This window comes from Escherichia sp. Lx600-2, assembly GCF_036662595.1.
GTDB lineage: Bacteria > Pseudomonadota > Gammaproteobacteria > Enterobacterales > Enterobacteriaceae > Escherichia > Escherichia coli.
Genome location: NZ_JAYQWM010000029.1, coordinates 1 through 57671, shown reverse-complemented (window position 1 = coordinate 57671; position 57671 = coordinate 1). Strand labels below are relative to the sequence as shown.

Below are 57671 nucleotides of genomic sequence, written 5' to 3'. Positions count from 1 at the left end.
CAGCTGGGTAATCTGCTGCATGGAGAGGAGCAATTTGTCTCAGCCGATGCCGGCTACCAAGGGGCGCCACAGCGCGAGGAGCTGGCCGAGGTGGATGTGGACTGGCTGATCGCCGAGCGCCCCGGCAAGGTAAGAACCTTGAAACAGCATCCACGCAAGAACAAAACGGCCATCAACATCGAATACATGAAAGCCAGCATCCGGGCCAAGGTGGAGCACCCATTTCGCATCATCAAGCGACAGTTCGGCTTCGTGAAAGCCAGATACAAGGGGTTGCTGAAAAACGATAACCAACTGGCGATGTTATTCACGCTGGCCAACCTGTTTCGGGCGGACCAAATGATACGTCAGTGGGAGAGATCTCACTAAAAACTGGGGATAACGCCTTAAATGGCGAAGAAACGGTCTAAATAGGCTGATTCAAGGCATTTACGGGAGAAAAAATCGGCTCAAACATGAAGAAATGAAATGACTGAGTCAGCCGAGAAGAATTTCCCCGCTTATTCGCACCTTCCTTAACCCATATCGGTAATGAGATGCTCGCCAAAGGTGTGGTTCATGATACCTGGCCACAGGCATTAATTGCCAGAGAAGCAGAATTCCCTACCGGGATAATGCTTGAGCAGCACGCCATTGCAATACCGCATTGTGAGGCGATTCATGCTAAGTCGTCAGCCATTTATCTGTTAAGGCCAACAAATAAAGTTCATTTTCAGCAAGCGGATGATGATAACGACGTGGAGGTATCGTTGGTTATTGCGTTGATTGTGGAAAATCCGCAGCAGCAATTGAAACTTTTACGCTGTTTATTTGGCAAGTTACAACAGCCCGATATCGTCGAGACACTAATCACTCTTCCTGAAACCCAGTTAAAGGAATACTTCACAAAGTATGTTTTAGATTCAGACGAATAAATCCCTCTGTAACAATAAAAAGGACTATTTATGAAACGCAAGATTATTGTCGCTTGCGGAGGCGCGGTTGCGACCTCTACGATGGCGGCGGAAGAAATTAAAGAGTTGTGTCAGAATCATAATATTCCTGTTGAATTAATCCAGTGTCGGGTTAATGAAATAGAAACCTATATGGATGGTGTACATTTGATATGCACCACTGCCAAAGTGGATCGTAGTTTTGGCGATATTCCGTTAGTTCACGGCATGCCTTTTATTTCTGGTGTCGGTATCGAAGCATTACAAAATAAAATTCTGACTATCTTACAGGGGTGACCTATGTTTTCAGAAGTCATGCGTTATATTCTCGACCTCGGCCCTACGGTGATGCTTCCGATTGTCATCATTATTTTTTCTAAAATATTAGGCATGAAGGCAGGCGATTGCTTTAAAGCGGGTCTGCATATCGGGATTGGCTTTGTTGGCATTGGCCTTGTGATTGGCTTAATGCTGGATTCCATTGGTCCGGCGGCGAAAGCGATGGCGGAAAATTTCGACCTGAATCTGCATGTGGTCGATGTCGGCTGGCCGGGCTCTTCACCAATGACCTGGGCGTCGCAAATTGCGCTGGTGGCGATTCCGATTGCGATTCTGGTTAACGTGGCGATGTTACTGACCCGTATGACGCGGGTGGTAAATGTTGATATCTGGAATATCTGGCATATGACCTTCACCGGCGCGTTGCTGCATCTGGCAACCGGTTCATGGATGATAGGGATGGCAGGTGTGGTAATTCACGCGGCGTTTGTTTATAAGCTCGGCGACTGGTTTGCCCGCGATACCCGAAATTTCTTTGAGCTGGAAGGTATTGCTATTCCGCACGGTACGTCGGCGTATATGGGGCCGATTGCGGTGCTGGTCGATGCTATCATCGAGAAAATCCCAGGCGTTAACCGAATTAAATTTAGCGCCGACGATATTCAGCGCAAATTTGGTCCATTTGGCGAGCCTGTCACCGTGGGTTTTGTGATGGGGCTGATTATCGGCATCCTCGCGGGTTACGATGTCAAAGGTGTATTGCAGCTGGCGGTAAAAACGGCGGCAGTTATGCTGCTGATGCCACGGGTGATTAAACCCATCATGGATGGTTTAACGCCCATCGCTAAGCAGGCCCGTAGTCGTTTACAGGCGAAGTTCGGCGGTCAGGAGTTCCTGATTGGCCTGGATCCCGCATTACTGCTGGGGCATACGGCGGTGGTATCGGCAAGCCTGATTTTTATCCCGCTCACCATTTTAATTGCTGTTTGTGTTCCGGGTAATCAGGTACTGCCGTTTGGCGATCTTGCCACCATCGGCTTCTTCGTGGCGATGGCGGTCGCGGTGCATCGTGGAAATCTGTTCCGCACCTTAATCTCGGGTGTCATCATTATGAGCATCACCCTGTGGATCGCGACACAAACTATTGGTTTGCACACCCAACTGGCGGCTAATGCTGGGGCGTTAAAAGCCGGGGGTATGGTGGCTTCAATGGATCAGGGCGGTTCTCCCATTACCTGGTTACTGATTCAGGTTTTCTCCCCGCAAAATATTCCCGGTTTCATTATTATCGGCGCAATTTATCTTACCGGTATTTTCATGACCTGGCGTAGAGCGCGTGGTTTTATTAAACAAGAGAAAACCGTTCTCGCAGAATAATTTTTACCTGAGGGGGAGGTTATCCCCCTTAACAATCAGGAGTTTTTATGAAATCAATGGTGAATGATACTGATGGTATCGTGCGCGTTGCAGAAAGCGTCATTCCTGAAATTAAACATCAGGATGAGGTGCGGGTAAAAATTGCCAGCTCGGGCTTATGTGGTTCCGATTTACCCAGGATATTTAAAAATGGTGCACATTATTATCCAATAACGTTAGGCCATGAATTTAGCGGCTATATTGATGCGGTGGGATCCGGTGTTGATGATTTACACCCTGGCGATGCGGTTGCCTGTGTGCCGTTATTACCCTGTTTTACTTGTCCAGAGTGTTTGAAAGGGTTTTATTCCCAGTGCGCAAAATATGATTTTATTGGCTCGCGGCGTGATGGTGGATTTGCTGAATATATTGTCGTTAAGCGAAAAAATGTCTTTGCTCTACCCACGGATATGCCTATTGAGGATGGGGCTTTTATTGAGCCGATTACCGTTGGCCTGCATGCTTTTCATTTAGCGCAAGGTTGTGAGAATAAAAACGTTATTATTATTGGTGCCGGAACCATTGGCCTGCTGGCTATTCAGTGCGCTGTCGCGCTGGGAGCAAAGAGTGTGACGGCGATCGACATTAGCTCAGAAAAACTGGCACTGGCAAAATCTTTCGGTGCGATGCAAACATTTAACAGTAGCGAAATGAGCGCGCCGCAAATGCAGAGCGTTTTACGCGAACTGCGCTTTAATCAGCTTATCCTCGAGACGGCTGGCGTACCGCAAACTGTCGAACTGGCGGTAGAGATTGCCGGTCCTCATGCCCAACTGGCGCTGGTGGGCACGTTGCATCAGGATCTGCATTTAACATCGGCAACGTTTGGCAAAATATTGCGTAAAGAGCTGACGGTTCTCGGCAGTTGGATGAACTATTCCAGCCCTTGGCCGGGGCAGGAGTGGGAAACGGCGAGCCGGTTGCTGACAGAACGTAAGTTAAGCCTGGAGCCATTAATCGCTCACCGTGGAAGCTTTGAAAGCTTCACCCAGGCGGTGCGTGACATCGCTCGTAATGCCATGCCGGGCAAAGTGTTGCTCATTCCATGAAACCGCGGGCCAGCGTGATGCTGGCCCGGTATTGTGCAAAACAGATCATTCACCAATGGTCCCCCTTCGTTTACACTAGCCACAATTGAATATGGGTAAATGACGATGAATTCATTCGAGCGAAGGAATAAGATCATCCAATTAGTGAATGAACAGGGAACCGTGCTTGTTCAGGATCTGGCGGGAGTATTTGCTGCCTCGGAAGCGACAATCCGTGCCGATTTGCGCTTTCTCGAACAAAAAGGCGTGGTTACGCGCTTTCATGGCGGTGCGGCGAAAATAATGTCCGGTAATAGTGAAACCGAGACCCAGGAAGTCGGGTTTAAAGAGCGATTTCAGCTCGCCAGCGCGCCAAAAAACAGAATAGCGCAGGCGGCAGTCAAAATGATCCATGAAGGGATGACCGTTATTCTCGACAGCGGAAGTACCACAATGCTTATCGCCGAAGGATTAATGACCGCTAAAAATATCACGGTGATTACCAACAGTCTCCCGGCAGCGTTTGCCCTTTCCGAAAATAAAGACATTACTCTGGTCGTCTGTGGTGGCACGGTCCGCCATAAAACGCGCTCGATGCATGGTTCCATTGCCGAGCGTTCATTGCAGGATATTAATGCCGATTTAATGTTTGTCGGTGCTGATGGTATTGATGCGGTTAATGGTATTACGACCTTTAATGAAGGTTATTCGATTAGCGGTGCGATGGTCACCGCCGCTAATAAAGTGATTGCCGTTCTCGATTCATCGAAATTTAACCGTCGCGGTTTTAATCAGGTACTGCCAATCGAAAAAATTGACATTATTATTACCGATGATGCTGTATCAGAGGTGGATAAACTGGCATTGCAGAAGACACGGGTAAAATTAATTACGGTGTAGTATTGTTCTGTATGCCGGATAAGGTATTTACACCGCATCCGGCATTTCGGATTCTCCCTGGTTCAAGAGAGAATAGTTTGATTAACGCAATAATGGACAATCTGGTGGTAATCGACAACGCAACGCCGCCGGAAGTATTTCAATATGAAAGTTTTGTCCGCTCAACGGTTCGCCATCAAGATTAAAAGTGATTTCGTGTGGGGCTTGTATATCAAACCACGACGAAGCGCCTTCGATAATATTCGGGTTATCTTCGTCAGATTTTAAGGTTGATACGAGAGCCGGAAGAATTTCATCGCCGGTAAAAATGCGCAGTTGCAGCAAGCCATCGTTAATTAATGCGTTCGGACACAATTGCTGACCGCCACCGGCCTGACGCCCGTTACCAATACCAATGACCAGGGCGTCACCTTGCCAGTGAAAGTTTTCACCGCGGATTTCACAACGGTCCGGTTGCAGAGTATCCATGCGCATTAAGCCATGAATGATGTAAGAGACGCCACCCAGCGCGGCTTTTAATTTTTCCGGCGTTTCTGTGGTAATACGCGTCCCAAATCCGCCTGTCGCCATATTAATAAAACAGGTTTGTTTGTTGACCTGCGCCATATCTATCGCAATGGCGTTACCGGCAATTGCCAGTTTCAGCGCCTTATCCAGTGCCTCAGGAATCCCTACACTGGTGGCAAAATCATTGGCGGTTCCTAATGGCAAAATTCCCAGCGCGGGTATGCCATCCCCCTCACACTGAATCAACGCCGTAGAAACTTCATTAATGGTGCCATCGCCACCACCGGCAATCACCGTTGCGACACCCAACTTCCGGGCCTCCTCTACATATCGTGCGGCATCGCCTTTCTCCCAGGTGACCCGCACATGGATCGTCATTCCTTCCTCACGCAACAGCATAATTGCTTCGCGCAAGGGTAGATTGTCAGTACTTTTGCCATTAAGAATCAGTAAGCTGGCGGGAAATTCTGCCATGATCGTATGTGCCTTTATGATTGGTCTGTAGATAGTGTAGAGCAGAAAACAAAAGGTGGAGTCAGAACAGGATGAAAGTCGGAGGATAAAAAGTCAGTTCAAGTATGGAAGATTCAGTGGTTACCACCAGGAGCTTGCAATGGGGACAGCGAATACTAACGGCTGCCACCGATAAATTTCAAAAAAGAGCATATACCTAATATTCAACTAAACAGTGGCATCTTCAATATAATATATTAAAGCCCCCATGGAGTTACCCTGAAGGGCCTCAATGTCCGTAATTCCTACTTATGTAGGAAATGTTGTACAGAACATTTATTATAATCCTATTCAATTATAATAATCATGCCATTATTATATTTAAACACTAGAGAGTGTCGTTGGTATTTAATGGGGGAAGGTGAGATGAAAAAGATAGCTGCTATATCATTAATTAGTATTTTTATTATGTCTGGTTGTGCTGTGCATAATGATGAAACAAGTATCGGTAAATTTGGTCTTGCATATAAAAGTAATATTCAGCGTAAACTCGATAACCAATACTACACCGAAGCCGAAGCTTCTTTAGCCAGGGGCAGAATATCTGGTGCAGAAAATATAGTAAAAAATGATGCAGCCCATTTCTGTGTTACTCAGGGCAAAAAAATGCAGATAGTTGACCTGAAGACAGAAGGTGCAGGATTACATGGCGTCGCTCGTCTGACATTCAAATGTGGAGAGTGAGAATATTTTTTGGTAAGCATCAAACATGCGCGTTCTGGTTGTGCTTAGCCGGAACCTGTGCGAGCACGATGCCGTTACGTGAAAGGCATCGTGCTATGAAGGGAGATTCTATCGATGTGGTCAATGGAAGACGGTGACCAGGGATAGGGCTTATGCATAAAAAATAAGCCCGTGTAAGGGAGATTACACAGGCTAAGGAGGTGGTTCCTGGTACAGCTAGCATTTTATGGGTTATGTTTTTCAGCGAAACGGATGATAACCTTAATAAATGCAGCTGTATGTGATCGGTTTCTAAGAATTTTCCATCCGGGAAAAATAATCGATATTAATCACTTACCGTGTGGGTTACGCGTGGTTTCCCCAGAGAAATTACGCATCAGGAGAGCGTAATTTAGCTCAAGATCCTGCGGGACCGGGAGCCACACAGTATAACCATCGCCTGGTGCGACCGGCATCGCTTCACCTTTGGCGTTTTCCATGTGCTCAAGGGTAAAGTTAATGTTGCCTTGCGGCGTCATCAGCTCAAGGCTGTCGCCAACGGAGAATTTATTTTTCACCGCTACCGCCGCGAGGTCCCCCTTGCGCTCACCGGTAAACTCACCAACAAACTGCTGGCGGTCAGAAACTGAATAACCGTATTCGTAGTTCTGATAATCGTCGTGAGTATGACGACGCAGGAAACCTTCGGTATAGCCACGATGCGCCAGACCTTCCAGAGTTTCCAGCAGGCTGGTATCGAACGGTTTTCCCGCAGCGGCGTCATCGATAGCTTTGCGGTAAACCTGTGCGGTGCGTGCACAATAGTAGAAAGATTTGGTACGACCTTCGATTTTCAGCGAATGCACGCCCATTTTGGTCAGGCGTTCAACATGGGCGATGGCGCGCAGATCTTTCGAGTTCATGATGTAAGTGCCGTGCTCATCTTCAAACGCGGTCATATACTCGCCCGGACGCTGGGCTTCTTCGATCATAAACACTTTGTCGGTTGGTGCGCCGATACCCAGCGTCGGCTCAACATTTTGCACCGGAATCGGCTCGTACTTGTGTACGATGTTGCCAACGTCATCTTCTTTCCCTTCCTGGACGTTGTACTCCCAGCGGCAGGCGTTGGTGCAGGTACCCTGGTTCGGGTCGCGCTTGTTGATATAGCCAGAGAGCAGGCAGCGACCGGAGTAGGCCATGCACAGTGCGCCGTGAACGAAGATCTCGATCTCCATATCCGGCACCTGATTGCGGATCTCTTCAATCTCTTCCAGCGACAGCTCGCGAGAGAGGATCACGCGGGTCAGGCCCATTTGCTGCCAGAATTTCACCGTCGCCCAGTTTACGGCGTTAGCCTGCACCGAGAGGTGGATCGGCATTTCAGGGAAGTGCTCACGCACCAGCATAATCAGCCCTGGATCGGACATAATCAGCGCATCCGGCCCCATTTCCACCACCGGTTTCAGGTCACGGATAAAGGTTTTCAGCTTGGCGTTGTGCGGTGCAATGTTGACCACGACATAAAACTTTTTCCCCAGCGCGTGGGCTTCATTGATGCCGAGCTGAAGATTTTCGTGGTTGAATTCGTTGTTGCGCACACGCAGGGAATAACGCGGCTGGCCCGCATAAACAGCATCTGCGCCATAAGCGAAAGCGTAACGCATATTTTTCAGCGTTCCCGCCGGGGAAAGGAGTTCCGGTTTAAACATAATTCTCTCGTTCTGATGACAGGTCAGATCCGCTTCACCTGATGAAGCGGTTAGGGGAGTGCCCCCACTTTAAGGGCGGGCATTGTAGCGCAATCGGCGGGTTTAGCTCCAGTGTAAATGTCTGGTGGCGTCCTGGTTTTGGTTAAGGATACGAATGACGATAATTTCCCCTGGTGATTGCAGGAAATAAATGACGTGGCGTTCAAAAGGAAGAACAAAAATACCTTCGCCTAATTCAGGTCTGGGCGTACCTATATTATTGTTACTCAGAATCTGGAGAACGTCTGAAAGATGTTCCACATATCTGTCGGCTTGTGGTTCGCCGAAATGGTGATAGCTGTAATACCAGATGCCTTCTAAATCCTCATTGGCTTTTGGCATGAGTTTAATAATACGCACATTATTTCCTTATCCCTGCTTTCACCTTCTGTAAGAACGCGTCCTTTTCCCACGGCTGAGCTTCACCACTACTCAACCCTTCTGCGAGCATGTCACGTAACGCTTGCAGGCGAGACTCTGCTTGCTTTTCTCGAAGTAATCGCAGTGACTCACGGATCACTTCGCTTTGGGTGCGATAGTCGCCGGATTCAATTAAGGACTCGATAAATTCACGCAACTCATCGCCGAGATCAACCGTCATCGTTCTGGCCATTTTACGCCCGCCTGTAAGTAAAAATCTTACATCAGTGTATGTCATAAACCGGATAGCGTCACGAAAGTATTAGAAGATATTTTGGCACATGAACATGTTCAGGAGGATAAGTATGGGATGGTAAACAAAGAAAGCACAACGAGTGCTCGTCAGTGCCCACTATTTTAATGGCGGCAGTTACTCTTAATTATCAATAACTAAGCGTTATTTGGATATAAAGCCGGACGCCAACAACCCACGCCCGGCATCGTAATTACGTATTGTCTTTCACCGTCTGGCTTGTGCCATTGGCTTTAACGGAGGCAATTCCGGTTTCACGAGATTGTGCGGTGGCGTACATCTGGCTGGAGCCGATAATTTGATGATTAGCGGCTTTCAGATTGAAATAGAATTTGCCGTTACTTGCCGTTTTTTTCTCATAGCGTTCTTCTTGCGGGCTGTTGCTACGCACCGACGCGATGCCCTTTTCCGCAGAGGCTTTTGAGGTATACAGCTCGCTGGTGAGGATAGTCTCACCATTGCCCGCTTTTAGCACAAACCGGAACTGATTATCACTGCTCTTACTGAGTTCAAACCAACCAGCCATAATGACTCCTTGATTGAAATTGTGTATCGAAAACAGCATCTAAAGGTGCTGTTTACCGATTAAAGTATGAGCGATTTTCTGATGCCTGCCAGGGCGGAGAGATAATGTCAGTTTGCTGACCATGCGTGGGATAATGTTGCCGGATCGGGTCTGAACGCCATCTCCGGCTAACAAAATAATGTCGCTAAAACTAAACGATGCGGCAGGCGTCGGCTTCCCAGCGGTAACCGACGCCGTAAACGGCGCGGATAAATGACTGTTCGGCGTCGAGAGATTCCAGCTTGCGGCGCAGGTTTTTAATGTGGCTGTCGATGGTGCGGTCGGTTACTACGCGGTAGTCGTCATAAAGATGATTGAGCAAATGCTCGCGGGAGAACACTTTTCCTGGTTCATGAGAGAGCGTTTTCAGCAGACGAAATTCCGCAGGCGTCAGGTCAAGCATTTTACCGCGCCATGAAGCCTGAAAACGACCTTCGTCGATAATCAACGGGCTTTCAGCATCCTGTTGCTGCAACTCGCGCTGCGGTTTGCAACGGCGCAAAATGGTTTTGACGCGCGCTACCACTTCCCGTGGGCTGTACGGCTTACAGATATAATCATCTGCGCCAATCTCCAGCCCCAGCAGGCGATCGATCTCTTCGATTTTTGCCGTCACCATCACGATCGGAATGTCAGAAAAACGACGAATTTCCCGGCACAGCGTCAGGCCATCGGTGCCAGGGAGCATCAGATCTAACAGGATCAGATCCGGTGGTGTCTGGCGCACATACGGCAGTACCTGATCGCCGTGGCTGATAAGCGTCGGCGCATAGCTCGCAGCACGTAGATAATCAATGAGCAACTGCCCCAGCTTCGGTTCATCTTCCACGATCAAAATACGCGGTGTGTTTTCGTCGATTGGTAACTCGGTCATACTTCTCTCTGTAAATCCCGTTCCAGCGGTAACTCTACTGTAATGCTTACCCCGCCAAAAGGCGAATGGGCAGCAATAATGCGACCATTATGTGCTTCAACAATGTTCAGGCAAATCGCCAGCCCCAGCCCGGAACCGCCGCTGGCACGGTTGCGGGAACCTTCGGTGCGATAAAAACGTTCAAACAATTTTTGTAGCTGATCGTCACTGACACCTGGCGCACTGTCGGCAAAGGTCAGGCGCACCGTTTTGTCGCGCTGCCCGGCAGAGATTTGCAGGCTGCCGCCGCTGTCAGTGTAGCGCAGGCTGTTTTCCAGTAAGTTATTGAATAACTGCATTAAACGGTCGCGATCGCCAAATACGGTAATACTGTCTGGCAGGGAAAATTGCAGTTTCAGGCCACGACTGGCGAATCGTTCGCGAAATGCGCCGCCCGCCACTTCCAGCAGTGGGATCAAATCTACCGGTGCTTTTTGATAGGCGAGAGCGCCTTCATCAGACATCGACAACTGATGGAGATCGTCAACCAGTTTGGTCAGTGTACCGACCTCCGCCTGTAAAGACGCCACCGTCTCCGGCGTGAATTTACGCACGCCATCCTGAATGGCTTCCAGTTCACCGCGCAGCACCGCTAATGGCGTACGCAGTTCGTGAGAGATATCAGCCATAAAATCGCGGCGCATTTGCTGGTTTTTCTCCAGCGTGCTGGCAAGCTGGTTGAAGTCTTGCGCCAGTTTCCCCAGTTCGTCTTCGCTGGTGGGCGTCACGCGGGTAGTGAAATCGCCCGCTGCCAGTTTGTGCGTGCCGTCCACCAGCCGTTTGACCGGAGCCAGCAAACCGCGCGCCAGCAGAAAGGTGGCGAGCGCCGCGAGTAACGTTGCCAGGGCGACAATCAGCCAGCTGGTTTGCCGCTGTTGCTTATCGAAATTGATATCAGTATTGCGGGTCAGTCGCTCAACGGGTGAGGCGATCACCGCGCCAACTTCAACACCATTGACCAGTATGGGTCGTCGCGAACCGTCCGGCGGAATGGGCGCGCGCGGGCCAACCAGCACGGTGTTATTTTGATCGATTACCCAGAATTGCGTGCGCCAGCCGTGCGGCGGCATACCGGGACCAGTTCGGTCTTCCGGGTTGTCGCGTTCGAACGAGCGCAGGATCTGAAACACAAAGCGGTCGTTATTGCGCAGAAATTGCCAGTTACCGTGCTGCGCATACTGCTCGCCCAGGGCATCGCCGAGCATTTGCAGCCGCTGCTCATTGCCATGCTTGATGTAATCAATAAAGCCGCGCTCAAAACTGATACGCACCGCCCAGTGCATACTGATCAGCAAGACAATGCAGGTGGCGAAAATCGCCAGAAACAGTTTGCCGGTAATACCGGGCCGCCAGAACTTCATTGCGCGCTCCTTTTTCGCCGCGAAATAGCCACGTTTTGATGCGTATCGTTTGGCACTCTGGCAAAGATGAACGCCGGAAGGGCGATGATAAACGCCATGCTAAGCCAGGTGTACATAAAGACGGTTTGTGTGGTGCCGCTGTCGACGCTGACATGTTGCGAACCAAAAAGTCCCAGCAACAGCCCGGCGATAGTGACGCCGATACTCATCGACAATTGCATAATCATCGACAGCAGACTGTTGCCGCTGCTCGCCAGGTTGTCCGGGAGATCTTTCAGCGTCAGGGTGTTCATGGAGGAGAAACGCGTCGAGTTGACCATCCCTTGTAAAAACAGGACGAACGGCAAAACGTAGTACCAGCCCAGCAGAGCGGTGGTCATAAACAAAAGGGTGACCAGCGACAGGCCAAGCGTGGTTGCCACCAGTACCCGACGATAGCCAAAGCGATTCACCACCTGTACCACAATTCGCTTCATCCCCATGCTGCCGAGCACCATCGGGATCATCATCAGTCCGGCATGAAAAGGCGAGAAACCGAGGCCAATTTGCAAGAAAACCGGTGTCATAAAGGGCAACATGCCACTGCCAATACGTCCGGCAAAGCTCCCCGCCAGGCCCAGCGAAAAGGTACGAGTGCGGAACAGTTTCAGACTGAAAAGAGCGCGGTGGTTATTTCTGGCGTGCAGCAGATAAAGCACCAGTGCCACCACGCCAACTGCGACCAGGCCTGCAATCGTCAGCGGCGATAAACCTGTACCTTTACTGCCGTCCAGCGCCAGGGTTAATACCGCCATGCCAACCGCCAGCAATAAAAATCCGGAGAGATCAAAGCGCCGCGTCTGCATGGTGTAGTTCGGCATTAACATCAGTGTGGCGATCGCACCGATAATCCCCACCGGAATGTTGATCAAAAAGATCCAGTGCCACGACGCGTATTCTACCAGCAGACCGCCGAGCGCCGGACCGAGCAGCGGACCGACCTGACCGGGTAACGTGACAAAGGTCATCGCCGCCATATATTGCTCGCGCGGTACGATTTTCATCACCGTCAACCTGCCGACCGGCACCATCATCGCGCCGCCAACGTCCTGTAACGCGCGTGCCAGCAACAGTTCGTTCAGCGTGCCGGAAAGCGCGCAAAACAGTGAACCGAGAGTAAACAGCACGATGGCGGTAAAGAAAATATTGCGCACGCCGACTTTGTCCGCCAGCCAGCCGCTGGCGGGCAGCATCACCGCCACGGTCAGCACATAAGAGACAATGACCATGTGCATATGCAACGGACTTTCCCCGAGGCTTTGCGCCATTGAGGGAAGGGCGGTGTTTACGATGGTGGTGTCCAGCGACTGCATAAAGAAGCCGAAAGCCACAATCCATAATTGCCAGCGGGTGCTGTCGGGAAGATCTGTCATTTACTCGGTTACCGTTTGTTTAGGTTTACGCGAAAAACGCAGCCGCAGACGGTCGAAAAAGAGATACATCACCGGCGTGGTATACAGCGTCAGGAGCTGGCTCATCACCAGACCGCCGACAATGGTGATCCCCAGGGGTTGCCGCAGCTCCGAGCCGTCACCGCCCGACAATACCAGCGGCAGCGCGCCAAACAGCGCCGCCAGGGTGGTCATCATAATCGGGCGAAAACGCAGCAGACAGGCCTGGAAAATAGCTTCCTGCGGCGTCAGGTTACCGTGCCGTTGGGCTTCAAGCGCAAAATCGACCATCATAATGGCGTTTTTCTTCACGATGCCGATTAATAGCATGATCCCTATCAGGGCGATTAGGCTGAACGGGGCATTGAACAGCTCCAGCGCCAACAGCGCTCCAACGCCCGCCGAGGGCAGGGTGGAGAGAATCGTCAGCGGATGTACGTAACTCTCGTAAAGGATACCCAGCACGATATACACCGTGGCGATGGCGGCGATAATCAGGATCACCTGCGAGTTCATCGTCTCCTGGAACACCTGCGCCGTGCCGGCAAAACTGCCGCGCACCGTCGAAGGCACCCCAAGCTGGGTCATTGCGCGATCGATCGCCGCACTGGCGTCCGAGAGCGATTTTCCGGTCGGCAGGTTAAACGAAATGGTCGAGGCCGCCGATAATCCCTGATGATTCACCGATAGTGGGGCATTCGCCGGTTGCCATTTAGCGAAATACGACAGCGGGATCGCTTTGCCTTCGTTATTGATAACGAACATTTTTTCCAGCGCACTGATGTCCTGGGTATAGCGCGGATCCACTTCCATCACCACTTTATACTGGTTCATCGGCTGGTAAATGGTCGAGATTTGCCGCTGACCGAAGGCGTTATTTAACAGACTGTTGGCGGCTTGTACGTCGATTCCCAGCCGTGCCATGGTGTCGCGGTCGTAAACCAGATTCATCTCCGCGCCGTTATCCTGCTGATCGGAGTTCACGTCCGCCAGTTCCGGCAACGTCGCCAGTTTTTTGCGGATTTTCGGCTCCCATTCGCGCAGTGCCGCCAGGTCGTCGGATAACAACGTGTACTGGTAGCTGGCGTTCGACTGACGCCCACCAACGCGAATATCCTGTACCGCCATCAGGAACAGATTCGCCCCCGGTTCTTTCGCCAGTTTTACGCGCAGACGGTCGATAATTTGCTGCGCCGTTTCGCTGCGTTCGTCGCGTGGCTTGAGGGTGATAAACATCATCCCGCTGTTCACTCGCGAACCGCCTGTAAAGCCGGTGACATTATCCACTGCCGGATCGTCACGGATAATTTTCATGAAATCCTGCAATTTACCGCGCATCGCCTGAAACGAAATACTCTGATCCGCCTGAATCCCGCCCATCAACACGCCAGTGTCCTGCTCCGGGAAGAAGGTTTTCGGGATCGAGATATACAGCCAGATATTCAGCGCAATGGTGCCAAGCAGCACCACGCCCACCAGACGGGTATGATTGAGCACCCATTTCAGTGACTTGCCGTAGCCTTGTTGCAGGGCTACCAACATGCGACCAAAACCACGCAGTCGCTTTTGCTCGCGCGGCTTGCTGGCTTTCAGCATCCAGCCACACATCATTGGCGTTAATGTCAGAGAAACCAGCAACGAAATACCAATGGCGACAGAAAGCGTCACGGCAAACTCGCGTAACAGTCGGCCCGGCAATCCGCCCATCAACAGCAGCGGCAGGAACACCGCCACCAGTGACAGACTCATCGACAGCACCGTAAAACCGACTTCGCGAGTACCTTGCAGTGCGGCTTGCAACGGTTTCATTCCCGCTTCCAGATGACGTGCAATGTTTTCCAGCACCACGATGGCGTCATCCACCACGAAACCAGTAGCGATGGTGAGCGCCATTAACGAAAGGTTATTGAGACTGAATCCGCACAGGTACATCGCCGCAAACGTACCAATCAGCGAAACCGGCACCGAAACGGCGGGAATAATAGTGGCGCGACCCGAGCGCAGGAATAAAAACACCACCAGAATCACCAGCGCCACCGAGATAATCAGCGTTTGCTCGACTTCTTCCAGCGAGGCGCGAATGGTGGGGGAGCGATCCTGGGCAATTTGCAGATCAATCGCCGCCGGAATGGTTTCCTGCAACTCCGGTAATTTTGCCCGGATGCTGTCAACCGTCTGGATAATATTGGCTTCCGGCAGTTTGCGGATCATCAGTAAAATAGCCGGTTTGGCGTTGGTCATCCCGGCGTTGCGCACATCCTGCACTGAGTCGGTCACCGTCGCCACATCGCCCAGACGAACCGCGCCGCCGTTGTTGTAGTGAATAATCAACGGCTGATATTCAGCGGCGGTTTTTAGCTCATCATTGGTCTGGATCTGCCAGCGGTGAGTGCCATCTTCCAGCGCGCCCTGCGGTTTACGCACGTTGGCATTGCTGATGGCGGTGCGTACGTCGTCCAGCGACACGCCCTGATTAAACAGCGCCTGCGGATTCAGCCCGACGCGTACGGCGGGCAGTGAGCTGCCGCCGACATCGACATCACCAACACCGTCGATTTGCGAAATCGTCGGAGCTAGCTGCGTCGAGGCGAAATCGTACAGTTCACCCTGCGAATAAGTATCGGATGTCAGCGTGAGGATCATAATTGGCGCATCCGACGGGTTCGCTTTGCGATAGGTCGGACGGCTGGGCATCCCGCTGGGCAGCAAACTTTGCGCGGCGTTGATCGCCGCCTGCACATCGCGCGCTGCGCCGTTGATATCCCGGTCAAAATCAAACTGCAAAATAATGCGTGTGCTGCCGAGCGAACTGCTGGAGGTCATTTCACTGACTCCGGCAATGCGCCCAAGTGAGCGCTCCAGCGGTGTGGCAACGGAAGATGCCATTGTCTCCGGCGACGCACCGGGCAGCGAGGCGCTGACCATAATCACCGGAAAATCGACCTGCGGCAGCGGGGCCACTGGCAGCATACGGAAACCCAGTATGCCGCACAGGGTAATGGCGACCGACAGTAAAATCGTCGCCACCGGGCGGTAAATGAAGAGGGCAAAAAACTTCACTTACGCCTCCTCTTCATGACGAGCAAAGCGGCTTTTGGTCCACAATGCCAGGCGGTCGAACAGCAAATAAATTACCGGCGTGGTGAACAGTGTCAGCACCTGGCTGACTATCAGACCGCCGACCATGCCAATACCTAATGGACGACGCAGTTCCGCGCCGACCCCGGTACTCAACATCAGCGGCAGCGCGCCAAGCAGAGCCGCCAGAGTGGTCATCAGGATCGGACGAAAACGTAACAGACAAGCCTGATAGATTGCCTCGCGCGGCGACATGCCTTGCTCGCGCTCGGCAGCCAGCGCGAAGTCGATCATCATGATGGCGTTCTTCTTCACGATACCGATCAGCAAAATAATGCCGATAATCGCAATCACATCCAGTTCGCTACCAGAAATCAGCAACGCCAGCAGTGCGCCAACCCCTGCGGTGGGTAGCGTCGAGAGAATGGTGATCGGGTGAATAAAGCTCTCGTACAGAATGCCGAGCACGATATACATCGCCACCACCGCCGCGACAATCAGCCAGACAGTGCTGCCCAGCGCCGACTGGAAGGCGAGGGTGCTGCCCTGGAACTGCGTGGTGATATCCACCGGCAGATTCAGCGTCTTCTCGGTGTCCATAATCGCCTGCACCGCATCGCCCAGCGAATAGTTATCCGGCACGTTAAAGGAGATGGTCGTTACCGGGAACTGATCCAGATGGTTGATGGAAAGCGGCGCAAAACGCTGCTCAATTTTGGCAATTGAGCTTAGCGGCACCACGCCACCGTCGCTGCTGGTCAGGCGAATGGTATCCAGCGCCGCGAGGCCAGGAGTATTTTCGGTGTTGTGTTCCAGCACCACGCGATACTGGTTAGCCTGAGTATAAATAGTGGAAATCAGTCGCTGACCAAACGCGTTGTACAGGGCGTTATCGACATCCGCCATGCTGATCCCCAGACGGCTGACGCTGTCGCGATCAACATTGACATACGCCACCAGCCCTTTGTCCTGCCAGTCGCTGGAGACATCAGAAAGCTGTGGCAGTTGCTGGAGTTTTTCCATCAACTGTGGCACCCAGGTACTGAGCGCATCCAGTGACGTGGCCTGCAAGGTAAACTGGTACTGGGTGCGGCTGACCTGAGTATCAATAGTCAGATCCTGCGTTGGTTGCAGGAAGAGATCGACGCCCGGCACTTTATCTACCGCCGTTTGCAGACGGGCGATGACTTTTTGCACTCGGTCATCACGTTCATCCAACGGTTTGAGGTTGATTTGTAAACGTGCACTGTTCAGCGACGGGTTAGTGCCATCAACGCCAACAAATGAGGTCAGGCTTTGCACTGCCGGATCCTGCAAAATCACGTCCGCGACCTGGCGTTGTCGCTGGGCCATATTGGCAAAGGAGCTGGATTGCGGTGCCTGCAAAGTGCCCTGAATAATGCCGTTGTCCTGTACCGGGAAGAAACCTTTCGGAATGAACACCCACAGCAGCACGCTAAGCAGCAGCGTGCTGAGTGCCACGCTTAAGGTCAGCCACGGATGATTCAGCACTTTCGCCAGTCCACGTCCATAGGCGGCGATTATCCTGTCGAACATTTTCTCCGAGGCACGGGAGAAGCGGTTCTGTTTACGCAGCGACTCCTGGCTGAGCATCCGCGCGCACATCATCGGTGTCAGGGTCAGCGACACCACCGCTGAGATCAAAATCGCTACCGCCAGGGTAATAGCAAATTCGCGGAACAGTCGCCCGACGATATCGCCCATAAACAGCAGTGGGATCAACACCGCAATCAGTGAGAAGGTCAGCGAGATAATGGTAAAGCCGATTTCACCTGCGCCCTTGAGCGCCGCCGCCAACGGTTTTTCGCCTTTTTCGATATAGCGGGAAATGTTTTCGATCACCACGATGGCGTCATCGACCACGAATCCGGTGGCGATAGTTAACGCCATCAGTGTCAGGTTATTGATTGAAAAATCGAGAAACACCATAACCGCGAAAGTGCCGATTAACGACAGCGGTACAGCAACACCGGGAATGATGGTCGCCGGAATATTGCGCAAAAACAGGTAGATAATCATGACTACCAGCGCGATAGCCATCATCAATTCAAACTGAGTATCATCGACGGATGCGCGGATATTGGTGGTGCGATCGGAAAGCACTGTCACCTTCACCGATTTCGGCAGACTCTCAGTGAGCTGTGGCAGCATCTGCCGAATGCTGTCGGCGGTGGAGATAATGTTAGCACCGGGCTGGCGCTGAACATTCATCACAATGGCCTGTTCTTTGTTCGCCCATGCGCCAAGCCAGCTGTTTTCTGCACCTTGCTCTACGGTTGCGACATCGCCCAGACGAATCGGCGCGCCGTTCTGGTAGGCGATGATTAGCTGGCGATACTCTTCGGCGGATTGCATCTGGTCGTTCGCGGAAAGCGTGACCGCACGGGAAGGGCCGTCGAGGCTACCTTTTGCCGAGTTAACGTTAGCGCCGGTAATGGCGGTGCGCACGGTTTCGCTGGTCAGGCCGAGGGCGGCAATCGCCTGAACGTTAAGTTTGACGCGAACAGCCGGACGCTGACCGCCGGAAAGCGTCACCAGGCCGACGCCGGAAATCTGCGAGATTTTCTGCGCGACGCGGGTTTCCACCATATCTTCCACTTGCGTCATCGGCATGGCGGTTGAGGTGACGGCGAGCGTCATGATCGGCGGATCTGCCGGGTTCACTTTGCTGTAAACCGGCGGGTTAGGCAGATCGCTCGGCAACAAGTTGGTCGCAGCGTTAATCGCGGCCTGCACTTCCTGCTCGGCGACATCGAGCGGTAATGTTAGCTGGAACTGCAAAGTGATAACTGACGCACCGCCGGAACTTTGCGACGACATCTGTTTCAGGCCAGACATCTGCCCGAACTGGCGTTCGAGCGGCGCGGTAACGGCAGAGGTCATGACATCCGGGCTGGCACCTGGGTAGAGCGTGACCACCTGAATGGTCGGATAGTCCACTTCCGGCAGCGCCGAAACGGGCAGGGCGCGATAACCGATAATCCCGGCGAGTAAGATCGCCACCATCAGCAGCGTGGTGGCGACAGGACGCATAATAAACAGGCGCGACGGGCCGCCTGTGCTGCTCGGGGGTAACACCTGCATCAGGAGCGTGCTCCTTTTTTCGCGTATTCGCGGCTGGTGGCTTTCTCTTCCGGAGTGGTGGCGCTCTGGGCTTCCACCACTTCCACTTTCGCCCCTTCGGTCAGGCGATCAATGCCGTCTGTCACCACGCGATCGCCCGCAGAAATACCTGCACGGATCACCACTTTCTGACTGTCCTGAATGCCCGGCGTCACCAGATGTTTGCTGACCTTGTTTTCGCTATTCAGCACCCAGACAAAATGGCCTTCATTGCCCATTTGCAGGGCGGCTGTTGGGATCACTACGGCGTTTTGTTCGGTGTCGACTAACATGCGCGCGTTAACAAACTGATTGGGAAACAGCGCATCATCCTGATTATTAAAGCGTGCTTTCACTTTAATCGTACCGGTTGTGGCATCGATTTGGTTATCGAGGCTTAACAGCGTGCCTTCACTTAATTTCTTCGAATTGGTGCGATCCCAGGCTTCTACCACCAGCGGTTTTCCGGCTTTTTGCGCCTGCACTACAGTAGCGATATCGCTTTCCGGCAGGGTAAAGACTAAATCGATAGGATGCGTCTGGGTCAGCACGACGATACCGGTGGTATCACCGCTGGAAATCTGGTTGCCGATATCCACCTGTTTTAAGCCCACGCGACCGTCAATCGGTGCGGTGATGCGGCTCCAGTCGAGCTGCAGCTGGGCGCTGGCGACGGCGGCCTGGTCGGCTTTAATTGTGCCTTCGGTTTCGCTCACCAGCGATTGCTGGGTATCCAGCTCCTGGCGAGAGACAAGATTGGTTTTGACCAGTTGCTGATAGCGGGCTAAATCACGACGTGCATTAGCGAGCGTGGCTTTATCTTTAGCCAACTGCCCCTGCGCCTGAGCCAGCGCCACTTTAAACTGGCTGGGGTCAATTTCCGCCAGCAGATCGCCGGCTTTGACCTGCTGGCCTTCCTGGAAGTGAATGGCCATCAGTTGGCCGTCGACGCGGCTGCGCACGGTAACGGTATTGGCAGCGGTAATGGTGCCCAGCCCGCTGAGGTAGCGCGGTACCGCTTCACTGGTGGCGGTAGCGGCCTGGACCGGCGCCAGCGCGCCGCCAAAGCGTCCACCGTGTCGCCCGCCGCCAGCTGACGGCGCTCCCACCGGTTTGGCTGCGGTGGAACCCGAGGTGTCAGAATTGCTGCTAAAGTGCCAGATGCCAGCCGCCCCCGCGACCACCACCAGCACGGCCAGCGCTACCCGCCAGCGAATCTTATGACTGCCTTTCATCGTTATAGGTGTCTCGTCCTGAATCATTTCACGAAATGATACTAGTTTAGTAACGGAACGCTCGGGAAAAATGGAGGAAATATGAAACACGGAAGGAATCGTCTGAATCGCGTCAGCTTTACGAGGCTCCTCGCAATCCGCGGCGATGAAAAACCGCGCAATCGCCGCGTGTGCTACCGTCAGCGGCGTTTAGCAGGGCGCTAAAACAGGAAAGCCCCTCCTGACGAAGGGGCCTTTTATAAGGAAAGGGTTATGATGAGGCTAGTCATCATACTGGTAATACTCTTAGTCATTAGCTTACCGGCTTACTAAGATACCAGGGGGAGGAGCAATCCTCCCTTACCCTCATTCCTTTACAATAGGTCGAAAAAACAGCGAAGTCAATGGCGATAGATCAGGCGAAAACCACCTGCGCCCAGCGGGCCAGACCGGCGGTGACCGAGCCAAAATCGTCGCCACCGGCAACGGGAATGCCAGGCAGCTGTTCGGCCAGCGCTTTTTTAATCAGCGGCGAGCGCGCGCTGCCGCCGGTTAAATAGATAACGTCCGGCTTTTCACTGCTGTTTTCCAGCGCCAACTGCACCTGTTCAAGAATGCGAGTCAGCGGCTGGTTCAGCGCCGCTTCCAGCCCGTCCTGGCTGATGGCGGTGGCCAGCGTGTCGCTGATAAACGGCAGGTGGGTATCGATTTGTGCGCTTTCGGACAAGGCGATTTTGCTCTCTTCCGCGCTGCGCACCAGACGATAGCTTAAACGCTGCTGCCATACCTTGTAGAGCAGGGAGACCTTTTCCGCATCGCGGGCATCGCGCGCCAGATCACGCAGCAGGCGGCCATTGGCTGAGCTGTAGAAGTCGGTCTGCGCCGGAACATCGTTGATCGCCACCGCGTTCCACCACGGCAGAATGGGCAGGGCGATGCCTTTTTCGGTTTCGCCGCCCATGCCGAGCAGCGGCATCAGGCTTTTAAACGCCAGCGCGATGTCCAGATCGTTACCACCCACGCGACAGCCGCTGTGGCCGAGCAGGCTCTGTTCGCGGTCATGACGGGTCCGCCACTGCGGCCCCATCAGCAGCACCGAGCAGTCGGTGGTGCCGCCACCGATGTCGACCACCAGCACGCGTTTTTCTTCGCTGAGGCTGGCTTCGAAATCCAGACCGGCGGCGACCGGTTCGTACTGGAAAACCACGTCGCGGAAGCCGGCACGCTGCGCCGCGCGTTGCAGAATACCTACCGCCTGCGTGTTGGCTTCATCGCTACCCAGACCCTGGAAGTTAATCGGGCGACCAATTACCGCCTGCTCGATGGTTTCCTGAAGCTGTGACTGCGCCTGCTGGCGAATATGCAGCATCATCGAACAGACCAGATCTTCGAAGACGGCGACCTGCTGCGGCTTCAGCCCGCTAGCGCCGAGGAAGGATTTAGGCGACTTAACAAAGTACACCTCTTCCGGATCGTCGATGTACTGCTTGAGCGACGCGAGGCCGAACTGCACGCTATTGCCCAGTACCTCGATATCTTCGTCGCGGTTGTAGTTCATCGCCCGACGCAACAGCGCCTGAGTTTCATCACCCGTTGCCGGTACCTGATGGTGGCGGTACAGCCACTCGCTGACCGCTTCGCGGGTCGGGGCCGACAGCATGGACGGCAGTAGGGAACTGCCGTTTTCCATCATCAGCATGCGCGGTGCGCCATCCTGCATCACGGCGACAGAGCAGTTCGCCGTCCCGTAGTCAAAACCAATAAACACGTCAATCATCCCCATGCCAGTGAAGAAAGGGGGGCGACTTTAGCGGAATGTGGTGATGGCGGCAACAGGAATATGAAAGCAAGGTTTTCCCATTGATTAACCGCTATGCTGTAACGAAATCTTTGCTGTCTGACGAGAAGGATAAAGGATGTTTGAACTGCCCTGGCTGCCGCCATATGACTGGCGCTGGATGTTCGGTTTTTTACAGGCGCGTGCGGTCGCAGGTATCGAATGTTTCCATGATCAAAGCTATACCCGCAGTTGGGGGCTCGGGCCACACCATGGGCTTATCACCATGACGCCGGATCCCGCGCGCCAGGTGCTGCGGGTCACGCTTTCCGCCGGGTTGCTGCCAGTCGCTGACGAAGCGTTGATGCGGGTGGCGAAATTGCTGGATCTGCACTGCGATCCACAACAAATATCGCGCGCGCTCGGAACGCTGGCGGCGGCAAAGCCGGGGTTACGACTGCCTGGCGCGCTGGACGCCTTTGAACAGGGCGTGCGGGCGATTCTCGGGCAACTGGTGAGCGTGACGATGGCCGCGAAGCTGACCGGTAAAGTGGTGGCGCTGTATGGCGAGCCGCTCGCACAGGACGCCTCTTTCTCGTTGTTCCCAACGCCAGAGCGGCTGGCGGCGGCGGACCCGGCGGCGTTGAAAGCATTGGGCATGCCGCTCAAACGGGCGGAAGCGTTAATACATTTTGCCCAGCGTGCGCATAGCGGAGAACTGCCGCAAACGCAGCCAGACGATGTGGATCAGGCGCTAAAGGCGCTACAACAATATCCCGGCATTGGCCGTTGGACGGCAAACTACTTTGCCCTGCGCGCCTGGCAGGCGAAAGATATCTTTTTGCCGGACGACTACCTGATTAAGCAGCGCTTCCCGGGTATGACGCCCGCGCAGATTCGCCGTTATGCCGAACGTTGGCAGCCCTGGCGATCTTACGCGTTATTGCATATCTGGCACGCCGACGACTGGTCGCCGGAAGAATGTACCGGGGTATAAACCGTCACGATACCGCGACCGTTATTTTTTGAGGTGTAGCAGGCGGCATCGGCCTGAACCAGCACCTCCGCCAGTTGGGCGTTATGGTTGTGAATCAACGTCAGCCCCGCGCTGGCGCCAATACGGTGCAACCGTCCTGCCCAGAAAAATTCGTAATGTTTGATGGCATCGACAATGCGCTCGCTGGCGCTCAGCGCCTGCTCGGTAGAGCAGTGACGCAGAATAAAACCAAATTCATCACCGCCAAGTCGCGCCAGAATATCGCCCGGTCGCAGCAGCGAGCGCATTAGCCCGGCAATTTCACGCAGTAGCGCGTCACCGGCAGCGTGCCCGGCGCTGTCGTTGACGGCTTTGAAGAAATCGAGGTCGAGCATCACCAGCGCATGCGACTGATGTCCTCCGGGCAACGATTTCAGCAGGCCTTTCAGCTGGCTTTCAAAGCTGGAACGATTGGGCAACCCGGTGAGCGCGTCGTGGCTGGCGCTGTAGCTGAGCTGGCGCAGCAGGCGGCGCGATTCCGTGACGTCCTGAATGACCAGCACAAAACCGATATGCTCGCCTTCCTAGGTACTGAGCGGGGTCATGCTGTGGTGAATATCAAAACTGCCGCCGTAGCGGCTATGCAGGACTTTGTTCAACTCAATATCGCTATCCAGGTTTTCATCGCTGTACAAATTCTCCAGCCGCGGGCCCTGGTCTCCCTGCGTAATATACAGCACCTCGTGCAATGATTTCCCTTGCGCCTCAGCCTGCTTCCAGCCGCTGATTTTCTCGGCAACCGGGTTCATAAAGATAATGTTTTGCTGGCTGTCTGCGCTGATCACCGCTTCATGAATGGAGTCGAGAGTGATGTGCAGGCGTTCTTTTTCCTGGAACAACGCTTCGTTGGTTTCGGTTATCTCCGCCATCAGCCGTTTGTTGGCTTCGCGGCTCTTTTTCAGATCGTTAATATCTTCAATCTGTTGGATGAAATAGAGCGGCGTTCCATCAGCGTTGCGTACCAGCGAGACGGCCAGCAGCGCCCAGACCGCCTCGCCCTGGCGGGTACGGTAGCGCTTTTCAAGCGAGTAGCTCTCAATTTCGCCACGCGTCAGACGGTCCAGCTGTTCAAGGTCTTGTGCTAAATCTTCCGGCCAAGTGACCTGCTGGAAGGTCATTTGATGCAGTTCGTCAGGGGGATATCCAAGAAACTTGCTCAGCGCTTTATTGACCTGCAGCCACTGCCCATAGGCATCGACTATCGCCATGCCGACGGCCGAGTATTCCATGGCGTTACGAAAGCGGGTTTCACTTTCCGCAATGCGACGCCGTTCACTGTATACGGCATACATCGCGATGCTCATTACCCCTGTGGGCAATTGCACCATCAGGAATGGCAGCCCCAGCATATTGCTCAGCCGGTAGTTGTTAAGGGTGTTTTCGATGTTCTCCTGCACCAGCGGATGCTGCGCGGAGAGGGTCAGAACCATCATAATGATGAGTAAAAAGATCAGGAAGGCTTCAATACGCGGCAGACGTACCGCGCTCCACATCATGAGTACCATTATGAAGGTAAACGGCCAGGGCATGTACAACATGGCGATTACGCTGAGCGCGAGGGTGATGGCTGCGGTCAGAATCGTCGAGATCAGCAGCGTGCGGTTACGATAACGCTGAAAATAGTCTGCCCGGATGAGCATTCCCAGCGGAACTAACGCCAGGGCGCCTGAGGCATCCGAAAGCATCCAGACCAGTAAGGTCTGGAAAGCATTGCCTCCGGGCGTCAAACTGGCCACTACAATACCGCTCAACAATGGCGGGATCAGCGCGGTGGCGATCGCCATTTGAGTCCAGTGGCGTAAGTTTCTTAGCGGGTTGTCGAGGTTCAGCCATCGGCGCAGCAGTAACGCGCCAACCAGCGCTTCCATAAGATTGGTCAACGGGTGTAACAGTCCATTCTGCTCGGGAGCGTAAAGCTCGGTGGCGAGGACAATCCCCAATACGCCAGCAACGCTCATGCAGGGCCATAGCGAACGCTTAACACGGTAGAAGGCGACGGTCATGATGGCCGTCGGAAACCAGACCGGCGATAGCACATTGTGAGTGTGCATGAGTGATAATGAAAAGAGGGTGAACAAAAATGTCGCTGCCCACAAACCAAACAGTATTTGCAGTGAGTGCTGTTGTGACGAGGGGCGGAGAGGGTTAACGCTGATATTGTTCTTCATTACCACTGTTTTTCCGGAGGCGACGCTGCTCCGGCCATGCTGAATTAAGCCGTGATTATGCAACAACATTAGCGGAATTTATCAGATATGTGACGCTAATTGACAATAATCATCAGTTTGTGTCACCTGTAATATCATATTCGTTAATGTATGACGTCAGTAGAATCCGACGTACGGGCGTTTCTCCTTTTGTCATCGCCGATCGTTGTATTCGACTAGTATCGTTGCCCTGAAATCCCTATAATTGCCGCGTTTGGCGCTGATACACGTGACTATTCGGAACGTTTCCTCTTGAATAATATTGTCTATTCGTGCCGTCCTTCCTAACATCCAGGTTAATCGGGTCGCAAAATTTATGACTGATAAGTCTCATCAGTGCGTCATTGTAGGCATCGCCGGCGCATCGGCTTCAGGTAAAAGTCTTATTGCTAGTACGCTGTATCGCGAACTGCGCGAACAGGTGGGCGATGAGCACATCGGTGTCATTCCTGAAGATAGCTATTACAAAGACCAAAGTCATCTGTCGATGGAAGATCGGGTTAAAACTAACTATGACCACCCGAACGCGATGGACCACAGCCTGCTGTTCCAGCATCTGCAAACGCTGAAGCGCGGCAACCCAATTGAACTGCCGGTTTATAGCTATGTCGAACACACCCGCATGCAGGAAACGATTCATATTGAACCGAAGAAAGTGATCATCCTTGAAGGGATCCTGCTGCTGACCGACGCGCGTCTGCGCGAAGAGATGAACTTCTCTATCTTTGTCGATACGCCGCTGGACATCTGCCTGATGCGCCGCATTAAGCGTGACGTTAACGAACGTGGTCGCTCCATGGACTCCGTGATGGCTCAATACCAGAAAACGGTGCGTCCGATGTTCCTGCAGTTTATCGAGCCGTCCAAGCAGTACGCCGACATCATCGTACCGCGTGGCGGCAAAAACCGCATCGCTATCGATATTCTGAAAGCGAAAATTAGCCAGTTTTTTGAATAACTCACACGAATTGTGTAACGTGCAATAAACGCCCTCAACCGTGACGGAAGAGGGCCGTCGTACAAAAGGAGAGTGATATGCGTCTGTGTGACCGTGATATAGAAGCCTGGCTGGACGAAGGGCGACTGTCGATTAACCCGCGTCCGCCGATTGAGCGTATCAATGGTGCCACCGTTGACGTGCGTTTAGGCAACAAGTTTCGCACCTTCAGCGGCCACACTGCCGCCTACATTGATTTAAGCGGGCCGAAAGCGGAAGTCAGCGCGGCGCTGAATCGTGTGATGAGCGAAGAGATTGTGCTCGCGGAAGGCGACGCCTTCTATCTGCATCCGGGCGAACTGGCGCTGGCGGTGACGCTGGAATCGGTCACGCTGCCCGCGGATCTGGTCGGCTGGTTGGACGGTCGTTCCTCGCTGGCGCGTCTGGGCCTGATGGTGCACGTCACCGCGCACCGTATCGATCCGGGTTGGTCGGGTTGCATCGTGTTGGAATTCTACAACTCCGGTAAGCTGCCGCTGGCGCTGCGTCCGGGGATGCTGATCGGTGCACTGAGCTTCGAACCTCTGTCGGGCCCGGCGGCGCGTCCATACAACCGTCGTGAAGATGCCAAATACCGCGATCAGCAGGGCGCGGTTGCCAGTCGTATTGATAAAGACTGACCCATCGCAAAGCGGATGAGGGTGCCATGAGAAGAATATTGACGACACTGATGATTCTGCTGGTGGTACTGGTTGCCGGCCTGTCATCGTTGGTGCTGCTGGTCAATCCTAACGATTTCCGCAGCTATATGATCAAGCAGGTGGCTGAGCGCAGCGGATATCAGCTGGAGCTGGACGGTTCCCTGCGCTGGCACGTCTGGCCGCGGCTAAGCATTTTGTCCGGACGTATGACCTTAACCGCGCCCGGCGCCAGCGCGCCGCTGGTGCGGGCAGACAATATGCGTCTCGACGTGGCGCTGCTGCCGCTGCTGTCACATCAGCTGCAGGTTGAGCAGGTGATGCTCAAAGGCGCGGTGGTACAATTGACGCCGGAAACCGAGGCGATTCGCGACCAGCGAGCGCCGGTGGCGCCAAAAGGAACCTCGCTGCCTCAGGAGTCTGGCGATCGCGGCTGGTCATTCGATATTGCCGGGCTGCAGGTCATTGACAGCGTGCTGGTATTCCAGCATGAAAGTGATGAGCAGATGACGGTCCGCGATATTCATCTGCAGATGCAGCAGGATGCCGGGCATCAGGCCACCGTCGATTTCTCAGGCCGCATGAACCGCGATCAGCGCGACTTATCCCTTCGTTTCTCCGCCGCCGTTCAGGCGGGCAACTACCCGCAGAGTCTGGATGCGCAGCTGTCGCAAATCAGCTGGCAGCTTCAGGGCGCCGATCTTCCGGCTCAGGGCATTAACGGTAACGGTAGCGTGAACGTTAGCTGGCAGGAGGACGCGAAGACGCTCAGCTTTAACGCGCTCAATCTGATGGCCAACGACAGTACGCTGACCGGTAAAGGCAGCGTGGTGCTGGGCGATAAGCCGGTGTGGTCGCTGAACCTTCAGTCCGACAAGCTCAACCTCGATAACTTGCTGGTGCGCTCGGATATCCTCCTCGGCGGTGGCGCGCAGCAGGCACAGTCGGCGCCGAACAAACCGCGTCCGGTGATAGCCAACGGCGTTAATTTACCGCCTTATAGCGGCCTGAAAAGCTTCGATGGTTCGCTTGCGATGACCGCGAACCAGATCGTCTGGCGCGGGCTGCCGTTTACCCATGTGACCCTGCAGGTCGATAACCAGCGTGGGCTGCTGCATATCTCTCAACTGGAAGGTTCATTAGCCGGTGGTCAACTGTCACTGCCGGGCACGCTGGATGCGCGCAGTGGGACTCCGCAGGCCGAATTTCAGCCTAAGCTCGACAACATCGAGATTGGCAGCCTGTTGAAGGCCTTCAACTACCCCATCAACATGACGGGCAAACTGTCGCTGGCCGGTGATTTTTCGGGTTCGGTGATTGATGCCAACCACTTCCGCCGCGACTGGCAGGGGCAGGCGAATCTTGAACTAAGAGACACCCGTACCGAAGGGCTGAACTTCCAGCAGTTGGTTCAGCAGGCGGTTGAGCGTAGTACAGACGTGCAGGCGCAGGAGAACTATGACAGCGCCACGCGGCTGGATGAACTGACGACCGATGTTGACCTCGATAGCGGCATTCTGGCGCTCAGTAACATGAAAGGGAAATCCTCGCTGATGCAGATGACCGGCAAAGGCACTCTCGATCTGATGAAAGAGGAAGGCGATCTGCAGTTCGGTATTCAGGTTACTGATGGTTGGCAGGGGCAGGGCAAGCTGGTGGATATTCTGAAGTCTACGGCTATTCCGCTGCGCGTTTACGGCAAATGGGAAGCCCTGAACTACAGTTTGCAGGTAGACCAGATACTGCGCCGTCAGCTACAGAACGAGGCGAAGCGTCGGTTAAATGACTGGGCGGAACGCAATAAGAATACCCAGTCCGGTAAAGACGTGAAGCAGCTCCTCGATAAGCAGTAACATCCCTAAGCCCGGCGGCATGGCGCCGCCGGGAAAATATTACACTTCGTAATCCCACTCTTCCTGCGGCGGCGGGATAATCTGCACTTTCTGTACCCTGTGGCTCTCGACCTGTAAGGTTTTCAGCGTCCACGGGCCAATCTGCACCTCTTCACCGGCTGTGGGAATGCGCTGCAGGTGTTCCATGAGCAGCCCGGCAATGGTGTGGTACTCGCGCTTTTCATCCAGCGGCAGCGGAACGTACTGCACCAGATCTTCCAGCGGCATGTGGCCATTTGCCGTCCAGCTGCCGTCGGCATTTTTCTGGATGTCGTGGCGCGCATCAATCCCTTCAGCCTCGTTTGGCAGGTTACCGGCAATGGTCTCGGTCACGTCGCTTAACGTCACAATCCCCTCGACCGAACCAAACTCATCCACCACGAAGGCAAAGTGGGTTCGCGCGTTACGGAATTGTTCCAGCGCTGACAGCAGCGGCAGCGCCTCCGGGAAGACCAGCGGCTGGCGGATCAGTACGCGCAGATCCAGCGGCTCACCGCGTAGCGACTGCTGCAACAGATCGATGACGTGCACCACGCCGAGCAGATCTTCTTCGTCATCGCCGCCGGTCACTACCAGGCGGGTATGCTGGTTTTTCTCCAGCAGCGCGCGAATTTCGCTTTCCGGCGCGCTGAGGTCGATGTGCTCGATATCGTGACGTGAAGTCATGATACTGCTGACCGTGCGCTGGTTAAGGTTGAGCACACGCTCAATCATCCGCCGTTCCTGCGGGTCGAAGATTTGCTGATCGTCCTGGTCCACCAGCAGCGAGGCGGTACCGACATCCAGCTCGGCATCCTCTTTCTTGCCGCTCAGCAGGCGCATAACCGCCTCCGTCGTGCGGCTTCGCAGCGACTGGTTAGCGGTGAGGAAGCGACGACGGTTGAAGATGGCCAGCTGGTTTAAGAACTCGATCATCACTGAGAAACCGATAGCCGCGTACAGATAACCTTTAGGTATGACGAGGCCAAAGCCTTCCGCCACCAGGCTAAAGCCAATCATCAACAGGAAGCTCAGACACAGGATAACAATGGTCGGGTGGCTGTTCACAAAGCGGGTGAGCGCTTTACTGGCCAGCAGCATCAGGCTGATGGCAATAATCACCGCCGCCATCATCACCGCCAGATGGTCGACCATGCCGACGGCAGTAATCACCGAGTCGAGCGAGAAAACGGCATCCAGCACCACAATCTGCGCCACTACGCCCCAGAAGCGCGCGCCGCGCCGCTGGGTAGGGTTATCGCTGTCTTTCCCTTCCAGCCGCTCGTTGAGCTCTACCGTGGCTTTAAAGAGCAGGAAGAAGCCGCCGACCAGCATAATGAGGTCGCGGGCGCTGAAGGTGAAATCACGGATGCTGAATAAAGGCTGGGTGAGCGTGACCAGCCACGAAATAGAGGCCAGCAGCAGAAGGCGCATCAGCATGGCCAGAATAAGCCCGGTGACGCGCGCGCGGTCGCGCTGGGTTGGCGGCAGCTTTTCCGCCAAGATGGCGATAAACACCAGATTATCAATTCCGAGAACCAGCTCAATGACGACCAGCGTCACGAGTCCCGCCCAAATAGAGGGATCGGCAATCCATTCCATACGTTGGTTAAAACCTTATGTTACAAGACAAATTGATCATGGATAAAGCCGCGGCAAAATGCAACGTCTGCCTGTGATTTATCATGACAAAATCTAAGGATATTGTGAAAATAGGGGATAATATTCCCGTGAAATATTTGATGGTGAGAAACTCACTCTGTAATCTGTCAATATAAAGAAATTCCTAAAAATACTCGATTAATTAATCTTAATATTATTCTTAAAAATATTTTTTAAGCGGCAGTTACCTTGCCTGCTATTCGCTTAACTGCAACAATTCTCTCGGTACTGAATGGAATAGCCATTTATGTGCGTCATAAAATAGTCATGCAGGGGATGTTATCCCTGCAATTATATATCCAGGAATATTCTCTATTCTTTTTATGAATGGGTGGGTTTCCTATAACAACATGATTTTTAGGTGAATTGGTAGCTGAAAGCCAAGGGCAGTAGCATGCCTGAAGGCGTGACGTAAAGCCTGAATTATTCTGTCAATAGCCTGCGGATGAATCCCAACTTTTTTAGGATATATGCCAGTTATATTCATCGGCAAATAAATGCATGGTGAGTTTACAGGTAATCAAATCGTACGGATTAATATAATTCGCACAGGATAATTTTCTGCCAAAGTGATAAATAATCAATGATGAAATCCAAACTAAAATTGATGCCATTATTGGTGTCGGTAAGCTTGATGAGTGGTTGCACCATACTTCCAGGCAGCAATATGTCTACCTATGGAAAAGATGTGATTAAGCAGCAGGATGCTGATTATGACATTGGCCGGATGGTGAATGTTTATCCGCTGACCCCGCGACTGATTGAACAATTACGCCCACGTCCCAACGTCGCGCAACCGAACATGTCGCTGGATCAGGAGTTAAGCAATTACCAGTATCGCGTCGGTTCAGGCGACGTGCTGAACGTCACGGTGTGGGATCACCCGGAGTTGACCACCCCGGCGGGGCAGTACCGTAGCTCCAGCGATACCGGTAACTGGGTCCAGCCGGACGGCACCATTTTCTATCCCTATATTGGCAAAGTGCAGGTGAAAGGGCGCACGCTGGCGGAAATTCGCCAGACCATTACCCAGCGTCTCGCCGCCTACATCACCGACCCGCAGGTTGACGTGAACGTTGCCGCCTTCCGTTCGCAAAAAGTGTATGTCTCCGGGCAGGTGAACAAATCCGGCCAGCAGGCTATCACCAACGTACCGCTGACGGTACTGGACGCGATCAACGCGGCGGGTGGTCTGAGCGAACTGGCCGACTGGCGCAACGTGGTACTGACTCACGATGGCAAAGAACAGCGCATTTCAGTGCAGGCGTTGATGCAAAACGGCGATCTGAGCCAGAACCGCTTGCTCTATCCGGGCGATATCCTCTTCGTACCGCGTAACGATGATCTCAAGGTCTTCGTGATGGGCGAAGTGAAAAAACAGAGCACGCTCAAAATGGACTTCAGCGGCATGACGCTGACCGAAGCGCTCGGCCAGGCGGAAGGCATCGACCTGACGACCTCCAATGCCAGCGGTATCTTCGTGATTCGTCCAACCAAAGCGGGCAACAACGGCAAGATGGCCAACATCTATCAGTTGGATATGTCTGATGCGACCTCACTGGTCATGGCAACCAACTTTATTCTCCAGCCGTATGACGTGGTTTACGTCACCACCGCACCGGTTGCTCGCTGGAACCGTCTGATCAACCAACTGTTGCCGACCATCAGTGGCGTTCGCTACATGACCGATTCGGCGAAAGACATTCATACCTGGTAACCGTCATGTTTAGCAAAATTCTTGTGGTTTGCGTGGGGAACATCTGTCGTTCCCCCACGGCGGAACGGCTGCTACGCAGCCATCTGCCGTCATTGACCGTCGAATCGGCGGGGCTGGGAGCATTAGTGGGTAAAGCGGCGGATGAACGCGCCGCGAGCGTTGCCGCCGAGCACGCGATTTCGCTGGAAGGGCACTGCGCGCGACAGATCTCTGGCCGTATGTGTCGTGAGTACGATCTGATTCTGGCGATGGAAAAACGTCATGTCGCCACCCTGCATGAAATGGCGCCGGAGATGCGCGGCAAGGTCATGCTGTTTGGTCATTGGGATAACGAACGCGAGATTCCCGATCCGTATCGCAAAAGCCGGGAGGCATTTGAAGCGGTGTACCAGTTACTCGACAGGTCTGCCAGCCAGTGGGCGCAGGCACTGAAAGCACAGCAGGGATAACCATGACAGATAAAGTAAAACAGATAAGCCCATCGGTCTCGGGCAACGATGAGATCGACATTGGTCGCCTTGTGGGCACCGTGGTGGAAGCCAAATGGTGGGTCATCGGCATTACCGCCCTGTTTGCCGCGCTGGCGATTGTCTACGCGCTGTTCGCCACGCCGATTTACAGCGCCGACGCACTGGTGCGCATTGAGCAAAATCAGGGCAGCGCGCTGGTGCAGGATATCAGCAACGCGCTCACCAGCAAGCCGCCGGCCTCCGAGGCGGAAATCCAGATGATCACCTCGCGTATGGTGCTCGGGAAAACCGTTGAGGATCTGGGGCTGGATATTGCCGTGAGCAAAAACACCTTTCCGATTCTGGGGGCGGGCTGGGAACGGCTGATGGGCCGCCAGAATGAGACGGTGAAGGTCAGCGCCTTTAATCGCCCGGCCTCGATGGCCGACAGCACCTTTACGCTGGAGGTTATCAACCCAACGCGCTATCGCCTGAGCAACGACGACGGTTTTAGCGCAGAAGGGAAGGTCGGGGAGACGCTGAATAAAGGCGGCGTTTCGCTGCTGGTTACCGGGATCGCCGCCCACGATGGCGCGAGTTTTACCGTCACCAAATATTCAACATTGGGGATGATCAATAACCTGCAAAATAGCCTGAGCGTCACCGAGGATGGTAAAGAGTCCGGTGTGCTGACGCTCACGATGGTGGGTGAAGACAAAGATCAGATCCGCGACATCCTCAACAGTATCGCCAACAACTACGTGGCGCAGAACGTGGCGCGCAAATCGGAAGAAGCCGCGAAAAGCCTCGAGTTCCTCGAAGTGCAGCTGCCACAGGTGCGCAGCCAGTTGGACGTGGCGGAAAACAAACTGAATACCTACCGTCAGCAGCAAGACTCCGTAGACCTGCCGCTGGAAGCGAAATCGGTGCTCGATTCGATGGTGAACATCGACGCGCAGCTGAACGAGCTGACGTTCCGCGAAGCGGAAATCTCCAAGCTGTATACCCGCATCCACCCGGCCTATCGCACGTTGCTGGAAAAACGCCGGGCGCTGGAAGAAGAGAAGGCCAAGCTGAGCAAACGCGTGACGGCGATGCCGAAAACCCAGCAGGAGATTGTACGCCTGACCCGTGACGTGGAGTCTGGTCAACAGGTTTATATGCAACTGCTGAATAAACAGCAGGAGCTGAAAATCACCCGGGCGAGCACCGTCGGCGATGTGCGGATTGTCGACCCGGCAATTACTCAGCCGGGGGTGGTGAAGCCGAAGAAAGCGTTGATCGTGCTGGGCAGCATTATTCTCGGCCTGATGTTGTCGATCGTCGGCGTGCTGCTGCGCTCGCTGTTTAACCGCGGTATCGAAAGCCCACAGGTGCTCGAAGAGCATGGCATCAATGTTTATGCCAGCATTCCGCTCTCCGAGTGGCAAAAATCGCGCGATAGCGTGAAGAGCGTCAACGGTGTGAAGCGCTATAAGCAGAGCCAGCTACTGGCGGTGGGTAACCCGACCGACCTGGCGATCGAAGCCATTCGCAGCCTGCGCACCAGCCTGCACTTCGCCATGATGCAGGCGCCGAACAACGTGCTGATGATGACCGGGGTCAGCCCGTCTATCGGTAAAACCTTCGTCTGCGCCAACCTGGCGGCGGTGATCAGCCAGACCCATAAGCGCGTACTGATGATCGACTGCGATATGCGTAAAGGCTATTCCCACGAACTGCTCGGCACCACCAATGATAACGGCCTGTCCGAGGTGCTGGTGGGGAAAGCGGCGTTTGAAAGCAGCGCGAAACGGACGTCGGTTGCCAACTTTGACCTGATCCCGCGCGGGCAGATCCCGCCAAATCCGTCGGAGCTGTTGATGGCCGAGCGCTTTAGCGAGCTGCTGAAGTGGGGTTCAGCGAACTATGACCTGGTGCTGATCGATACGCCGCCGATTCTCGCGGTTACCGATGCCGCTATCGTTGGTCGCCACGCGGGCACCACCTTGATGGTCACGCGCTATGCGGTTAACACCCTGAAGGAAGTAGAAACCAGCCTGAGCCGCTTTGAGCAGAATGGCATTGCGGTGAAAGGGGTTATCCTCAACTCGATCTTCCGCCGCGCGACGGGATACCAGGATTACGGGTACTACGAGTACGAGTATCAGTCGGATTCGAAATAATAACATCCCCCTCACCCCGGCCCTCTCCCCAAAGGGGCGAGGGAGAAAACCGAACGGTCCCCTCTCCCCTCTGGGGAGAGGGTTAGGGTGAGGGGAACAACCGCTCAAACGCTTATTCGGGGATATACCATGACAACAGACAACCCGTTGATCTCCATTTATATGCCGACCTGGAACCGACAGCAGCTGGCCATTCGCGCCATCAAATCGGTACTGCGTCAGGACTATCCTCACTGGGAAATGATTATCGTCGATGACTGCTCCAGCAGCTATGAGCAGCTTCAGCAGTTTGTCATCGAACTCAACGATCGCCGCGTACAGTACACGCGCAACGATTTTAACTCCGGAGCATGCGCGGTACGCAATCAGGCCATTCTGCAGGCCAAAGGGCAGTTTATCACCGGTATTGATGATGACGATGAGTGGACATCCAACCGCCTTTCGCTGTTTCTCGAACATAAACAGCAATTGATGGATCACGCCTTTTTGTACGCCGATGACTACGTCTGCGAAGGGGAGGTGTACTCGCAGCCTGCCAGCCTGCCGTTGTACCCGAAATCGCCGTTCTCCCGTCAGTTGTTCTATAAGCGCAACATCATTGGCAATCAGGTGTTTAGCTGGGCTTGGCGTTTTAAAGAAAGCCTGTTTGATACCGAACTGAAGGCGGCGCAGGACTACGATATTTTCCTGCGCATGGTGGTGGCCTACGGCGAGCCGTGGAAGATTGAAGCCGCTACGCAGATTCTGCACATCAACCACGGTGAAATGCAGATCACCTCGTCACCCAAAAAGTTTTCCGGCTACTTCAGCTTCTACCGCAAGCACAAAGAGAAGTTTGATCGGGCGAGTAAGAAGTATCAGCTGTTCACGCTCTATCAAATTCGTAATAAGCGCATGACCTGGAAGACGTTTCTGACGCTGCTGTCGGTGCGCAACGGCAAACGCTGGGTCGACGGACTGCGGAGTAAATGATGCTACTGGAAGATTTACATGCCAACAGCTGGAGCCTGCGCCCTTGCTGCATGGTGATCGCCTACCGTGTGGCTCATTTTTGCTCGGTGTGGCGCAAGAAAAATGTGCTGAACAACCTGTGGGCGGCGCCGGTGCTGGTGCTGTACCGCATTATCACCGAATGTTTCTTCGGCTATGAAATCCAGGCGGCGGCGACCATTGGCCGACGTTTCACCATCCACCACGGTTATGCCGTGGTGATCAATAAAAACGTGGTGGCGGGAGACGATTTCACGATTCGTCACGGCATCACTATCGGCAATCGCGGCCCGGAGAGTCTGGCGTGCCCAAGGATTGGTGATGGCGTTGAGCTGGGGGCCAACGTGATGATTATCGGCGGTATTACCATCGGTAACCACGTGACCATTGGCGCGGGCAGCGTGGTGCTGGACGACGTTCCGGACCATGCGCTGGTGGTGGGCGAAAAAGCGCGAGTGAAGGTAATCAAATGAATATTCTGCAATTTAACGTCCGTCTGGCCGAAGGCGGCGCGGCGGGCGTGGCGCTGGATCTGCATCAGCGCGCACTCCGTCAGGGGCTGTCGTCAAAATTTGTCTACGGCTATGGCAAAGGCGGTAAGAAGAGCGTCAGCCATGACCGTTATCCGCAGGTGGTGAAGCAGACCGGACGGTTAACCTCAATGGCGAACCTGGCGCTGTTCCGCCTGTTTAACCGCGATGTGTTTGGCAACCTCAATAACCTGTATCGCCAGGTCACCCGTACTGACGGCCCGGTGGTACTGCATTTTCACGTCATGCACAGCTACTGGCTGAATCTGGCGGATGTGGTGAACTTCTGCGAGCGGGTGAAGGCGCATAAAAGCGATGCGACTTTTATCTGGACGCTGCACGATCACTGGAGCGTGACCGGGCGCTGTGCCTTTCTTGACGGCTGCGAAGGCTGGAAAAGCGGCTGTCAGAAGTGCCCAACGTTGAGTAACTACCCGCCGGTGAAGGTCGATCGCGCACATGCGCTGGTCGATGAAAAACGTCAACTTTTCCGCCAGATGCTGGCGCTGGGCTGCCGTTTTATTTCACCCAGTCAGCATGTTGCCGAGGCCTTTAACAGCCTCTACGGCGCAGGGCGCTGCCAGATTATCAATAACGGGATCGACGTCGCCACCGAAGCGATTCTTGCCGAGCTGACGCCGGTAAAACGCTTCTCCTCGCGGCCTAAAATCGCCGTGGTGGCTCACGACCTGCGCTATGACGGCAAAACCAACCAGCAGCTGGTGCGCGATATTATCGCGCTGGGCGATAAGGTCGAGGTCCATACCTTTGGTAAGTTCTCGCCGTTTGAGGGCAGCAACGTGGTGAACCACGGTTTTCTGACCGATAAACGCCAACTGATGAGCGAACTGAACCCGTTGGACGCTCTGCTGTTCAGCTCGCGGGTAGATAATTACCCGCTGATTCTGTGCGAAGCGTTATCGATTGGCGTGCCGGTCATTGCTACCCATAGCGAGGCGGCAAAAGAGGTGCTGGCAAAATCCGGCGGCCATACGGTGGATGAGGCCGAGGTGCTCACCCTGGTACAGCAACCGAAAGCGGAGATCGCCGAGCAGATTTTTGGCACCACGCTGGAGAACTTTAGCGCGCGTAGCCGCAAAGCTTACAGCGGACAACAGATGCTGGAGGAATATGTCTCGTTCTATCAGAGTCTGTAGCTATCTGCTGCTGCCGTTAATCTACCTGTTGGTTAACGTGAAGCTGGCGCAGCTGGGGGAGAGCTTCCCCATTACCATTGTGACGTTCCTTCCGCTGTTGCTGCTGTTGTTTGTTGAACGCATTAATCTGAAAAAACTGATGATTGCCCTCGGACTGGGCGTGGGATTGACGTTGTTCAACTATCTGTTTGGACAATCGCTGGACCCCAGCAAATATGTCACCTCGACGATGCTGTTTGTCTATATCGTGATCATTATCGGCATGGTCTGGAGCATTCGCTTCAAAACCATTTCACCGCATAACCACCGTAAGATCCTGCGTTTTTTCTATGTGGTGATTACCCTGGTGGTGGCGCTGGCGGCGCTGGAGATGGCGCAGATTATTCTCACCGGCGGCAGCAGTTTGATAGCGACGATTTCGAAATATCTTATTTACAGTAATAGCTATGTGCTGAATTTTATCAAATTCGGTGGAAAGCGCACCACTGCGTTATATTTCGAACCGGCATTTTTTGCTCTGGCATTAATCTCAATTTGGCTTTGCATCAAACAGTTTGGTATCAAAACCCCGAAGTCTGATGCTATGATTCTGGCAGGGATAATTCTTTCTGGATCGTTTTCTGGGGTTATGACATTTATCCTGTTCTATCTGCTGGAGTGGGCTTTCCAGTACCTGAACAAAGAAGCGATCAAGAAAAAGTTACCGTTGGCGATTATCTCATTAGGCGCATTTTTTATCGGTCTGGTGTTTGCATTCCCCTATATTGCCGAGCGTATTGGTGATTTAGGAACGGAAGGATCGTCATCGTATTACCGTATAATTGGTCCATTGGTGATGGTCGGTTATTCATTAACCAGCATTGATGGGGTCGTGCGTTTTGGTTCTCTTTACGAATATGTTGCATCATTCGGAATATTTAACGGTGCGGATGTCGGTAAAACCATAGACAATGGTCTGTATCTGTTAATGATTTATTTTTCGTGGTTCGCTGTGATATTAACGGCTGGGTATCTGTACTACGTATTTAAAATGTTCATTAACGCTTTTGGGAATAATCGTAATTTCGCCGTGCAGCTGTATCTTTTCACGCCGATATCATTATTTTTTACCGGTTCGATATTTAGTCCGGAATATGCATTTTTAATTGTTTGTCCTTTTATTCTGCGTAAAGCGCTGAATATTGCTGACAGCAGATGAGGTGAAGCATGTTGTTAAGCGTGGTTACCGTCGCGTTTCGTAACGTTGATGGCGTGGTGAAAACCTGGCGTTCTCTGGCCCATCTGGCAAACGATCCCAGCCTCACTTTCGAGTGGATTGTGGTGGATGGCGGTTCTAACGATGGCACCGCAGAGTTCCTCGAAAAACGTAACGGCCAGTACCACTTACGCTACGTCAGCGAACCGGATAAAGGGCTTTACGATGCGATGAACAAAGGCATCCGCATGGCGCAGGGCAAGTTTGTGCTGTTTCTGAATTCCGGCGACAGCTTTCATCCGGATGTGTCGCAGTTCGTCCGTCAGCTGCGCGGTAAAAGCGATGATGCCATGTACCTTGGCGATGCGATGCTGGACTTTGGCGACGGCACCCAGATTCGCCGTAGCGCTAAGCAGGGTTGGTATATTTATCACAGCCTACCGGCTAGCCATCAGGCTATTTTCTTCCCGCTGCGTGGGCTGAAAAATCATCCTTATGATGTGCAGTATCGTGTCTCTTCTGATTATGCGCTGGCGGCGCGGATGTATAAGTCGGGATATGCCTTTAAACGTATTAAAGGCTTGGTGTCGGAATTTTCGATGGGCGGCGTGTCCACCACAAATAATCTACAGTTGTGCCAGGATGCAAAAAAAGTGCAGCGTGAAATATTACGTATGCCGGGCCTGCTTGCAGAATTATCTTATTTATTACGTCTGCGCACAACGGGGAAAGCAAAAGCCTTATATCACAAAGCATAAGGATACCAAATGCAGGAATTATCGGGCTTTTCGGTACCAAAAGGTTTTCGCGGCGCCGGGGGCATAAAAGTACAAATATGGTGGGCGGTTCAGGCCACATTATTTGCCTGGTCTCCACAGATATTGTATCGCTGGCGCGCATTTTTATTACGTCTGTTTGGCGCAAAAATAGGAAAAAACGTAGTCATTCGCCCGTCGGTAAAAATCACTTACCCATGGAAATTAACCATTGGAGATTATGCCTGGGTGGGCGATGAGGCAGTGTTATATACCTTGGGTGAAATAACCCTTGGGGCAAATTCGGTGGTTTCGCAGAAATGCTATTTGTGCACCGGCAGCCACGATTATCAGAGCGCGCATTTCGATATTAACGCTGCGCCGATTGTGGTTGGTGAGAAATGCTGGCTGGCGACAGATGTTTTTGTTGCCCCCGGCGTCACGATTGGCGAGGGCACAATCGTCGGTGCCCGCAGCAGCGTTTTTAAATCGCTACCGGCAAATATGATTTGCCGTGGCAATCCCGCAGTGGTTACGCGTGAGCGCGTAGAGAAAGTGACTCCCTAAACGGGACAATTTGAGGAAAATAGAATGTCAAAAGTCGCACTTATTACCGGCGTAACGGGGCAGGACGGTTCTTATCTGGCAGAACTGCTGCTGGAAAAAGGCTATGAAGTTCACGGGATTAAACGCCGTGCTTCTTCCTTTAACACCGAACGTGTCGATCACATCTATCAGGATCCGCACAGCAGCAACCCGAAATTTCACCTGCACTACGGTGATTTGACCGACAGCTCCAACCTGACGCGCATTCTGCAGGAAGTGCAGCCGGATGAAGTGTATAACCTCGGCGCAATGAGCCACGTTGCCGTGTCGTTTGAGTCGCCGGAATATACCGCCGACGTGGATGCGATGGGCACGCTGCGTCTGCTGGAAGCCATCCGCTTCCTAGGGCTGGAGAAGAAAACGCGTTTCTATCAGGCTTCCACTTCGGAACTGTACGGCCTGGTGCAGGAAATTCCACAAAAAGAGACCACTCCGTTCTATCCGCGCTCGCCGTATGCGGTCGCCAAACTGTATGCCTACTGGATCACCGTCAACTACCGTGAATCTTACGACATGTACGCCTGTAACGGCATCCTGTTCAACCACGAGTCTCCGCGCCGCGGCGAAACCTTTGTGACGCGTAAAATCACCCGTGCGATCGCTAACATCGCTCAGGGCCTGGAGAAGTGCCTGTACCTCGGCAACATGGATTCTCTGCGCGACTGGGGCCACGCCAAAGACTACGTGAAAATGCAGTGGATGATGCTGCAACAGGACCATCCGGAAGATTTCGTTATCGCCACCGGCGTGCAGTATTCGGTTCGCCAGTTCGTCGAAATGGCGGCGGCACAGCTGGGTATTAAACTGCGCTTTGAAGGTAAAGGCGTGGAAGAAAAAGGGATTGTCGTTTCCGTCACCGGTCACGATGCGCCGGGCGTGAAACCGGGCGATGTGATGGTGGCCGTGGATCCGCGCTACTTCCGTCCGGCAGAAGTTGAAACCCTGCTCGGCGACCCGACCAAAGCGCATGAAAAACTCGGCTGGAAACCGGAAACCACCCTGCAGGAGATGGTATCTGAAATGGTCGCCAAAGACCTGGAAGCAGCGAAGAAACATTCCCTGCTGAAATCCCACGGTTATGAAGTGGCGATCGCGCTGGAGTCTTAAGTATGACCAGACAACGTATTTTTGTGGCGGGCCACCGGGGAATGGTGGGCTCGGCCATCGTCCGACAGCTTGCACAACGCGGCGACGTGGATCTGGTGGTTCGCGGCCGCGATGAGCTCAACCTGCTGGATAGCCGCGAAGTGAACGACTTCTTCGCCGCTGAAAATATTGATCAGGTGTATCTGGCGGCGGCAAAGGTGGGCGGCATTGTGGCCAACAACACCTTCCCGGCGGATTTCATCTACGAGAACATGATGATTGAAAGCAACATTATTCACGCGGCGCATACGCACAACGTGAATAAGCTGCTGTTTCTCGGTTCATCGTGCATCTATCCGAAAATGGCTAACCAGCCAATGCACGAAAGCGAGCTGCTGCAGGGCACGCTGGAAGCGACTAACGAACCGTACGCGATTGCGAAAATTGCCGGTATCAAGCTGTGCGAGTCCTACAACCGCCAGCATAATCGCGACTATCGCTCGGTGATGCCGACCAACCTGTACGGGCCGAACGATAACTTCCACCCGAGCAATTCGCACGTTATTCCGGCGCTGATGCGCCGCTTCCATGAAGCGGTACAGCAAAACGCCGCGGACGTGGTGGTGTGGGGGAGCGGCACGCCGATGCGCGAGTTCCTGCATGTGGACGATATGGCGGCTGCCAGTATCCATGTGATGGAGCTGGATCGCGGCGTCTGGCTCGAAAACACGCAGCCTATGCTGTCGCATATTAACGTTGGCACCGGCGTTGACTGCACCATTCGTGAACTGGCGCAGACGATGGTGAAAGTGGTGGGCTTTAAAGGGCGGGTGGTGTTTGATGCCACCAAACCCGACGGCACGCCGCGCAAGCTGCTCGATGTTTCTCGCCTGCATCAACTGGGCTGGTACCACGAAATCTCGCTGGAGGCTGGTCTTGCCAGCACTTACCAGTGGTTTCTGGAAAGCCAGCACCGCTTCCGGGGGTAACGCATGTTTCTGAGCCAGGAAGCGTTTGCCACCGTGGTGCAGTCTACGCCGCTGATCTCCATCGATTTGATCGTCGAGAACGCGCAGGGCGAGTTTTTGCTGGGTAAGCGCAACAATCGTCCGGCGCAGGGGTACTGGTTTGTGCCGGGCGGGCGGGTACAGAAAGATGAAACGCTGGAACAGGCGTTTGCCCGCCTGACCGAGGCCGAACTGGGGCTGAGCCTGCCGATGACGGCAGGCCGCTTTTACGGAGTCTGGCAGCATTTCTATGACGAGAATTTCTGCGGTACGGATTTTTCGACCCATTACATTGTGCTTGGTTTCCGCCTGCAGGTGGACGCCGGGACCTTAACGCTGCCGGACGATCAGCATAATGAGTACCGTTGGCTGACACCGCCTGCGTTACTGGCGTCGGACAACGTTCATGAAAACAGCCGCGCCTATTTCCGGGTCGACAAATTGGCCGAGGTGCAGGGCCTATGAAGATTCTGGTGTATGGCATCAACTATTCGCCTGAACTCACCGGCATCGGCAAATACACCGGCGAAATGGTCGAGTGGATGGTGCAGCAGGGTCACGAGGTGCGAGTGATTACCGCGCCGCCGTACTATCCGGAATGGCAGGTTGGCGCGAAATACTCAAGCTGGCGTTACCGCCGGGAAAACGGCGATGCCACCGTCTGGCGCTGCCCGCTGTATGTGCCAAAGCAGCCGTCGACGCTGAAGCGTTTGATCCATCTCGGCAGCTTTGCGCTCAGCAGTTTCTTCCCGCTGATGGCCCAACGCCGCTGGAAGCCGGATCGCATTATCGGCGTAGTGCCGACGCTGTTCTGCACCCCCGGTATGCGCCTGCTGGCGAAGCTCTCCGGCGCGCGGACGCTGCTGCATATTCAGGATTATGAAGTCGACGCCATGCTGGGGTTGGGCATGGCAGGCAACGGTCGCGCCGGCAAGGTGGCAAAACTTGCCAGCGCCTTTGAGCGTAGCGGGCTGCACAACGTTGACAACGTATCGACCATCTCGCGCTCAATGATGAACAAAGCCTGCGAGAAGGGCGTTGCGCCGGAGAAGGTGATTTTCTTCCCCAACTGGTCGGAAGTTTCCCGTTTTCGCGAGGTGCCGGAAACGCTGGTGATGGCGCTGCGTCAGCGTCTTGGCCTGCCGGATGAACGCAAAATTATTCTCTACTCCGGCAATATCGGTGAGAAACAGGGGCTGGAGAGCGTGATTACTGCCGCCGAACAGCTACGTGAACAGCCGTGGCTGTTTGCCATTGTCGGTCAGGGCGGCGGTAAAGCGCGGCTGGAAAAAATGGTCGCCGAACGCGGGCTGGATAACGTCAAGTTCCTGCCGCTGCAGTCGTACGAAGATTTACCCGCGCTGCTGGCGATTGGCGACTGCCATCTGGTGATTCAGAAGCGTGGCGCCGCGGATGCGGTGTTGCCTTCCAAGCTGACCAATATTCTGGCGGTGGGCGGCAACGCGGTGATTACCGCTGAACTGCAGACCGAGCTGGGCCAGCTATGTCTGGACAATCCGGGCATTGCGGTGTGCGTGACGCCTGAATCGGTTCCGTCGCTGGTGGAAGGGATTGAGCAGGCGCTGAAGATGCCGAAGCGAAATGCGGTCGCCCGCGCCTGGGCCGAACGTTCGCTCGATAAAGAACACGTTCTCAACCAATTTATTGCTGATATTCGGGGTTAAACGATGAGTCAAACTACGCTTTTCCCGGTCGTGATGGCCGGTGGCTCGGGTAGCCGACTGTGGCCGCTGTCCAGAGTGCTGTACCCCAAACAGTTCCTGTGCCTGAAAGGGGACATGACCATGCTGCAGGCCACGGTGAACCGGCTGGACGGCGTGAAGTGCGCCAGCCCGGTGGTGATCTGCAATGAGCAACACCGCTTTATCGTGGCGGAACAGCTGCGTCAACTCAACAAGCTGACCGAAAACATTATTCTGGAACCGGCAGGGCGCAACACGGCGCCAGCCATCGCCCTGGCGGCGCTGGCGGCTAAGCGTCGCGAACCGGACTGCGACCCGCTGATGCTGGTGCTGGCGGCGGACCATGTGATTCAGGACGAAGAGGCCTTCCGCGCGGCGGTTCGTCATGCCACGCCGTATGCTGAAAATGGCAAGCTGGTGACCTTCGGTATCGTGCCGAACGTGCCGGAAACCGGCTACGGCTATATTCGCCGTGGTGATGTCACGCCGGGTACCGACGACACGCTGGCCTTCGACGTCGCGCAGTTTGTCGAAAAACCCAATCTCGATACCGCACAGGCCTATGTCGCCAGCGGTGAATATTACTGGAACAGCGGCATGTTCCTGTTCCGCGCCGGGCGCTATCTGGAAGAGCTGGGCAAATATCGCCCGGATATTCTTCGCGCCTGCGAAAAAGCGATGGACGTCACCGACCCGGATCTCGACTTTATCCGCGTCGATGAAGCGGCGTTCCTGAGCTGCCCGGACGAATCCATCGATTATGCGGTGATGGAGCAGACCGCGGATGCGGTAGTGGTGCCGATGGACGCGGGCTGGAGCGATGTCGGCTCCTGGTCATCGCTGTGGGAGATAAGCAACCATACGCCGGAAGGCAACGTGCACCATGGCGATGTCATCAGCCATAAAACCGAAAACAGCTATGTCTATGCAGAGTCTGGCCTGGTGACGACCGTCGGGGTAAAGGACCTGGTGGTGGTGCAAACCAAAGACGCGGTGCTTATCGCCGATCGCAACGCGGTGCAGGACGTGAAAAAGGTGGTCGAGAAGATTAAGGCCGACGGCCGCCACGAACACCACATCCACCGGGAAGTCTACCGCCCGTGGGGCAAGTATGACTCGATTGATTCCGGCGATCGCTATCAGGTTAAGCGCATCACCGTGAAGCCGGGGGAAGGGCTGTCGCTGCAGATGCATCACCACCGGGCGGAACACTGGATCGTGGTGGCGGGCACCGCCAAAGTCACTCTCAATGACCAAATTACGCTGCTGGGTGAGAACGAATCTATCTATATCCCCCTTGGCGTCACCCACTGCCTGGAAAACCCGGGGAAAATCCCGCTCGACCTGATTGAGGTGCGATCTGGCGCCTATCTGGAAGAGGACGACGTGGTGCGTTTCCAGGATCGTTACGGGCGCGTGTAGCGCCCGGCTGGCCGGATAAGCGCGGCGCATCCGGCAAATCACGACACCAAAATTGATGGCCATAACGGTCAGGGCGAACTGTTGCCTGAAGAAAGGTAAAAACATGACGAAATTAACCTGTTTTAAAGCCTACGACATCCGCGGCAAGCTCGGTGAAGAGCTGAATGAAGACATCGCGTGGCGCATTGGCCGCGCTTACGGTGAATATCTGAAGCCGAAAATTATCGTGCTGGGCGGCGATGTGCGCTTGACCAGCGAGGCGCTGAAACTGGCGTTAGCCAATGGCCTGCGCGACGCGGGCGTTGACGTGCTCGATATCGGGCTTTCCGGCACCGAAGAGATTTACTTCGCCACCTTCCATCTCGGCGTTGATGGCGGTATCGAAGTGACCGCCAGCCATAACCCGATGGATTACAACGGCATGAAGCTGGTGCGGGAAGGCGCACGCCCCATCAGCGGCGATACCGGCCTGCGCGACGTACAGCGCCTGGCGGAAGCCAACGACTTCCCGCCGGTCAATGAGGCCGCGCGCGGTAGCTACCAGAAAATCAACCTGCGTGACGCCTATATCGACCACCTGCTGGGCTACATCAACGTGCAAAACCTGACGCCGCTGAAGTTGGTGGTGAACTCCGGTAACGGCGCGGCAGGCCCGGTGATTGACGCGCTGGAAGCCCGCTTCAAAGCGCTGAATGTGCCGGTGAACCTGATCAAAGTGCACAACACCCCGGACGGAACCTTCCCGCACGGTATTCCTAACCCGCTGCTGCCGGAGTGCCGCGCGGATACCCGCGATGCGGTCATCAAATACGGTGCCGATATGGGTATCGCTTTTGATGGCGACTTCGACCGCTGCTTCCTGTTCGACGAGAAAGGGCAGTTTATCGAGGGCTACTACATCGTCGGCCTGCTGGCGGAAGCCTTCCTCGAAAAGAACCCCGGCGCGCGCATCATTCACGACCCGCGTCTGTCGTGGAACACCGTGGACGTCGTCACGGCGGCGGGCGGCACGCCAGTGATGTCGAAAACTGGTCATGCCTTTATTAAAGAGCGCATGCGTCAGGACGACGCGGTTTACGGCGGTGAAATGAGCGCTCACCACTACTTCCGTGATTTTGCCTACTGCGACAGCGGCATGATCCCCTGGCTGCTGGTCAGCGAACTGCTGTGCCTGAAGGGCAAAACGTTGGGTGAACTGGTGCGCGACCGCATGGCGGCGTTCCCGGCGAGCGGTGAAATCAACAGTCATCTGGCGGCACCGTCAGAAGCGATTGCCCGCGTGGAAGCACACTTTGCCGGCAGCGCGCTGGAGATCGACCGTACTGACGGCATCAGCCTGGCGTTTGCCGACTGGCGCTTCAACCTGCGTTCTTCCAATACCGAACCGGTGGTGCGCTTAAACGTGGAGTCTCGCGGAAATACGCCGCTGATGCAGGCGCGAACGCAGGACATTCTGGCGTTGCTTAATCAGTAATTATTGCCCCTCACCCTAACCCTCTCCCCAGAGAGGAGAGGGAACCGAACGTGCAGGCTGCGGATTGGTTTTTCTCCCTCGCCCCTTTGGGGAGAGAGGCGGGGTGAAGGGAAACGACGAATAGGACCAACGATGACGACTCTAAAAAAGCGCGAACGAGCTAAAACGAATGCATCGTTAATCTCCATGGTGCAGCGTTTTTCCGACATCACCATCATGTTGGGGGGATTGTGGCTGGTGTGTCAGGCGGTTGCGTTGCCGTTTTTATATCTCCATCTGTTGATGGCGCTGGTGACGCTGGTCGTTTTCCAGATGATTGGCGGGATTACCGATTTCTACCGCTCCTGGCGCGGCGTGCGTATCACCACCGAATTGCTGCTGCTGTTGCAGAACTGGACGCTGAGCCTGGTGTTTGCCGCCGGACTGCTGGCGTTTAACGATGATTTTAATACCAACTTTACCATGTGGCTGGCGTGGTATCTGATTAGCACCATCGGCATGCTGGCGAGCCGCGCGTTCATTCGCTACGGCGCTGGCATGCTGCGCCATCGCGGCTATAACACCCGCTATGTGGCCGTCGCCGGGGACATGCCGGAAGGGCAGGCGCTGCTCGAAAGCTTCCGCAACCAGCCGTGGCTGGGCTATGAAGTGGTCGGCAGCTATTACGATGCTAAACCAGGCGGCGTTAACGCCGACTGGATGGGCAATCTTGAACAACTACTCGACGATGCCCGCAGCGGCAAAATCCACAACGTCTACATCTCGATGGCGATGCAGGAAGAGAGCCAGATTAAAGAGGTGGTCCGTTCTCTCGCCGACACCACCTGCTCGGTGCTGCTGATCCCGGATGTTTTCACCTTCAACATCCTGCATTCACGCGTAGAGGTGGTGAACGGTATTCCGCTGGTGCCGCTGTACGACACGCCGCTCTCCGGGGTGAATCGTATTATCAAACGGCTGGAGGATATCGTGTTGGCGCTGGGCATTCTGCTGCTGATTTCGCCTGCGCTGTGCTGTATCGCGCTGGCGGTGAAGCTGAGTTCGCCGGGCCCCATCATCTTCCGCCAGACCCGCTACGGTATGGATGGTAAGCCGATCAAAGTGTGGAAATTCCGCTCGATGAAGGTCATGGAGAACGACAAGGTGGTGAAACAGGCGACGCAAAACGACCCGCGTGTGACCCGTGTCGGCAACTTCCTGCGCCGCACCTCGCTGGATGAATTGCCGCAGTTTATCAACGTGCTCACCGGCGGCATGTCTATCGTCGGCCCGCGTCCGCACGCGGTGGCGCACAACGAACAGTACCGTCAACTGATTGAAGGCTACATGCTGCGCCACAAAGTGAAGCCTGGTATTACCGGCTGGGCGCAGATCAACGGCTGGCGCGGTGAAACCGATACCCTCGAGAAGATGGAAAAACGGGTGGAGTTCGATCTCGAATACATCCGCGAGTGGAGCCTGTGGCTCGATATCAAGATCGTCTTCCTGACGGTATTCAAAGGCTTTGTCAACAAAGCAGCCTACTGAGGAAGTGACATGGGCCTGAGAGAAAAAACCATCAATGGCGCGAAATGGTCGGCGATGGCGACGGTGGTGATTATTGGCCTGGGGCTGGCGCAGATGACCGTGCTGGCGCGGCTGTTTGACGGCCATCAGTTTGGTCTGCTCACCGTGTCGCTGGTGATTATCGCGCTGGCGGACACGCTGTCGGATTTTGGTATCGCCAACTCGATTATTCAGCGTAAAGCCATCAGCCAGATTGAGCTGACCACGCTCTACTGGCTGAACGTCGGGCTGGGGATTGCGGTGTTTGCCGCGGTGTATCTGCTGAGCGATACCATTGCGCGGTTGCTGCACAACCCGGATCTCGCGCCGTTGATCAAAACGCTGTCGCTGGCCTTCGTGGTGATCCCCCACGGCCAGCAATTTCGTGCGCTGATGCAAAAAGAGCTGGAGTTTAACAAAATCGGCTCCATTGAGACCGCAGCGGTGCTGTCGGGCTTTACCTTTACGGTGATTAGCGCCTGCTTCTGGCCGCTGGCGATGACCGCAATTTTGGGTTATCTGGTCAACAGCGCCGTGCGTACGCTGCTGTTCGGCTATTTTGGCCGCAAGATTTACCGTCCAGGTCTGCATTTTTCGCTGACCACGGTCATGCCGAACCTGCGCTTCGGCGCGTGGCTGACGGCGGACAGTATTGTTAACTACATCAACACTAACCTGTCGACGCTGACGCTCGCGCGCATCCTCGGCGCCAGCGTGGCCGGGGGCTATAACCTCGCCTACAACGTGGCGGTGGTGCCGCCGATGAAGCTTAACCCAATCATCACCCGCGTGCTGTTCCCGGCGTTCGCCAAGATTCAGGACGACACCGACAAGCTGCGAGTGAACTTCTACAAGCTGCTGTCGGTGGTGGGGATCATCAATTTCCCGGCGCTGTTGGGGCTGATGGTGGTGAGCAATAACTTTGTGCCGCTGGTGTTCGGCGACAAATGGCTGCACATCGTGCCAATCCTCCAGTTGCTGTGCGTGGTGGGGCTGCTGCGCTCGGTGGGCAACCCAATCGGTTCGCTGCTGATGGCTAAAGCGCGAGTGGATATCAGCTTTAAATTCAACGTCTTTAAGACCTTCCTGTTTATTCCTGCGGTGATTATCGGCGGGCAGCTCGGCGGCGCGATTGGCGTCACGCTGGGCTTCCTGCTGGTGCAAATCATCAACACCATCCTCAGCTATTTCGTGATGATCAAACCGGTGCTGGGGCCGGGCTACCGCGATTACCTGCTGAGCCTGTGGCTGCCGTTCCGTCTCTCTCTGCCGACGTTGATTTCAAGCTACGCGGTGGGGCGACTGCTGGAAGGCAGCGTTTCGCTCTCGGCGCTGCTGGCGATGCAGGTGCTGGCGGGGGTAGTCAGCTTTGCGCTGGTGATCATGCTGTCACGCCACAGCCTGTTGCTTGAACTAAAAAAACCGCTCTGTCGGAGCGGAAAACTGAAAACGTTATTACGCGTTCCTGATTGATTTGCTTGAACCCCTTTTTGATGAGGCCATGATGAAATTACTAATTTTGGGAAACCACACCTGCGGCAACCGCGGCGACAGCGCGATTATGCGCGGCCTGCTCGATGCGATTCTTCGCCAGCAGCCGGACGTTGAAATGGACGTAATGAGCCGTTTCCCGATCAGTTCCTCCTGGTTGCAGGGGCGTGAGATTATTGCCGATCCGCTGTATCAGCTGAGCCAGAAACAGCAGGCGGCTGCAGGGGTGAGCGGGCGCGTGAAGAAAGTGCTGCGTCGCCGCTTCCAGCACAAGATCCTGCTGGCCAAGGTGACCGGCGAAGGCAAACTGCGCAACTTTGAAATTGCGCCAGAGTTTCATGAGTTTGTGCGCTTCCTTGGCAACTATGACGCGATTATTCAGGTAGGTGGGTCGAACTACGTCGATCTCTACGGCTTGACTCACTTTGAGTACCCGCTGTGCGCCTTTATGGCCAACAAGCCTATCTACATGATTGGCCACAGCGTTGGCCCGTTCCAGAACCCGGACTTCAACGAGCTGGCGAACTACGTCTTTGGCCGCACTAACGCGTTGATTCTGCGTGAAACCGTCAGCCGTGAGCTGATGGCGAAGGCGAATATCGACACCGGTAAGGTGGAGCAGGGCGTGGACACCGCCTGGCTGGTTGAGCATCGTAACGACAGTTTCGAACCGAGCTACGCGGTACAGCACTGGCTGAACCTGACCGCACAGCGTAAAACCGTGGCGATTACTCTGCGCGAGCTGGAGCCGTTTGATAAGCGTCTGGGTACAACCCAGCAGGCCTATGAAAAAGCGTTTGCCGAGGTGGTGAACCGTATGATTGACGACGGTTATCAGGTGCTGGCGCTTTCTACTTGCACCAGTATCGACCGCTACAACCGCGATGACCGCATGGTCGCGCTGCGCATGGCGCAGTACGTCAAAAACCGCGAGCATTTCCACATCGCCATGGACGAACTTAATGACGTGGAGATTGGCAAAATTCTTGCCTCCTGCGAACTGACCATTGGTACCCGCCTGCACTCGGCGATCATCTCGATGAACTTCGGCACGCCGGCGATTGCCATTAACTACGAGCACAAATCAGCGGGCATTATGCAGCAGCTGGGTATGCCTGAGATGGCCATCGACATTCGTCACCTGCTCGACGGCTCGATGCAAGGCGTGGTGGGCGATATTCTCAACCAGCTTCCGGCGCTGGGCGAGAAAGTCGCCGCGGCGGTGGAGGGGGAACGCCAGAAGGGCTTCACCATGATTGAATCGGTGCTGAACCGCATCCGGGAGGGCCGATGAAAGTCAGCTTCTTCCTGCTGAAATTTCCTTTATCGTCTGAGACGTTTGTCTTAAACCAGATCGTGGCGTTCATCGAGATGGGTTATGAGGTGGAGATTGTCGCCCTACAAAAGGGCGACCTGACCAATACTCATGCGGCTTATACCCAGTATCAACTGGCGGACAAAGTTCGCTGGTTACAGGATGAGCCGTCAACGGCGCTGGAGAAGCTACGCTATCGCGCGTTCAGCACGTTGCGCGGTTTACACCGTCCCGCCGTCTGGCGGGCGTTAAACGCGCGGCGCTACGGGCAGGAGGCGCGCAATCTGATCCTCTCTTCTATCTGTAGCCGCACTCCCGCGCCGATTGTCGCCGATGTTTACATCGCCCACTTTGGCCCGGCAGGAGTGACCGCCGCCAAGCTGCGCGAACTGGGGGTGATCGACGGGAAGATAGCCACCGTCTTTCACGGTATTGATATCTCAAGCCGCGGAGTGTTGAACCACTACACCAGCGAATATCAGCAGCTGTTCCGCCGCGGCGACATGATGTTGCCCATCAGCCAACTGTGGGCAGACCGGCTGCAGGCGATGGGCTGCCCGACGGATAAAATTACCGTATCAAGAATGGGCGTAAACATGGACCGCTTCTCGCTGCGCCCGCTAAAAGCGCCCGATGGCTGCTTGCAGATACTCTCCGTTGCGCGTCTGACCGAGAAAAAGGGGCTGCATGTGGCGATTGAAGCCTGCCGCCAGCTGAAAGAGCGTGGCGTCAACTTTCGCTATCGCATCCTCGGCATCGGGCCGTGGGAGCGCCGTCTGCGCACCCTGATTGAACAGTATCAGCTGGAAGATCACGTAGAAATGCCGGGTTTTAAGCCCAGCCATGAAGTGAAAATGCTGCTTGATGAAGCTGACGTCTTCCTGCTGCCCTCGGTAACGGGGGCCGATGGCGATATGGAAGGTATTCCGGTGGCGCTCATGGAGGCGATGGCGGTGGGGATCCCGGTGCTGTCGACGGTCCACAGCGGCATCCCGGAACTGATTGACTCCGGTCATTCCGGCTGGCTGGTGGAGGAGTACGACGCCACGGCGCTGGCAGACAAACTGCAATCACTTGGCCGGATGGATGCGCACAGCCTGCAGCCGGTGCTGGCGCGCGCACGTGAGAAAGTCGAAACCGATTTTAATCAGCAGGTGATTAACCGGCAGCTTGCCAGCCTGCTGCAGACGCTTTGCTAAGGAGGCGCTATGCACACCTTAACCCGACGTTACTTCCTTATCGCCGGGGCAACGCTTGCCGCGGCCTTACCGGTACTTTCAGCAACCGCCGCGCGTGCTGCTGAGAAGCGCTCGGCAGTGGACATACGTGACTACGTGCACAATGGCGACTGGATCCGCGCGTTCAATGAGGCCTTCGCGCAGGCCGACACCGTCAACGTGCCAGCGAGTGTGGTTTGCGACAATATCAATACGGCGATTACGCTGCCGCCGGGGAAAACGCTGGCGGTTGCCGGTGCCCTGAAAGGCAACGGGCGCGGGCGCTTTATCCTGCAAAAGGGCTGCCAGGTGATCGGCAGCGGTGAAGCCAGCCTCTACAACATTACGCTGGACGTCCGTGGTAGTGATTGTACGATTGCCGGATTGACGATGAGCGGCTACGGCCCAGTGGTGCAGATTTTCATCGGCGGGAAAGACAAGCGTACGCTGCGTAACCTGACCATTACCCGCCTGACCATCACCAAAGCCAATTACGGTATTCTGCGTCAGGGCTACCATAATCAGTGGCTTGATGTGAACATCACCCACTGCCACTTCAGCTATCTGCAGGGCGACGCCATTGAGTGGAACGTGGCGATTAACGACCGCAATATCCTTATCTCCGACCACGTCATCGACCATATCGACTGCACCAACGGTAAGGTCAACTGGGGCATCGGGATCGGCCTGGCCGGCAGCACCTACGATAATGGCTACCCGGAAGAGCAGGCGGTGAAAAACTTTGTCGTCGCCAACATCACCGGCAGCAACTGCCGCCAGCTGGTGCACGTGGAAAACGGCAAACACTTTATTATACGTAATGTGAAAGCCAGCAATATCACGCCGGAATTCAGCAAGCAGGCGGGAATAGATAACGCCACGGTGGCGATCTACGGCTGTGATAATTTCGTTATTGATGGTGTCGATATGGTTAATAGCGCGGGAATGCTGATTGGCTACGGTGTTATCAAAGGTAATTATTTGTCGATACCGCAAAACTTCCGCCTGAATAATATACAGATGGACAACAGTGCTTTGGCCTATACGGTCCGCGGTATTCAAATTTCCTCGGGTAACAACCCCTCGTTTGTCTCTATCACCAACCTGTCCATGAAGCACGCTTCGCTGGAGATTCATAACAAACCGCAACACATTTTTTTGAGGAACATCAACGTGATGCAGCTCTCCTTTCGTGGGCCTGCGCTGAAGCTGAACTTCGATTTACGCAAGGATGTGCGTGGGAAGTTTATGGCGAAGCAGGATACGCTGCTGTCGCTGGCGAACGTGAGGGCGGTGAATGAGAAAGGGCAGGCGGCGGTGGATATTGATCGGGTCGATCAGCATGTTGTCAACACAGAACGCCTCAATTTTGCGCTGCCGCGCCGCTGAGCACGGCAATCCACTGAATTATCGGATTACATCCAGGGATCATCCTGACTCAAATCAGTACTATGACAAAACAGAGTGGATTAAACATGTTTAATCGCTATAATTCATCAACCGATATATAGGTGGACAAGATAATGGTTAATTTGAAAGCAGTCATTCCGGTAGCGGGATTGGGTATGAACATGCTACCTGCCACGAAGGCCATCCCTAAAGAGATGCTGCCGATCGTTGACAAGCCGATGATTCAGTACATCGTCGACGAAGTGGTTGCTGCAGGGATCAAAGAAATCGTTCTGGTCACACACGCATCGAAAAACTCGGTGGAAAACCACTTCGATACCTCGTATGAACTGGAAGCACTGCTTGAGCAGCGCGTGAAGCGTCAGCTGCTGGCTGAAGTTCAATCTATCTGTCCTCCTGGCGTGACCATCATGAACGTTCGCCAGGCGCAGCCGTTGGGCCTGGGACACTCTATCCTGTGCGCACATCCGATTGTCGGCGATAACCCGTTTGTGGTTGTGTTGCCGGATATCGTGCTGGACAACGCAAGCGCCGACCCGCTGCGCTACAACCTTGCCGCCATGGTGGCGCGTTTCAACGAAACCGGGCGTAGCCAGGTGCTGGCGAAACGTATGCCGGGCGACCTGTCTGAATACTCCGTCATCAAAACGAAAGAGCCGCTGGATGTCGAAGGTAAAGTTAGCCGTATCGTTGATTTTATCGAAAAACCTGACCAGCCGCAGACGCTGGAATCCGATCTGATGGCCGTAGGCCGCTATGTACTTTCCGCTGATATCTGGCCTGAACTGGCGAAGACCGTGCCGGGGGCGTGGGGCCGAATTCAACTGACGGATGCGATCGCCGAACTGGCGAATAAGCAGTCTGTTGACGCGATGCTGATGACGGGTGAGAGCTACGACTGCGGGAAGAAGATGGGGTATATGCAGGCGTTTGTGCAGTATGGGTTGCGCAACCTGAAGGAAGGGGCTAAGATCAGGAAAAGTATTGAAAAGTTGTTATCTTAAGTCGTTTCTCAGTAAACGATAAAGCAAATTTAAGAACGGCGTTTTAGAACGGCAGATGGGCATAAGTATGTAGGGTAACCTACTACTAGCTTCACTGCCTTTTTATTTCATAAAACAAAGTAAAAAATAACAATAGGTTAGAAATGTAGGCGTTGCATATCGTTTATAAGATTTTTCCTTGAGTTCAAATGCATTTAAGACGAAAATAGTTGCCGAAATTTTTTGGGTTTGCAGGTGGGAGTCGTTGCGGATTTTTACCTTGACATAAATGATTTTTATCATTGAAGGTGCAGTGCGCTGGTAGCTGGAGAGCCAGGGGCGGTAGCGTGTCTAATCATAAGTGTCTTTTTTAATATTCAGATTGTTCTTAACAAACATTCATATTATCAAGCCATAAGTTATAAGTCATAGCGGAAATTCAAAGTGAAAATACTGGTTACAGGTGGTGCAGGTTTTATTGGGTCTGCAGTTGTTCGTCATATAATTAATAATACGCAAGACTCTGTCATCAATGTTGATAAACTTACCTATGCAGGTAATTTGGAATCTCTGACAGAGATTGAGAATAACGAGCGGTATAAATTTGAGCATGCGGATATTTGCGACAGCGTTGCAATAGCCAATATTTTTGCACATCACCAACCAGATGCAATAATGCATTTGGCAGCCGAAAGCCACGTTGATCGTTCAATCACAGGCCCTGCAGACTTTATTGAAACCAATATTGTTGGAACATATATCTTACTAGAAGAAGCTCGTAAGTATTGGCTAGCACTTAGTGAAGATCGCAAAGGTGCATTTCGCTTCCACCATATTTCTACGGATGAGGTTTATGGTGACCTTCCTCATCCGGATGAAGTATCGTCAGATACAATATTGCCATTGTTTACAGAACAAACTTCATATTCCCCTAGCAGTCCATATTCCGCCTCTAAGGCATCCAGTGATCACTTAGTTCGTGCATGGCGGCGTACATATGGATTACCCACCATAGTGACAAATTGTTCTAATAATTATGGGCCGTACCATTTCCCTGAAAAACTCATTCCGTTAATTATTCTGAATGCAATTGCGGGTAAACTTTTACCTGTTTATGGGAACGGTGAGCAAATTCGAGATTGGTTATATGTTGAAGATCATGCCCGGGCACTTTATGAAGTCGTCACAAAGGGTGTGCCGGGAGAAACATATAATATTGGTGGTCATAACGAACGTAAAAATATCGATGTAGTGAAAACTATTTGTCGCATTCTCGATGAATTGATTGCAGATAAACCAGATGGCATTGAAAATTTTGAACAGTTGATTCGGTATGTTAGCGATCGTCCAGGGCATGACCTTAGATATGCCATTGACGCCAGTAAAATTAAACAAGATTTAGGTTGGGTGCCGCAAGAAACGTTTGAAACGGGTATCACTAAAACCATTCACTGGTATTTAAATAATAAAGAATGGTGGCAGCGTGTGATGGATGGTTCGTACGCTGGTGAACGCTTAGGGCTCGTAGAGTAGTAAGGATAAAAGATGAAAGGTATTATTTTAGCAGGCGGCTCTGGCACTAGATTGTATCCAATAACTCGTGGTGTATCAAAACAACTATTACCAATCTATGATAAACCAATGATTTATTACCCGCTTTCCACACTTATGCTAGCGGGTATTCAAGATATATTAATAATAACCACTGAAGAAGATAATGCGAGTTTCCAGCGGTTACTCGGTGATGGCAGTAATTTTGGTATTCGGCTTAATTATGCCGTGCAACCCAGCCCTGATGGATTAGCGCAGGCATTCCTCATTGGTGAGAAATTTATAGGAAACGATAAAGTTTGTTTGGTGCTGGGTGATAATATTTTTTATGGCCAATCATTTATCAAAATCCTGCAGAATGCTGTTGCAAGAGAATACGGTGCAACAGTATTTGGTTATCAAGTGAAAGACCCTGAACGCTTCGGTGTAGTTGAATTTGATAGCGAGATGCGGGCTGTATCTATTGAAGAAAAACCGTCAAAACCAAAATCAAATTATGCAGTCACTGGACTTTACTTCTATGATAATCGCGTTATCGATTTCGCTAAAAAAGTTAAACCTTCAGTGAGAGGGGAGCTGGAGATTACTGATCTTAATGACATGTATCTCAAAGAAGGTACTCTTAACGTAGAGCTACTGGGGCGTGGTTTTGCTTGGTTGGATACAGGGACCCACGAAAGTTTGCATGAAGCGTCATCCTTCGTGCAAACCATCCAGAATGTTCAGGGCCTCAAGGTTGCATGTCTTGAAGAGATTGCATTAAGAAATGGTTGGTTAAGCAAAGAAGAAGCAATAAAAAATGCACTACCTATGAAGAAAAATGATTATGGTCAATACATTATAGCACGTGCAAAAGGTGAATGATGGATGCTAGAAAAAATGGAGTCCTGATTACAGGCGGTGCTGGGTTTATAGGTAAAGCATTGATCACCGAAATGGTCGAAAGGCAGATCCCACTAGTGTCGTTCGATATTTCGGATAAACCAGACTCGTTGCCTGAGCTAAGTGAATATTTTAACTGGTATAAATTTAGCTACCTCGAATCTTCTCAGCGTATAAAAGAACTGCATGAGATAGTTAGCCGCCACAATATTAAGACAGTTATTCATTTGGCAACAACTATGTTTCCACATGAATCGAAAAAAAATATCGATAAAGATTGTCTGGAAAATGTTTATGCGAATGTCTGTTTTTTCAAAAACCTATATGAAAATGGTTGTGAGAAAATTATATTTGCATCATCGGGTGGCACTGTTTACGGAAAATCCGATACACCATTTTCTGAAGATGATGCACTTTTACCAGAGATCAGTTATGGCTTAAGCAAAGTTATGACTGAGACATACTTACGATTTATTGCTAAAGAACT

49 protein-coding genes and 2 pseudogenes (1 of these 51 running past the window's edge) are annotated in these 57671 nt (G+C 53.7%); 36 read left to right on the top strand and 15 right to left on the bottom strand.

The window, feature by feature from the left end; genetic code table 11:
• The 6 genes and pseudogenes from OQV04_RS12795 to OQV04_RS12770 all read left to right on the top strand — a co-directional run.
• Positions 1-369: pseudogene (locus tag OQV04_RS12795) on the top strand (IS5-like element IS5 family transposase) (its annotated part extends 60 nt beyond the left edge of the window); the annotation flags it as partial.
• 155 nt (positions 370-524) lie between these two features.
• Positions 525-914, top strand: coding sequence for a PTS galactitol transporter subunit IIA (gatA, locus tag OQV04_RS12790; protein ID WP_262020862.1), 390 nt, complete (start codon positions 525-527; stop codon positions 912-914).
• Positions 915-944: 30 nt separating this feature from the next.
• A complete protein-coding gene (gene gatB, locus OQV04_RS12785; RefSeq protein WP_000823272.1) occupies positions 945-1229 on the top strand; it encodes a PTS galactitol transporter subunit IIB in 285 nt (94 codons plus the stop codon).
• A gap of 3 nt (positions 1230-1232) precedes the next feature.
• A complete protein-coding gene (locus tag OQV04_RS12780; RefSeq protein ID WP_032281189.1) occupies positions 1233-2588 on the top strand; it encodes a PTS galactitol transporter subunit IIC in 1356 nt (451 codons plus the stop codon).
• Positions 2589-2635: 47 nt separating this feature from the next.
• A complete protein-coding gene (gene gatD, locus OQV04_RS12775; RefSeq protein ID WP_032281188.1) occupies positions 2636-3676 on the top strand; it encodes a galactitol-1-phosphate 5-dehydrogenase in 1041 nt (346 codons plus the stop codon).
• Positions 3677-3781: 105 nt separating this feature from the next.
• Positions 3782-4555, top strand: coding sequence for a DeoR/GlpR family DNA-binding transcription regulator (locus tag OQV04_RS12770; RefSeq protein ID WP_001295426.1), 774 nt, complete (start codon positions 3782-3784; stop codon positions 4553-4555).
• A gap of 81 nt (positions 4556-4636) precedes the next feature.
• On the opposite strand, the gene yegS is transcribed toward OQV04_RS12770, so the two are convergent.
• Positions 4637-5536 (bottom strand): lipid kinase YegS, encoded by a 900-nt coding sequence (yegS, locus tag OQV04_RS12765; protein WP_000807373.1) that lies wholly within the window; start codon positions 5534-5536, stop codon positions 4637-4639.
• Positions 5537-5941: 405 nt separating this feature from the next.
• Between yegS and yegR the strand changes: the two genes are divergently transcribed.
• Positions 5942-6259 carry a protein YegR gene (gene yegR, locus OQV04_RS12760; RefSeq protein WP_000716757.1) on the top strand — a complete coding sequence of 106 codons (318 nt, stop codon included), beginning with the start codon at positions 5942-5944 and terminating at the stop codon, positions 6257-6259.
• 329 nt (positions 6260-6588) lie between these two features.
• Here yegR and trhP read toward each other — a convergent pair whose 3' ends face one another.
• The 10 genes from trhP to OQV04_RS12710 all read right to left on the bottom strand — a co-directional run bounded on the left by trhP (position 6589) and on the right by OQV04_RS12710 (position 20367).
• Complete coding sequence (trhP, locus tag OQV04_RS12755) at positions 6589-7950, bottom strand: prephenate-dependent tRNA uridine(34) hydroxylase TrhP (protein WP_000476014.1); 1362 nt, start codon at positions 7948-7950, stop codon at positions 6589-6591.
• Between the two features lie 102 nt (positions 7951-8052).
• Entirely contained in the window at positions 8053-8349 is a 297-nt protein-coding gene (locus OQV04_RS12750) for a type II toxin-antitoxin system RelE/ParE family toxin (RefSeq protein WP_001220181.1), read from the bottom strand.
• Position 8350: 1 nt separating this feature from the next.
• Positions 8351-8647, bottom strand: coding sequence for a type II toxin-antitoxin system ParD family antitoxin (locus OQV04_RS12745; protein ID WP_101969457.1), 297 nt, complete (start codon positions 8645-8647; stop codon positions 8351-8353).
• A 208-nt stretch (positions 8648-8855) separates the two neighbouring features.
• Positions 8856-9188, bottom strand: coding sequence for a YegP family protein (locus OQV04_RS12740; protein ID WP_000929408.1), 333 nt, complete (start codon positions 9186-9188; stop codon positions 8856-8858).
• A 190-nt stretch (positions 9189-9378) separates the two neighbouring features.
• A complete protein-coding gene (gene baeR / locus OQV04_RS12735; protein ID WP_000137873.1) occupies positions 9379-10101 on the bottom strand; it encodes a two-component system response regulator BaeR in 723 nt (240 codons plus the stop codon).
• A complete protein-coding gene (gene baeS, locus OQV04_RS12730; protein WP_101969456.1) occupies positions 10098-11501 on the bottom strand; it encodes a two-component system sensor histidine kinase BaeS in 1404 nt (467 codons plus the stop codon). Before baeS ends, baeR begins: the two co-directional genes overlap by 4 nt.
• Positions 11498-12913, bottom strand: a complete 1416-nt coding sequence (locus OQV04_RS12725; protein ID WP_101969455.1) for an MFS transporter — start codon at positions 12911-12913, stop codon at positions 11498-11500. Before OQV04_RS12725 ends, baeS begins: the two co-directional genes overlap by 4 nt.
• On the bottom strand, positions 12914-15991 hold the full coding sequence (mdtC, locus tag OQV04_RS12720; RefSeq protein WP_032281183.1) for a multidrug efflux RND transporter permease subunit MdtC: 3078 nt from the start codon (positions 15989-15991) through the stop codon (positions 12914-12916).
• Positions 15992-19114 (bottom strand): multidrug efflux RND transporter permease subunit MdtB, encoded by a 3123-nt coding sequence (gene mdtB, locus OQV04_RS12715; protein ID WP_032281182.1) that lies wholly within the window; start codon positions 19112-19114, stop codon positions 15992-15994.
• On the bottom strand, positions 19114-20367 hold the full coding sequence (locus OQV04_RS12710; protein ID WP_001575951.1) for an MdtA/MuxA family multidrug efflux RND transporter periplasmic adaptor subunit: 1254 nt from the start codon (positions 20365-20367) through the stop codon (positions 19114-19116). The genes mdtB and OQV04_RS12710 overlap by 1 nt, the downstream gene beginning before the upstream one ends.
• Before the next feature lie 252 nt (positions 20368-20619).
• Here OQV04_RS12710 and OQV04_RS25055 point away from each other — a divergent pair, with 252 nt between their 5' ends.
• Complete coding sequence (locus tag OQV04_RS25055; RefSeq protein WP_112919032.1) at positions 20620-20679, top strand: type I toxin-antitoxin system Ibs family toxin; 60 nt, start codon at positions 20620-20622, stop codon at positions 20677-20679.
• An 82-nt stretch (positions 20680-20761) separates the two neighbouring features.
• On the opposite strand, the gene yegD is transcribed toward OQV04_RS25055, so the two are convergent.
• The gene (gene yegD / locus OQV04_RS12705; RefSeq protein WP_001575949.1) at positions 20762-22114 is read right to left on the bottom strand and encodes a molecular chaperone; all 1353 of its coding nucleotides are present in this window, start codon (positions 22112-22114) and stop codon (positions 20762-20764) included.
• 148 nt (positions 22115-22262) lie between these two features.
• On the opposite strand from yegD, the gene alkA reads away from it, so the two are divergent.
• A complete protein-coding gene (gene alkA / locus OQV04_RS12700) occupies positions 22263-23120 on the top strand; it encodes a DNA-3-methyladenine glycosylase 2 (RefSeq protein ID WP_001575948.1) in 858 nt (285 codons plus the stop codon).
• On the opposite strand, the gene OQV04_RS12695 is transcribed toward alkA, so the two are convergent.
• A complete protein-coding gene (locus tag OQV04_RS12695; protein ID WP_001575947.1) occupies positions 23057-23662 on the bottom strand; it encodes a diguanylate cyclase domain-containing protein in 606 nt (201 codons plus the stop codon). The genes alkA and OQV04_RS12695 overlap by 64 nt on opposite strands.
• A 21-nt stretch (positions 23663-23683) precedes the next feature.
• A complete protein-coding gene (locus OQV04_RS12690; RefSeq protein WP_050559433.1) occupies positions 23684-25327 on the bottom strand; it encodes a PAS domain S-box protein in 1644 nt (547 codons plus the stop codon).
• Between the two features lie 355 nt (positions 25328-25682).
• On the opposite strand from OQV04_RS12690, the gene udk reads away from it, so the two are divergent.
• The 3 genes from udk (at position 25683) to asmA (ending at position 28854) form a co-directional block, all read left to right on the top strand.
• Positions 25683-26324, top strand: coding sequence for a uridine kinase (gene udk, locus OQV04_RS12685; RefSeq protein ID WP_001575945.1), 642 nt, complete (start codon positions 25683-25685; stop codon positions 26322-26324).
• A 77-nt stretch (positions 26325-26401) separates the two neighbouring features.
• Positions 26402-26983, top strand: a complete 582-nt coding sequence (dcd, locus tag OQV04_RS12680) for a dCTP deaminase (RefSeq protein WP_001575944.1) — start codon at positions 26402-26404, stop codon at positions 26981-26983.
• 26 nt (positions 26984-27009) lie between these two features.
• Positions 27010-28854, top strand: coding sequence for an outer membrane assembly protein AsmA (asmA, locus tag OQV04_RS12675; RefSeq protein ID WP_274446641.1), 1845 nt, complete (start codon positions 27010-27012; stop codon positions 28852-28854).
• Between the two features lie 39 nt (positions 28855-28893).
• Here the strand turns inward: asmA and OQV04_RS12670 are convergent, their stop codons facing one another.
• On the bottom strand, positions 28894-30474 hold the full coding sequence (locus OQV04_RS12670) for a TerC family protein (protein WP_001575942.1): 1581 nt from the start codon (positions 30472-30474) through the stop codon (positions 28894-28896).
• Between the two features lie 643 nt (positions 30475-31117).
• On the opposite strand from OQV04_RS12670, the gene OQV04_RS12665 reads away from it, so the two are divergent.
• From OQV04_RS12665 to fcf1, 24 genes and pseudogenes are all read left to right on the top strand, one after another.
• Positions 31118-32251: a polysaccharide export protein gene (locus OQV04_RS12665; protein ID WP_024193904.1), complete on the top strand. Its 1134-nt coding sequence runs from the start codon at positions 31118-31120 to the stop codon at positions 32249-32251.
• Positions 32252-32256: 5 nt separating this feature from the next.
• Complete coding sequence (gene wzb / locus OQV04_RS12660) at positions 32257-32700, top strand: low molecular weight protein-tyrosine-phosphatase Wzb (protein ID WP_001575940.1); 444 nt, start codon at positions 32257-32259, stop codon at positions 32698-32700.
• Positions 32701-32702: 2 nt separating this feature from the next.
• The gene (gene wzc / locus OQV04_RS12655; RefSeq protein WP_001575938.1) at positions 32703-34865 is read left to right on the top strand and encodes a tyrosine-protein kinase Wzc; all 2163 of its coding nucleotides are present in this window, start codon (positions 32703-32705) and stop codon (positions 34863-34865) included.
• Between the two features lie 129 nt (positions 34866-34994).
• Positions 34995-35837, top strand: coding sequence for a colanic acid biosynthesis glycosyltransferase WcaA (gene wcaA, locus OQV04_RS12650; protein ID WP_001575937.1), 843 nt, complete (start codon positions 34995-34997; stop codon positions 35835-35837).
• Positions 35837-36328 carry a colanic acid biosynthesis acetyltransferase WcaB gene (gene wcaB / locus OQV04_RS12645; protein ID WP_001575936.1) on the top strand — a complete coding sequence of 164 codons (492 nt, stop codon included), beginning with the start codon at positions 35837-35839 and terminating at the stop codon, positions 36326-36328. The genes wcaA and wcaB overlap by 1 nt, the downstream gene beginning before the upstream one ends.
• Entirely contained in the window at positions 36325-37542 is a 1218-nt protein-coding gene (wcaC, locus tag OQV04_RS12640) for a colanic acid biosynthesis glycosyltransferase WcaC (protein ID WP_001575935.1), read from the top strand. The genes wcaB and wcaC overlap by 4 nt, the downstream gene beginning before the upstream one ends.
• Positions 37517-38740: a colanic acid polymerase WcaD gene (wcaD, locus tag OQV04_RS12635; protein WP_065357439.1), complete on the top strand. Its 1224-nt coding sequence runs from the start codon at positions 37517-37519 to the stop codon at positions 38738-38740. The genes wcaC and wcaD overlap by 26 nt, the downstream gene beginning before the upstream one ends.
• Before the next feature lie 8 nt (positions 38741-38748).
• Positions 38749-39495: a colanic acid biosynthesis glycosyltransferase WcaE gene (gene wcaE / locus OQV04_RS12630; protein WP_032281172.1), complete on the top strand. Its 747-nt coding sequence runs from the start codon at positions 38749-38751 to the stop codon at positions 39493-39495.
• Positions 39496-39504: 9 nt separating this feature from the next.
• Positions 39505-40059, top strand: coding sequence for a colanic acid biosynthesis acetyltransferase WcaF (gene wcaF, locus OQV04_RS12625; protein WP_001575932.1), 555 nt, complete (start codon positions 39505-39507; stop codon positions 40057-40059).
• Positions 40060-40083: 24 nt separating this feature from the next.
• Entirely contained in the window at positions 40084-41205 is a 1122-nt protein-coding gene (gene gmd, locus OQV04_RS12620) for a GDP-mannose 4,6-dehydratase (protein WP_001575931.1), read from the top strand.
• A 2-nt stretch (positions 41206-41207) separates the two neighbouring features.
• Positions 41208-42173, top strand: a complete 966-nt coding sequence (gene fcl / locus OQV04_RS12615; RefSeq protein WP_001575929.1) for a GDP-L-fucose synthase — start codon at positions 41208-41210, stop codon at positions 42171-42173.
• Positions 42174-42176: 3 nt separating this feature from the next.
• Positions 42177-42656, top strand: a complete 480-nt coding sequence (locus OQV04_RS12610) for a GDP-mannose mannosyl hydrolase (RefSeq protein WP_101969453.1) — start codon at positions 42177-42179, stop codon at positions 42654-42656.
• Complete coding sequence (wcaI, locus tag OQV04_RS12605; protein ID WP_001575925.1) at positions 42653-43876, top strand: colanic acid biosynthesis fucosyltransferase WcaI; 1224 nt, start codon at positions 42653-42655, stop codon at positions 43874-43876. Before OQV04_RS12610 ends, wcaI begins: the two co-directional genes overlap by 4 nt.
• Positions 43877-43879: 3 nt before the next feature.
• A complete protein-coding gene (gene cpsB / locus OQV04_RS12600; RefSeq protein ID WP_001575923.1) occupies positions 43880-45316 on the top strand; it encodes a mannose-1-phosphate guanyltransferase in 1437 nt (478 codons plus the stop codon).
• Between the two features lie 103 nt (positions 45317-45419).
• Positions 45420-46790 carry a colanic acid biosynthesis phosphomannomutase CpsG gene (gene cpsG / locus OQV04_RS12595; RefSeq protein WP_001575922.1) on the top strand — a complete coding sequence of 457 codons (1371 nt, stop codon included), beginning with the start codon at positions 45420-45422 and terminating at the stop codon, positions 46788-46790.
• Between the two features lie 132 nt (positions 46791-46922).
• Positions 46923-48317 carry an undecaprenyl-phosphate glucose phosphotransferase gene (gene wcaJ / locus OQV04_RS12590; protein WP_001575921.1) on the top strand — a complete coding sequence of 465 codons (1395 nt, stop codon included), beginning with the start codon at positions 46923-46925 and terminating at the stop codon, positions 48315-48317.
• A gap of 9 nt (positions 48318-48326) precedes the next feature.
• Complete coding sequence (locus OQV04_RS12585; RefSeq protein WP_001575919.1) at positions 48327-49808, top strand: MOP flippase family protein; 1482 nt, start codon at positions 48327-48329, stop codon at positions 49806-49808.
• A 31-nt stretch (positions 49809-49839) separates the two neighbouring features.
• Entirely contained in the window at positions 49840-51120 is a 1281-nt protein-coding gene (wcaK, locus tag OQV04_RS12580) for a colanic acid biosynthesis pyruvyl transferase WcaK (RefSeq protein ID WP_032281161.1), read from the top strand.
• Positions 51117-52340 carry a colanic acid biosynthesis glycosyltransferase WcaL gene (gene wcaL / locus OQV04_RS12575; RefSeq protein WP_001575917.1) on the top strand — a complete coding sequence of 408 codons (1224 nt, stop codon included), beginning with the start codon at positions 51117-51119 and terminating at the stop codon, positions 52338-52340. The genes wcaK and wcaL overlap by 4 nt, the downstream gene beginning before the upstream one ends.
• A gap of 9 nt (positions 52341-52349) precedes the next feature.
• Positions 52350-53747, top strand: a complete 1398-nt coding sequence (gene wcaM / locus OQV04_RS12570) for a colanic acid biosynthesis protein WcaM (protein ID WP_101969451.1) — start codon at positions 52350-52352, stop codon at positions 53745-53747.
• 134 nt (positions 53748-53881) lie between these two features.
• Positions 53882-54772, top strand: a complete 891-nt coding sequence (gene galF, locus OQV04_RS12565; RefSeq protein WP_001575914.1) for a UTP--glucose-1-phosphate uridylyltransferase GalF — start codon at positions 53882-53884, stop codon at positions 54770-54772.
• A 423-nt stretch (positions 54773-55195) separates the two neighbouring features.
• Complete coding sequence (gene rfbB, locus OQV04_RS12560; protein ID WP_001575913.1) at positions 55196-56284, top strand: dTDP-glucose 4,6-dehydratase; 1089 nt, start codon at positions 55196-55198, stop codon at positions 56282-56284.
• A 12-nt stretch (positions 56285-56296) separates the two neighbouring features.
• Entirely contained in the window at positions 56297-57166 is an 870-nt protein-coding gene (gene rfbA, locus OQV04_RS12555; protein ID WP_001575912.1) for a glucose-1-phosphate thymidylyltransferase RfbA, read from the top strand.
• Positions 57166-57671 (top strand): annotated as a pseudogene (fcf1, locus tag OQV04_RS12550) (dTDP-4-dehydro-6-deoxyglucose reductase); the annotation flags it as partial. The gene rfbA and the pseudogene fcf1, both read left to right, overlap by 1 nt.

Bases quoted from the DNA above. Each gene is read 5' to 3' on its own strand.
- gatB (WP_000823272.1), top strand. From the start codon at position 945: ATGAAACGCAAGATTATTGTCGCTTGCGGAGGCGCGGTTGCGACCTCT.
- OQV04_RS12780 (WP_032281189.1), top strand. From the start codon at position 1,233: ATGTTTTCAGAAGTCATGCGTTATATTCTCGACCTCGGCCCTACGGTG.
- gatD (WP_032281188.1), top strand. From the start codon at position 2,636: ATGAAATCAATGGTGAATGATACTGATGGTATCGTGCGCGTTGCAGAA.
- OQV04_RS12770 (WP_001295426.1), top strand. From the start codon at position 3,782: ATGAATTCATTCGAGCGAAGGAATAAGATCATCCAATTAGTGAATGAA.
- yegS (WP_000807373.1), bottom strand. From the start codon at position 5,536: ATGGCAGAATTTCCCGCCAGCTTACTGATTCTTAATGGCAAAAGTACT.
- yegR (WP_000716757.1), top strand. From the start codon at position 5,942: ATGAAAAAGATAGCTGCTATATCATTAATTAGTATTTTTATTATGTCT.
- trhP (WP_000476014.1), bottom strand. From the start codon at position 7,950: ATGTTTAAACCGGAACTCCTTTCCCCGGCGGGAACGCTGAAAAATATG.
- OQV04_RS12745 (WP_101969457.1), bottom strand. From the start codon at position 8,647: ATGACATACACTGATGTAAGATTTTTACTTACAGGCGGGCGTAAAATG.
- OQV04_RS12740 (WP_000929408.1), bottom strand. From the start codon at position 9,188: ATGGCTGGTTGGTTTGAACTCAGTAAGAGCAGTGATAATCAGTTCCGG.
- baeR (WP_000137873.1), bottom strand. From the start codon at position 10,101: ATGACCGAGTTACCAATCGACGAAAACACACCGCGTATTTTGATCGTG.
- baeS (WP_101969456.1), bottom strand. From the start codon at position 11,501: ATGAAGTTCTGGCGGCCCGGTATTACCGGCAAACTGTTTCTGGCGATT.
- OQV04_RS12725 (WP_101969455.1), bottom strand. From the start codon at position 12,913: ATGACAGATCTTCCCGACAGCACCCGCTGGCAATTATGGATTGTGGCT.
- mdtB (WP_032281182.1), bottom strand. From the start codon at position 19,114: ATGCAGGTGTTACCCCCGAGCAGCACAGGCGGCCCGTCGCGCCTGTTT.
- OQV04_RS12710 (WP_001575951.1), bottom strand. From the start codon at position 20,367: ATGAAAGGCAGTCATAAGATTCGCTGGCGGGTAGCGCTGGCCGTGCTG.
- alkA (WP_001575948.1), top strand. From the start codon at position 22,263: ATGTTTGAACTGCCCTGGCTGCCGCCATATGACTGGCGCTGGATGTTC.
- OQV04_RS12690 (WP_050559433.1), bottom strand. From the start codon at position 25,327: ATGAAGAACAATATCAGCGTTAACCCTCTCCGCCCCTCGTCACAACAG.
- udk (WP_001575945.1), top strand. From the start codon at position 25,683: ATGACTGATAAGTCTCATCAGTGCGTCATTGTAGGCATCGCCGGCGCA.
- dcd (WP_001575944.1), top strand. From the start codon at position 26,402: ATGCGTCTGTGTGACCGTGATATAGAAGCCTGGCTGGACGAAGGGCGA.
- asmA (WP_274446641.1), top strand. From the start codon at position 27,010: ATGAGAAGAATATTGACGACACTGATGATTCTGCTGGTGGTACTGGTT.
- OQV04_RS12670 (WP_001575942.1), bottom strand. From the start codon at position 30,474: ATGGAATGGATTGCCGATCCCTCTATTTGGGCGGGACTCGTGACGCTG.
- OQV04_RS12665 (WP_024193904.1), top strand. From the start codon at position 31,118: ATGATGAAATCCAAACTAAAATTGATGCCATTATTGGTGTCGGTAAGC.
- wzb (WP_001575940.1), top strand. From the start codon at position 32,257: ATGTTTAGCAAAATTCTTGTGGTTTGCGTGGGGAACATCTGTCGTTCC.
- wzc (WP_001575938.1), top strand. From the start codon at position 32,703: ATGACAGATAAAGTAAAACAGATAAGCCCATCGGTCTCGGGCAACGAT.
- wcaA (WP_001575937.1), top strand. From the start codon at position 34,995: ATGACAACAGACAACCCGTTGATCTCCATTTATATGCCGACCTGGAAC.
- wcaB (WP_001575936.1), top strand. From the start codon at position 35,837: ATGCTACTGGAAGATTTACATGCCAACAGCTGGAGCCTGCGCCCTTGC.
- wcaC (WP_001575935.1), top strand. From the start codon at position 36,325: ATGAATATTCTGCAATTTAACGTCCGTCTGGCCGAAGGCGGCGCGGCG.
- wcaD (WP_065357439.1), top strand. From the start codon at position 37,517: ATGTCTCGTTCTATCAGAGTCTGTAGCTATCTGCTGCTGCCGTTAATC.
- wcaE (WP_032281172.1), top strand. From the start codon at position 38,749: ATGTTGTTAAGCGTGGTTACCGTCGCGTTTCGTAACGTTGATGGCGTG.
- wcaF (WP_001575932.1), top strand. From the start codon at position 39,505: ATGCAGGAATTATCGGGCTTTTCGGTACCAAAAGGTTTTCGCGGCGCC.
- gmd (WP_001575931.1), top strand. From the start codon at position 40,084: ATGTCAAAAGTCGCACTTATTACCGGCGTAACGGGGCAGGACGGTTCT.
- fcl (WP_001575929.1), top strand. From the start codon at position 41,208: ATGACCAGACAACGTATTTTTGTGGCGGGCCACCGGGGAATGGTGGGC.
- OQV04_RS12610 (WP_101969453.1), top strand. From the start codon at position 42,177: ATGTTTCTGAGCCAGGAAGCGTTTGCCACCGTGGTGCAGTCTACGCCG.
- wcaI (WP_001575925.1), top strand. From the start codon at position 42,653: ATGAAGATTCTGGTGTATGGCATCAACTATTCGCCTGAACTCACCGGC.
- cpsB (WP_001575923.1), top strand. From the start codon at position 43,880: ATGAGTCAAACTACGCTTTTCCCGGTCGTGATGGCCGGTGGCTCGGGT.
- cpsG (WP_001575922.1), top strand. From the start codon at position 45,420: ATGACGAAATTAACCTGTTTTAAAGCCTACGACATCCGCGGCAAGCTC.
- wcaJ (WP_001575921.1), top strand. From the start codon at position 46,923: ATGACGACTCTAAAAAAGCGCGAACGAGCTAAAACGAATGCATCGTTA.
- OQV04_RS12585 (WP_001575919.1), top strand. From the start codon at position 48,327: ATGGGCCTGAGAGAAAAAACCATCAATGGCGCGAAATGGTCGGCGATG.
- wcaK (WP_032281161.1), top strand. From the start codon at position 49,840: ATGAAATTACTAATTTTGGGAAACCACACCTGCGGCAACCGCGGCGAC.
- wcaL (WP_001575917.1), top strand. From the start codon at position 51,117: ATGAAAGTCAGCTTCTTCCTGCTGAAATTTCCTTTATCGTCTGAGACG.
- wcaM (WP_101969451.1), top strand. From the start codon at position 52,350: ATGCACACCTTAACCCGACGTTACTTCCTTATCGCCGGGGCAACGCTT.
- galF (WP_001575914.1), top strand. From the start codon at position 53,882: ATGGTTAATTTGAAAGCAGTCATTCCGGTAGCGGGATTGGGTATGAAC.
- rfbA (WP_001575912.1), top strand. From the start codon at position 56,297: ATGAAAGGTATTATTTTAGCAGGCGGCTCTGGCACTAGATTGTATCCA.